Annotated in this window: 49 protein-coding genes and 4 tRNA genes; 52 read left to right on the top strand and 1 reads right to left on the bottom strand. The window is 56.2% G+C overall.

The features are described from left to right. Nucleotides 1-115 precede the first annotated feature (115 nt). The 50 genes from birA (at nt 116) to bfr (ending at nt 36612) form a co-directional block, all read left to right on the top strand. Nucleotides 116-1075 carry a bifunctional biotin--[acetyl-CoA-carboxylase] ligase/biotin operon repressor BirA gene (birA, locus tag J4E58_RS29140; protein WP_087092716.1) on the top strand — a complete coding sequence of 320 codons (960 nt, stop codon included), beginning with the start codon at nt 116-118 and terminating at the stop codon, nt 1073-1075. Continuing rightward, nucleotides 1065-1814: a pantothenate kinase gene (locus J4E58_RS29145; RefSeq protein WP_087092715.1), complete on the top strand. Its 750-nt coding sequence runs from the start codon at nt 1065-1067 to the stop codon at nt 1812-1814. Before birA ends, J4E58_RS29145 begins: the two co-directional genes overlap by 11 nt. Before the next feature lie 7 nt (nt 1815-1821). Beyond that, nucleotides 1822-2259, top strand: coding sequence for a hypothetical protein (locus J4E58_RS29150; protein ID WP_087092714.1), 438 nt, complete (start codon nt 1822-1824; stop codon nt 2257-2259). Nucleotides 2260-2401: 142 nt separating this feature from the next. Next, nucleotides 2402-2486 (top strand) — tRNA-Tyr (locus J4E58_RS29155). A 24-nt stretch (nt 2487-2510) separates the two neighbouring features. Continuing rightward, a tRNA-Gly gene (locus J4E58_RS29160) sits at nt 2511-2584 on the top strand. 26 nt (nt 2585-2610) lie between these two features. Further along, a tRNA-Thr gene (locus J4E58_RS29165) sits at nt 2611-2686 on the top strand. An 84-nt stretch (nt 2687-2770) separates the two neighbouring features. Then, nucleotides 2771-3964, top strand: a complete 1194-nt coding sequence (gene tuf, locus J4E58_RS29170; protein ID WP_007924207.1) for an elongation factor Tu — start codon at nt 2771-2773, stop codon at nt 3962-3964. Between the two features lie 54 nt (nt 3965-4018). Beyond that, nucleotides 4019-4094 (top strand) — tRNA-Trp (locus J4E58_RS29175). 45 nt (nt 4095-4139) lie between these two features. Continuing rightward, complete coding sequence (gene secE, locus J4E58_RS29180; protein ID WP_009045851.1) at nt 4140-4508, top strand: preprotein translocase subunit SecE; 369 nt, start codon at nt 4140-4142, stop codon at nt 4506-4508. Between the two features lie 9 nt (nt 4509-4517). Continuing rightward, on the top strand, nt 4518-5051 hold the full coding sequence (nusG, locus tag J4E58_RS29185; RefSeq protein ID WP_002555501.1) for a transcription termination/antitermination protein NusG: 534 nt from the start codon (nt 4518-4520) through the stop codon (nt 5049-5051). A gap of 118 nt (nt 5052-5169) precedes the next feature. After that, complete coding sequence (gene rplK, locus J4E58_RS29190) at nt 5170-5601, top strand: 50S ribosomal protein L11 (protein WP_003176435.1); 432 nt, start codon at nt 5170-5172, stop codon at nt 5599-5601. Then, nucleotides 5601-6296: a 50S ribosomal protein L1 gene (rplA, locus tag J4E58_RS29195; RefSeq protein ID WP_007925952.1), complete on the top strand. Its 696-nt coding sequence runs from the start codon at nt 5601-5603 to the stop codon at nt 6294-6296. Before rplK ends, rplA begins: the two co-directional genes overlap by 1 nt. Nucleotides 6297-6494: 198 nt before the next feature. Beyond that, nucleotides 6495-6995: a 50S ribosomal protein L10 gene (rplJ, locus tag J4E58_RS29200; RefSeq protein ID WP_007925954.1), complete on the top strand. Its 501-nt coding sequence runs from the start codon at nt 6495-6497 to the stop codon at nt 6993-6995. Nucleotides 6996-7075: 80 nt separating this feature from the next. Beyond that, nucleotides 7076-7441, top strand: a complete 366-nt coding sequence (rplL, locus tag J4E58_RS29205; protein WP_007925956.1) for a 50S ribosomal protein L7/L12 — start codon at nt 7076-7078, stop codon at nt 7439-7441. A 219-nt stretch (nt 7442-7660) separates the two neighbouring features. Then, nucleotides 7661-11734, top strand: a complete 4074-nt coding sequence (rpoB, locus tag J4E58_RS29210; protein ID WP_007925957.1) for a DNA-directed RNA polymerase subunit beta — start codon at nt 7661-7663, stop codon at nt 11732-11734. A 64-nt stretch (nt 11735-11798) separates the two neighbouring features. Continuing rightward, nucleotides 11799-15998, top strand: a complete 4200-nt coding sequence (rpoC, locus tag J4E58_RS29215) for a DNA-directed RNA polymerase subunit beta' (RefSeq protein WP_007925958.1) — start codon at nt 11799-11801, stop codon at nt 15996-15998. 200 nt (nt 15999-16198) lie between these two features. Next, nucleotides 16199-16570, top strand: a complete 372-nt coding sequence (gene rpsL / locus J4E58_RS29220; RefSeq protein WP_003186084.1) for a 30S ribosomal protein S12 — start codon at nt 16199-16201, stop codon at nt 16568-16570. Nucleotides 16571-16680: 110 nt separating this feature from the next. Further along, entirely contained in the window at nt 16681-17151 is a 471-nt protein-coding gene (gene rpsG, locus J4E58_RS29225) for a 30S ribosomal protein S7 (protein ID WP_007925959.1), read from the top strand. A 30-nt stretch (nt 17152-17181) separates the two neighbouring features. Next, nucleotides 17182-19311, top strand: a complete 2130-nt coding sequence (fusA, locus tag J4E58_RS29230) for an elongation factor G (RefSeq protein ID WP_007925960.1) — start codon at nt 17182-17184, stop codon at nt 19309-19311. A gap of 30 nt (nt 19312-19341) precedes the next feature. Continuing rightward, nucleotides 19342-20535, top strand: coding sequence for an elongation factor Tu (gene tuf / locus J4E58_RS29235; protein WP_007924207.1), 1194 nt, complete (start codon nt 19342-19344; stop codon nt 20533-20535). 140 nt (nt 20536-20675) lie between these two features. After that, the gene (gene rpsJ, locus J4E58_RS29240; RefSeq protein ID WP_003186070.1) at nt 20676-20987 is read left to right on the top strand and encodes a 30S ribosomal protein S10; all 312 of its coding nucleotides are present in this window, start codon (nt 20676-20678) and stop codon (nt 20985-20987) included. Nucleotides 20988-21067: 80 nt separating this feature from the next. Next, nucleotides 21068-21703, top strand: coding sequence for a 50S ribosomal protein L3 (gene rplC, locus J4E58_RS29245; protein ID WP_007924205.1), 636 nt, complete (start codon nt 21068-21070; stop codon nt 21701-21703). A gap of 12 nt (nt 21704-21715) precedes the next feature. Then, nucleotides 21716-22318 carry a 50S ribosomal protein L4 gene (rplD, locus tag J4E58_RS29250; RefSeq protein ID WP_007924200.1) on the top strand — a complete coding sequence of 201 codons (603 nt, stop codon included), beginning with the start codon at nt 21716-21718 and terminating at the stop codon, nt 22316-22318. Further along, nucleotides 22315-22614, top strand: a complete 300-nt coding sequence (rplW, locus tag J4E58_RS29255) for a 50S ribosomal protein L23 (RefSeq protein WP_002555488.1) — start codon at nt 22315-22317, stop codon at nt 22612-22614. Before rplD ends, rplW begins: the two co-directional genes overlap by 4 nt. 14 nt (nt 22615-22628) lie before the next feature. Next, entirely contained in the window at nt 22629-23453 is an 825-nt protein-coding gene (gene rplB, locus J4E58_RS29260; RefSeq protein WP_007924198.1) for a 50S ribosomal protein L2, read from the top strand. Between the two features lie 16 nt (nt 23454-23469). Then, nucleotides 23470-23745 (top strand): 30S ribosomal protein S19, encoded by a 276-nt coding sequence (gene rpsS, locus J4E58_RS29265; protein WP_002555486.1) that lies wholly within the window; start codon nt 23470-23472, stop codon nt 23743-23745. A gap of 13 nt (nt 23746-23758) precedes the next feature. Beyond that, on the top strand, nt 23759-24091 hold the full coding sequence (gene rplV / locus J4E58_RS29270) for a 50S ribosomal protein L22 (protein ID WP_003103908.1): 333 nt from the start codon (nt 23759-23761) through the stop codon (nt 24089-24091). A 13-nt stretch (nt 24092-24104) separates the two neighbouring features. Further along, on the top strand, nt 24105-24791 hold the full coding sequence (gene rpsC / locus J4E58_RS29275; protein ID WP_007924192.1) for a 30S ribosomal protein S3: 687 nt from the start codon (nt 24105-24107) through the stop codon (nt 24789-24791). A 12-nt stretch (nt 24792-24803) separates the two neighbouring features. Continuing rightward, the gene (gene rplP / locus J4E58_RS29280) at nt 24804-25217 is read left to right on the top strand and encodes a 50S ribosomal protein L16 (protein ID WP_003228729.1); all 414 of its coding nucleotides are present in this window, start codon (nt 24804-24806) and stop codon (nt 25215-25217) included. Then, on the top strand, nt 25217-25408 hold the full coding sequence (gene rpmC, locus J4E58_RS29285) for a 50S ribosomal protein L29 (RefSeq protein WP_002555481.1): 192 nt from the start codon (nt 25217-25219) through the stop codon (nt 25406-25408). The genes rplP and rpmC overlap by 1 nt, the downstream gene beginning before the upstream one ends. A 2-nt stretch (nt 25409-25410) precedes the next feature. Then, nucleotides 25411-25677 carry a 30S ribosomal protein S17 gene (gene rpsQ / locus J4E58_RS29290; RefSeq protein WP_003194644.1) on the top strand — a complete coding sequence of 89 codons (267 nt, stop codon included), beginning with the start codon at nt 25411-25413 and terminating at the stop codon, nt 25675-25677. Between the two features lie 23 nt (nt 25678-25700). Continuing rightward, nucleotides 25701-26069: a 50S ribosomal protein L14 gene (gene rplN, locus J4E58_RS29295; RefSeq protein WP_002555479.1), complete on the top strand. Its 369-nt coding sequence runs from the start codon at nt 25701-25703 to the stop codon at nt 26067-26069. Nucleotides 26070-26080: 11 nt separating this feature from the next. Then, nucleotides 26081-26395, top strand: coding sequence for a 50S ribosomal protein L24 (rplX, locus tag J4E58_RS29300; protein ID WP_003186046.1), 315 nt, complete (start codon nt 26081-26083; stop codon nt 26393-26395). Between the two features lie 20 nt (nt 26396-26415). Continuing rightward, the gene (gene rplE / locus J4E58_RS29305; protein WP_007924186.1) at nt 26416-26955 is read left to right on the top strand and encodes a 50S ribosomal protein L5; all 540 of its coding nucleotides are present in this window, start codon (nt 26416-26418) and stop codon (nt 26953-26955) included. 13 nt (nt 26956-26968) lie between these two features. After that, the gene (rpsN, locus tag J4E58_RS29310; RefSeq protein WP_003228726.1) at nt 26969-27274 is read left to right on the top strand and encodes a 30S ribosomal protein S14; all 306 of its coding nucleotides are present in this window, start codon (nt 26969-26971) and stop codon (nt 27272-27274) included. Between the two features lie 208 nt (nt 27275-27482). After that, the gene (rpsH, locus tag J4E58_RS29315; protein WP_003228724.1) at nt 27483-27875 is read left to right on the top strand and encodes a 30S ribosomal protein S8; all 393 of its coding nucleotides are present in this window, start codon (nt 27483-27485) and stop codon (nt 27873-27875) included. A 12-nt stretch (nt 27876-27887) separates the two neighbouring features. Continuing rightward, entirely contained in the window at nt 27888-28421 is a 534-nt protein-coding gene (gene rplF / locus J4E58_RS29320; protein ID WP_007924185.1) for a 50S ribosomal protein L6, read from the top strand. A 10-nt stretch (nt 28422-28431) separates the two neighbouring features. Beyond that, complete coding sequence (rplR, locus tag J4E58_RS29325; RefSeq protein WP_003186037.1) at nt 28432-28782, top strand: 50S ribosomal protein L18; 351 nt, start codon at nt 28432-28434, stop codon at nt 28780-28782. 3 nt (nt 28783-28785) lie between these two features. Further along, the gene (gene rpsE / locus J4E58_RS29330) at nt 28786-29286 is read left to right on the top strand and encodes a 30S ribosomal protein S5 (RefSeq protein WP_007924184.1); all 501 of its coding nucleotides are present in this window, start codon (nt 28786-28788) and stop codon (nt 29284-29286) included. A 2-nt stretch (nt 29287-29288) separates the two neighbouring features. Next, the gene (rpmD, locus tag J4E58_RS29335; RefSeq protein WP_003176408.1) at nt 29289-29465 is read left to right on the top strand and encodes a 50S ribosomal protein L30; all 177 of its coding nucleotides are present in this window, start codon (nt 29289-29291) and stop codon (nt 29463-29465) included. Nucleotides 29466-29468: 3 nt separating this feature from the next. Further along, on the top strand, nt 29469-29903 hold the full coding sequence (gene rplO / locus J4E58_RS29340) for a 50S ribosomal protein L15 (RefSeq protein ID WP_007924183.1): 435 nt from the start codon (nt 29469-29471) through the stop codon (nt 29901-29903). Beyond that, nucleotides 29904-31232 carry a preprotein translocase subunit SecY gene (secY, locus tag J4E58_RS29345; RefSeq protein WP_007924182.1) on the top strand — a complete coding sequence of 443 codons (1329 nt, stop codon included), beginning with the start codon at nt 29904-29906 and terminating at the stop codon, nt 31230-31232. Between the two features lie 24 nt (nt 31233-31256). Further along, complete coding sequence (gene rpmJ, locus J4E58_RS29350; RefSeq protein ID WP_002555468.1) at nt 31257-31373, top strand: 50S ribosomal protein L36; 117 nt, start codon at nt 31257-31259, stop codon at nt 31371-31373. 130 nt (nt 31374-31503) lie between these two features. After that, nucleotides 31504-31860 (top strand): 30S ribosomal protein S13, encoded by a 357-nt coding sequence (rpsM, locus tag J4E58_RS29355; protein WP_009045849.1) that lies wholly within the window; start codon nt 31504-31506, stop codon nt 31858-31860. 30 nt (nt 31861-31890) lie between these two features. Further along, entirely contained in the window at nt 31891-32280 is a 390-nt protein-coding gene (rpsK, locus tag J4E58_RS29360; RefSeq protein ID WP_007924177.1) for a 30S ribosomal protein S11, read from the top strand. Nucleotides 32281-32298: 18 nt separating this feature from the next. Then, nucleotides 32299-32919, top strand: coding sequence for a 30S ribosomal protein S4 (gene rpsD, locus J4E58_RS29365; RefSeq protein WP_003176404.1), 621 nt, complete (start codon nt 32299-32301; stop codon nt 32917-32919). A gap of 22 nt (nt 32920-32941) precedes the next feature. Beyond that, nucleotides 32942-33943 (top strand): DNA-directed RNA polymerase subunit alpha, encoded by a 1002-nt coding sequence (locus J4E58_RS29370; protein ID WP_007924176.1) that lies wholly within the window; start codon nt 32942-32944, stop codon nt 33941-33943. Between the two features lie 42 nt (nt 33944-33985). Beyond that, nucleotides 33986-34372 carry a 50S ribosomal protein L17 gene (rplQ, locus tag J4E58_RS29375; RefSeq protein ID WP_007924175.1) on the top strand — a complete coding sequence of 129 codons (387 nt, stop codon included), beginning with the start codon at nt 33986-33988 and terminating at the stop codon, nt 34370-34372. A 171-nt stretch (nt 34373-34543) separates the two neighbouring features. Next, complete coding sequence (locus tag J4E58_RS29380; protein WP_087092713.1) at nt 34544-35992, top strand: catalase; 1449 nt, start codon at nt 34544-34546, stop codon at nt 35990-35992. A gap of 155 nt (nt 35993-36147) precedes the next feature. Continuing rightward, complete coding sequence (bfr, locus tag J4E58_RS29385; RefSeq protein WP_007924173.1) at nt 36148-36612, top strand: bacterioferritin; 465 nt, start codon at nt 36148-36150, stop codon at nt 36610-36612. A gap of 91 nt (nt 36613-36703) precedes the next feature. On the opposite strand, the gene uvrA is transcribed toward bfr, so the two are convergent. Then, the gene (gene uvrA / locus J4E58_RS29390) at nt 36704-39538 is read right to left on the bottom strand and encodes an excinuclease ABC subunit UvrA (protein ID WP_007924172.1); all 2835 of its coding nucleotides are present in this window, start codon (nt 39536-39538) and stop codon (nt 36704-36706) included. A gap of 180 nt (nt 39539-39718) precedes the next feature. On the opposite strand from uvrA, the gene J4E58_RS29395 reads away from it, so the two are divergent. Together J4E58_RS29395 and J4E58_RS29400 are read left to right on the top strand one after the other, a co-directional pair. Beyond that, entirely contained in the window at nt 39719-41113 is a 1395-nt protein-coding gene (locus tag J4E58_RS29395) for an MFS transporter (protein WP_053262848.1), read from the top strand. A gap of 9 nt (nt 41114-41122) precedes the next feature. Further along, the gene (locus J4E58_RS29400; protein ID WP_009045846.1) at nt 41123-41635 is read left to right on the top strand and encodes a single-stranded DNA-binding protein; all 513 of its coding nucleotides are present in this window, start codon (nt 41123-41125) and stop codon (nt 41633-41635) included. Nucleotides 41636-41713 lie beyond the last annotated feature (78 nt).

Below are 41713 nucleotides of genomic sequence, written 5' to 3' on the forward strand. Positions count from 1 at the left end.
CGGAAAAACCTTTCAAATTGCAGCTGCTAGCTGCTTGATTGTGCCTGGTCACGCTTTCTATGCAACAGCCTTAGGCATGGCTATCATGCCTGCCTCATTGTGAGGCGAGATCTGCATGCAGACATTGTTGGAGCTTCTGAAGGATGGGCGGTTTCACTCGGGCCAGGCCCTTGGTGCCGCCTTGGGCGTTAGTCGCAGTGCCGTGTGGAAGCAGTTGCAGCAGTTGGAGGCTGAGCTGGGGCTCTCTATCCATAAAGTTCGCGGCCGGGGCTATCAGTTGGCGGCCCCGCTGACGCTTCTGAATCCGGCTGATATTTACGAGCAATCAAAGGATTGCCCTTGGGCTGTGCTGGTTTTCGATTCTATCGACTCTACAAACGCCGAAGCTCTGAGGGCTGTCGAGCGTGGCGTGCCTGCGCCGTTCCTGGTGCTCGCTGAGCGTCAAACGGCGGGGCGTGGTCGGAGAGGACGAAAATGGGCTAGTCCTTTTGCAGAAAATGTTTATTACAGCCTCGTACTGCGTATCGATGGTGGAATGCGTCAGCTTGAAGGGCTCAGCTTGGTAGTCGGGCTGGCGGTCATGCAAACCTTGCGCGAGTTTGGAATTGCTGGTGCGGGCCTGAAGTGGCCAAACGATGTTTTAGTTGGACGCAAAAAAATCGCCGGAATCCTGTTGGAGTTGGTTGGGGATCCTGCTGATGTCTGTCATGTAGTTCTGGGTGTAGGTATCAACGTCAGCATGCAGAAAACCGACGAGATTGATCAGCAGTGGACGTCTGTACGTCTTGAGTCCGGCAAGCAGGTTGATCGTAACCAGTTGGTTGCTCGGCTGAGCATGATGCTGAAGGCTTACCTGGAGCGCCACCAGGCCCGGGGCTTTTCCTCTATTCAAGAGGAGTGGGAGCAGAATCACTTGTGGCAAGGTAGTGCGGTGTCTCTGATTGCTGGGATCAATAAAATAGACGGTGTTGTTATGGGCATCGATCAGCAGGGCGCATTGCGATTGAGGGTGGATGGGGTTGAGAAGGTCTACAGCGGTGGTGAGCTCAGCTTGAGGTTACGCAATGATTCTTGAGCTTGATTGCGGAAACAGCTTCATTAAATGGCGCGTTCTGGATAATGCTGCGCTTGGGGTATTTGCTGAGGGTGTGGTTGATTCCGATGATGCTTTGGTCGGGCATCTGCGTACGCTAAACGGCTTGGTTTTGACCCGCTGCCGCTTGGTCAGCGTGCGCACGGCCGAGGAGACGAGCAAGCTTACTTCCATGTTGGTTCAGGCTTTTGGCGTGGCGGTGATCTGTGCTGCGCCTGCGAAAGAAATGGCCGGCGTACGAAATGGTTATGAGGAGTTTGAGCGACTTGGCCTGGATCGCTGGCTTGCCATGCTGGGAGGCTTTCGCCTTGCGGCTGGTGCCTGTCTGGTACTCGATTTCGGGACGGCGGTTACTGCGGATTTCATTGCTGCGGATGGCGAGCACCTGGGGGGGTTTATCTGCCCAGGGATGCCATTGATGCGTAATCAGCTGAGAACTCACACTCGTCGAATTCGGTACGATGATTTGTCTGCCGAACGCGCGCTGGTGAGCCTGTTGCCGGGTCGTACGACGGTTGAGGCGGTAGAGCGCGGCTGCTCATTGATGTTGAGGGGGTTCGTTCTAACTCAGTTGGAGTTGGCGCGTGGTTACTGGGGGGATGATTTCGTAGTATTTCTCACCGGTGGTGATGCTGATCTGGTTTCTGAGGTTGTGCCGCAAGGGCGAGTGGTTCCGGATCTGGTTTTTGTCGGATTGGCTATGGCATGCCCATTGTCCTGAGGTTTCTATGCGCTGGTTGTTCCTGCTGCTCCTGGTTCTCAATGTGTTCTATTACGTCTGGCATCAGCAGGAAGCGCCTTTACGTGCCAAGGAGGTAACACCTCTGACGCTTTATAAAGGGTCCCAGCAGGATATCCGCTTGTTGAGTGAGTCGTCTGACGCGCTCTCTAGGCGTGACAAGGGTGGGGCTCAAGCCGATTGCCTCTATATAGGTGGTTTTGCTCGTCGTGATCAGGCTCAAATGCTCGAGCAGCGTCTGTCGGCATTGGGGGTGGAGGTCCGGTTGAAGTCCTTGGGGTTGCCTGATGCTTCTGGTTACTGGTTGCGGGTGGCTCCTGAAAGCAAGCATTTGCTGGATGATTCGCTGCTGCAGAATCTTGCTAAAGAATTCAATGAGTTAAAACATAAAATAATGTCATGCGAAGGCATTGCAACTGCCGAATAGTTTGCATAGAATGGCGCCCGCTCCGCAGTGAAGACCTCTAGAGGTAGACGCAGCGAAGCGAGGTCAACGCAGCTAACCTCAGGTTTTTAATGAGAAAATGCTTGACAGAAGGGTGGCATGATGTAGAATGCTGCCTCGCTTAGGAGGGGTTCCCGAGCGGCCAAAGGGATCAGACTGTAAATCTGACGTCTACGACTTCGAAGGTTCGAATCCTTCCCCCTCCACCAGATTTAGCGTGAGCTGCAGGCTCCGCGGGTATAGTTTAGTGGTAGAACCTCAGCCTTCCAAGCTGATGATGCGGGTTCGATTCCCGCTACCCGCTCCAAGTTTGCAGGTTGTGCAAAGTGTTTCGCTCTTGTAGCTCAGTTGGTAGAGCACACCCTTGGTAAGGGTGAGGTCAGCGGTTCAAGTCCGCTCAAGAGCTCCATATAACAAGGCAGATATGAAAATATCTGCCTTTGTTTTAATGGCTTGTGTGACTTGCTCAATTCTTCTCCTAGGGGTGATTTCGATGGCTAAGGAAAAGTTCGAACGTAATAAGCCGCACGTCAACGTTGGTACCATTGGTCACGTTGACCACGGTAAAACCACTCTGACTGCTGCTCTGACTCGTGTTTGCTCCGAGGTTTTCGGTTCGGCTCGTGTTGACTTCGACAAGATCGACAGCGCCCCGGAAGAAAAGGCACGTGGTATCACCATCAACACTGCGCACGTAGAGTACGATTCGAACATTCGTCACTACGCGCACGTTGACTGCCCAGGTCACGCCGACTACGTCAAAAACATGATCACTGGTGCTGCCCAGATGGACGGCGCGATCCTGGTTTGCTCGGCTGCCGATGGTCCGATGCCACAAACTCGTGAGCACATCCTGTTGTCCCGTCAGGTAGGCGTTCCGTACATCGTTGTCTTCCTGAACAAGGCTGACATGGTGGACGACGCTGAGCTGCTGGAACTGGTTGAGATGGAAGTGCGCGACCTGCTGAGCACTTACGACTTCCCAGGTGATGACACTCCAATCATCATCGGTTCGGCTCTGATGGCTCTGAACGGCCAAGACGACAACGAAATGGGCACTACCGCTGTTAAGAAGCTGGTAGAAACTCTGGATACCTACATCCCAGAGCCAGAGCGTGCTATCGACAAGCCGTTCCTGATGCCAATCGAAGACGTGTTCTCGATCTCCGGCCGCGGTACCGTGGTAACTGGTCGTGTTGAGCGTGGTATCGTTCGCATCCAGGAAGAAGTTGAGATCGTTGGTCTGCGCGACACTCAGAAAACCACCTGCACCGGTGTTGAGATGTTCCGCAAGCTGCTGGACGAAGGTCGTGCTGGTGAGAACTGCGGCGTTCTGCTGCGTGGCACCAAGCGTGACGACGTTGAGCGTGGCCAGGTTCTGGTTAAGCCAGGTACCGTTAAGCCGCACACCAAGTTCACTGCTGAAGTGTACGTTCTGAGCAAAGAAGAAGGCGGCCGTCATACTCCGTTCTTCAAAGGCTACCGTCCACAGTTCTACTTCCGTACTACTGACGTGACTGGTAACTGCGAGCTGCCAGAAGGCGTTGAAATGGTAATGCCAGGTGACAACATCCAGATGACTGTCACTCTGATCAAAACCATCGCGATGGAAGATGGTCTGCGTTTCGCTATCCGTGAAGGCGGTCGTACCGTCGGCGCTGGTGTCGTAGCCAAAGTCATCGAGTAAGTTCTTGATATATCTCCATCGGGCCGGCATAATGGTCGGCCTGATTTTGTTTTTAGGTCAGTAGCTCAATTGGCAGAGCGACGGTCTCCAAAACCGTAGGTTGGGGGTTCGATTCCCTCCTGACCTGCCAGATTCACTCGGTGTGTCTGGCTTTCTTTTCACAGGATCTTCATAGATGACTCCTAAAGCTGAAGCTCAAGGCTCTCGCTTCGATCTGCTCAAGTGGCTTGTAGTAGTTGCTTTGGTGGTCGTTGGCGTTGTCGGTAATCAGTATTACTCCGCTTCGCCGATCCTGTACCGCGTACTCGCTTTGCTTGCTATCGCTGCTGTAGCTGCCTTTGTAGGTCTGCAGACTGCCAAGGGCAAGTCTTTCTTTGTACTGGTTAAGGAAGCTCGCACCGAGATTCGTAAAGTCGTATGGCCAACTCGCCAAGAAACCACACAGACCACGTTGATCGTAGTGGCTGTTGTTCTGGTTATGGCGTTGCTGTTGTGGGGGCTTGATTCCCTGCTCGGCTGGCTCGTTTCCTTGATTGTTGGCTAAGGGTGTCCCGTGGCTAAGCGTTGGTACGTTGTGCATGCTTACTCGGGTTACGAGAAGCATGTAATGCGTTCGTTGATCGAGCGCGTAAAGCTGGCTGGCATGGAAGATGGCTTTGGTGAAATTCTGGTTCCCACTGAAGAAGTGGTTGAGATGCGTAATGGCCAGAAGCGCAAAAGCGAGCGCAAGTTCTTCCCAGGTTATGTGCTGGTTCAGATGGATATGAATGAGGGTACTTGGCACTTGGTCAAGGATACTCCTCGGGTGATGGGTTTTATCGGTGGTACTGCCGACAAGCCTGCGCCAATCACGGACAAAGAGGCAGAAGCCATTCTGCGTCGTGTTGCTGATGGTAGTGACAAGCCTAAGCCTAAGACTCTGTTCGAGCCGGGTGAGGTTGTTCGTGTTACCGATGGTCCGTTCGCTGACTTTAACGGCACCGTCGAAGAAGTTAACTACGAAAAGAGCCGGATCCAAGTGGCTGTGCTCATTTTCGGTCGCTCTACTCCGGTAGAGCTAGAGTTCAGTCAGGTCGAAAAGGCATAGCTGAACGAGAATCCCATACCCCGCAGCCCAAGGCTGTGGGGTTTTGTCGTCACTGGGATAAACGCGCAAGTAACCGGGGAGCCTTTCCAGGCGTTTGAACCCGTAATTGGAGTGCCTCATGGCTAAGAAGATTACTGCTTACATCAAGCTGCAAGTGAAGGCCGCACAGGCCAACCCAAGTCCACCCGTCGGTCCAGCACTGGGTCAGCACGGCGTGAACATCATGGAATTCTGCAAGGCCTTCAACGCCCGTACCCAGGGTCTTGAGCCAGGTCTGCCGACTCCTGTGATCATCACTGTTTACAGTGACCGCAGCTTCACTTTCGAAACTAAGAGCACCCCTGCTTCGGTTCTGCTGAAGAAAGCTGCTGGCCTGACCAGCGGTTCCGCTCGTCCGAACACCGTTAAGGTTGGCACCGTTACCCGTGCTCAGCTGGAAGAAATCGCGAAAACCAAAAACGCGGATCTGACTGCAGCTGATATGGATGCAGCCGTGCGTACTATCGCCGGTTCTGCTCGTAGCATGGGCCTTAACGTGGAGGGTGTGTAATGGCTAAGCTGACCAAGCGCCAAAAGGCTATCGCCGGCAAGATTGAAGCGGGCAAGGCCTACAGCTTTGTAGACGCAGCTGCTCTCCTGACCGAGCTGTCGACCGTCAAGTTCAGCGAGTCTGTTGACGTCGCTGTAAACTTGGGCGTTGATCCACGTAAATCCGACCAGGTTGTTCGCAGCGCTACCGTGCTGCCACACGGCACTGGCAAGACTGTACGTGTAGCTGTGTTCACCCAAGGCCCAGCCGCTGAAGCTGCCCTGGCTGCCGGCGCTGATCGCGTAGGCATGGACGACCTGGCTGCCGAAATGAAAGGCGGCGACCTGAACTATGACGTAGTTATTGCTTCCCCGGATGCAATGCGCGTTGTAGGTCAGCTGGGCCAGATCCTCGGTCCACGTGGTCTGATGCCTAACCCTAAGGTTGGTACCGTAACTCCAGACGTAGCTGGCGCTGTTAAAAACGCCAAGGCTGGTCAGGTTCGTTATCGCACCGACAAAAACGGCATTATCCATACCTCCGTTGGCAAGGTCGGCTTCGACGCCGTCAAGCTGAAGGAAAACGTTGAAGCCCTGATCGCTGACCTGAAGCGTATCAAGCCAGCTTCCTCGAAAGGTATCTACGTCAAGCGCGTTACCCTGAGCACCACCATGGGCCCAGGTCTGGTCATCGACCAAGGCTCGCTGGACGTATAAGACACAGGTTGGCGCAAGAGATTGCGCCAATTGAAAGATTGGGGTCCCTGCCTGGCGGGGGCTATCCAAGACCGTAGGCGACGCAAGTCTTAAACCACAAGCCTACGCAGATGGTGCTCCCGGTTCCTTACCGAATCAGACACCAAAACGACATCCGACCTCGGTTGGATGAAACGGTAACAAGCAGGAGTTAAACCCGTGGCAATTAAACTCGAAGACAAGAAGGCCATCGTCGCTGAAGTCAACGAGGCTGCCAAAGGCGCTCTGTCCGCTGTTGTGGCTGATGCCCGTGGTGTGACAGTAGGCGCTATGACCGGACTCCGTAAAGAGGCCCGCGAAGCTGGCGTGTATGTACGTGTCGTACGTAACACCCTGCTCAAGCGCGCTGTTGAAGGCACTCAATATGACGTGCTCAACGACGCGTTCGTCGGCCCTACCCTGATTGCATTCTCCAAGGAACATCCGGGCGCTGCTGCTCGTATTTTCAAAGAGTTCGCAAAGGGTCAGGAAAAGTTCGAGATCAAGGCAGCTGCGTTCGAGGGCAAGTACCTCGCAGCAAACGAGATCGACGTGTTGGCTTCGCTGCCAACTCGCGACGAAGCTATTGCGAAGCTGATGAGCGTGATCCAAGGCGCTACCAGCAAGCTGGCTCGTACTCTGGCGGCCATTCGCGACCAGAAAGAAGCTGCTGCTGCCTAAGGCACTGCAAGCCCTTTCAAAATCATATGTTTAATTTGATGGCTGCGTAGGCTGTCACCCCAATACAGGAATTTATAGTCATGTCTCTGACTAACGAGCAAATCATCGAAGCAATCGGCCAGAAAACCGTTCTGGAAGTTGTTGAGCTGATCAAAGCAATGGAAGAAACCTTCGGCGTTACCGCTGCTGTTGCCGCTGCTGGTCCAGCTGCTGCTGCCGCTGTTGTTGAAGAGCAAACTGAATTCAACGTCATGCTGACCGAAGCTGGCGAGAAGAAAGTTAACGTGATCAAGGCTGTACGTGAACTGACCGGTCTGGGCCTGAAAGAAGCCAAGGCTGTAGTTGACGGTGCTCCTGCCATGGTTCTGGAAGGCGTTGCTAAAGAAGCCGCTGACAAAGCCAAAGCAGCTCTGGAAGAAGCAGGCGCTAAAGTCGAGCTGAAGTAAGCATCGACTTTGTGTCTCCAGCCCAAGCGTTAAGCTGAGGCTGATGGCTGGTGGCTCTTGCCACCGGCCTTTTTCCGTTATTGGCAGCCGACTGGGTTGGTGTCTCTAACGTGCTGTAACCACCCTGTGCGGTGGAGCAAACCAAAGGGTTTGCACGATTTTCTGGCTGCTCCCGTCGGGAGGGGCCAAATAAGCAGGTGACCAAGCTGGGGAACGCTGATGGCTTACTCATATACTGAGAAAAAACGTATCCGCAAGGACTTTAGCAAGTTGCCGGACGTCATGGATGTGCCGTACCTCCTGGCCATCCAGCTGGATTCGTATCGTGAATTCTTGCAAGCGGGAGCGACTAAAGATCAGTTCCGCGACGTGGGCCTGCATGCGGCCTTCAAATCCGTTTTCCCGATCATCAGCTACTCCGGCAATGCTGCGTTGGAGTATGTCGGTTATCGCTTGGGCGAACCGGCATTTGATGTCAAAGAATGCGTGCTGCGCGGTGTAACTTACGCCGTACCTTTGCGGGTAAAAGTTCGTCTGATCATTTTCGACAAAGAATCGTCGAACAAAGCGATCAAGGACATCAAAGAGCAAGAAGTCTACATGGGTGAAATCCCCCTGATGACTGAGAACGGTACCTTCGTAATCAACGGTACCGAGCGTGTAATCGTTTCCCAGCTGCACCGTTCCCCTGGCGTATTCTTCGACCACGACCGTGGCAAGACGCACAGCTCCGGTAAGCTGCTGTACTCCGCACGTATCATTCCTTACCGCGGTTCCTGGTTGGATTTCGAGTTCGACCCGAAAGACTGCGTGTTCGTGCGTATCGACCGTCGTCGCAAGCTTCCTGCATCGGTACTGCTACGTGCGCTGGGCTACACCACTGAAGAAGTGCTGGATGCTTTCTACACCACCAACGTATTCCATGTGCGCGGCGAAAGCCTGAGCCTGGAGCTGGTGCCTCAGCGCCTGCGCGGTGAAATTGCAGTCCTCGATATTCAGGATGACAAAGGCAAGGTTATTGTCGAGCAGGGTCGTCGTATTACCGCTCGTCACATCAACCAGCTGGAAAAAGCCGGGATCAAAGAGCTGGAAGTGCCTCTGGACTACGTCCTGGGTCGTACTACCGCCAAGGTCATCGTGCATCCGGCCACTGGCGAAATCCTGGCAGAGTGCAACACTGAGCTGAACACCGAGATCCTGGCGAAGATCGCCAAGGCTCAGGTCGTGCGTATCGAAACGCTGTACACCAACGATATCGATTGCGGTCCGTTCGTTTCCGACACTCTGAAGATCGACTCCACCACCAACCAGCTGGAAGCGTTGGTCGAGATCTATCGCATGATGCGTCCTGGCGAGCCTCCAACCAAGGATGCGGCCGAGACCCTGTTCAACAACCTGTTCTTCAGCCCTGAGCGCTATGACCTGTCTGCGGTCGGCCGGATGAAGTTCAACCGTCGTATCGGTCGTACCGAAATCGAAGGTTCGGGCGTGTTGTGCAAGGAAGACATCGTTGCTGTTCTGAAGACTCTGGTCGACATCCGTAACGGCAAAGGCATCGTCGATGACATCGACCACCTGGGTAACCGTCGTGTTCGCTGCGTAGGCGAAATGGCCGAGAACCAGTTCCGCGTTGGCCTGGTGCGTGTTGAGCGTGCGGTCAAAGAGCGTCTGTCAATGGCTGAAAGCGAAGGCCTGATGCCGCAAGACCTGATCAACGCCAAGCCTGTGGCTGCGGCGGTGAAAGAGTTCTTCGGTTCCAGCCAGCTGTCCCAGTTCATGGACCAGAACAACCCGCTGTCCGAGATCACCCACAAGCGTCGTGTCTCCGCACTCGGCCCGGGCGGTCTGACCCGTGAGCGCGCAGGCTTCGAAGTTCGTGACGTACACCCGACTCACTATGGTCGTGTATGTCCGATTGAAACGCCGGAAGGGCCGAACATCGGTCTGATCAACTCCTTGGCGGCCTATGCTCGCACCAACCAGTACGGTTTCCTCGAGAGCCCGTACCGTGTGGTGAAAGAAGGTCTGGTGACCGACGAGATCGTGTTCCTGTCCGCTATCGAAGAGGCCGATCACGTGATCGCCCAGGCTTCGGCGACCATGAACGATAAAGGTCAGCTGATCGATGAGCTGGTAGCTGTTCGTCACTTGAACGAATTCACCGTCAAGGCGCCGGAAGACGTCACCTTGATGGACGTTTCGCCGAAGCAGGTAGTTTCGGTTGCGGCGTCGCTGATTCCGTTCCTCGAGCACGACGACGCCAACCGTGCGTTGATGGGTTCGAACATGCAGCGTCAGGCTGTACCAACCCTGCGTGCCGACAAGCCGCTGGTAGGTACCGGCATGGAGCGTAACGTTGCCCGTGACTCCGGCGTTTGCGTCGTGGCTCGTCGTGGCGGCGTGATCGACTCGGTTGACGCCAGCCGTATCGTGGTTCGTGTTGCAGATGACGAAGTTGAACCAGGCGAAGCCGGTGTCGACATCTACAACCTGACCAAATACACCCGCTCCAACCAGAACACCTGCATCAACCAGCGTCCGCTGGTGAGCAAGGGCGATCGGGTTCAGCGTAGCGACATCATGGCCGACGGTCCGTCCACCGACATGGGTGAGCTGGCTCTGGGTCAGAACATGCGCATCGCGTTCATGGCATGGAACGGCTTCAACTTCGAAGACTCCATCTGCCTGTCCGAGCGCGTGGTTCAGGAAGACCGCTTCACCACGATCCACATCCAGGAACTGACCTGTGTGGCCCGTGACACCAAGCTTGGCCCAGAGGAAATCACTGCAGACATCCCGAACGTGGGCGAGGCTGCACTGAACAAGCTGGACGAAGCCGGTATCGTTTATGTGGGTGCTGAAGTTGGCGCAGGCGACATCCTGGTCGGTAAGGTCACTCCGAAAGGCGAGACCCAGCTGACTCCGGAAGAGAAACTGCTGCGTGCAATCTTCGGTGAAAAAGCCAGCGACGTTAAAGACACTTCCCTGCGTGTGCCTACCGGTACCAAGGGTACTGTCATCGACGTACAGGTCTTCACTCGCGACGGCGTGGAGCGTGACGCTCGTGCCCTGTCGATCGAGAAGAGCCAGCTCGACGAGATCCGTAAGGATCTGAACGAAGAGTTCCGGATCGTTGAAGGCGCCACTTTCGAGCGTCTGCGTTCCGCTCTGGTCGGCCACAAAGCCGAAGGCGGCGCCGGTCTGAAGAAAGGTCAGGAAATCACCGACGAAGTACTCGACGGTCTTGAGCATGGTCAGTGGTTCAAACTGCGCATGGCTGAAGATGCTCTGAACGAGCAGCTCGAGAAGGCCCAGGCCTACATCGTTGATCGCCGGCGTCTGCTGGACGACAAGTTCGAAGACAAGAAGCGCAAACTGCAGCAGGGCGATGACCTGGCTCCAGGCGTGCTGAAAATCGTCAAGGTTTACCTGGCAATCCGCCGCCGCATCCAGCCGGGCGACAAGATGGCCGGTCGTCACGGTAACAAGGGTGTGGTCTCCGTGATCATGCCGGTTGAAGACATGCCGCACGATGCCAACGGCACCCCGGTCGACGTCGTCCTCAACCCGTTGGGCGTACCTTCGCGTATGAACGTTGGTCAGATTCTTGAAACCCACCTGGGCCTTGCGGCCAAAGGTCTGGGCGAGAAGATCAACCGCATGGTCGAAGAGCAGCGCAAGGTTGCGGAACTGCGTAAGTTCCTGGACGAGATCTACAACCAGATCGGCGGTCGTAATGAAGATCTGGATAGCTTTTCCGATCAGGAAATCCTGGATCTGGCGAAGAACCTGCGCGGCGGCGTGCCGATGGCCACTCCGGTGTTCGACGGTGCCAAGGAAAGCGAAATCAAGGCCATGCTGAAACTGGCGGACCTGCCAGAAAGCGGCCAGATGCAGCTGACCGACGGCCGTACCGGCAACAAGTTCGAGCGCCCGGTTACTGTTGGCTACATGTACATGCTGAAGCTGAACCACTTGGTAGACGACAAGATGCACGCTCGTTCTACCGGTTCGTACAGCCTGGTTACCCAGCAGCCGCTGGGTGGTAAGGCGCAGTTCGGTGGTCAGCGTTTCGGGGAGATGGAGGTCTGGGCACTGGAAGCATACGGTGCTGCATACACTCTGCAAGAAATGCTCACAGTGAAGTCGGACGATGTGAACGGTCGGACCAAGATGTACAAAAACATCGTGGACGGCGATCACCGTATGGAGCCGGGCATGCCCGAGTCCTTCAACGTGTTGATCAAAGAAATTCGTTCCCTCGGCATCGATATCGATCTGGAAACCGAATAACACGTGACGCGAATCGAGAGCGGGGCAGGATTGCCCGCTCTCTGCTCCGCCAGGAGGAAAGGCCTTGAAAGACCTACTGAATTTGCTGAAAAACCAGGGTCAAGTCGAAGAGTTCGACGCCATCCGTATCGGATTGGCCTCGCCTGAGATGATCCGCTCGTGGTCGTTCGGTGAAGTTAAAAAGCCGGAAACCATCAACTACCGTACGTTCAAGCCTGAGCGTGACGGCCTGTTCTGCGCCAAGATCTTTGGCCCGGTAAAGGATTACGAGTGCCTGTGCGGTAAGTACAAGCGCTTGAAGCATCGTGGCGTGATCTGCGAGAAGTGCGGCGTTGAAGTTGCACTGGCCAAGGTTCGTCGTGAGCGCATGGCGCACATCGAACTGGCTTCGCCGGTTGCCCACATCTGGTTCCTGAAATCGCTGCCGTCCCGTATCGGCCTGCTGATGGACATGACCCTGCGTGATATCGAGCGCGTTCTCTACTTCGAGAGCTACGTCGTTATCGACCCGGGCATGACCACCCTGGAAAAAGGTCAGCTGCTGAACGACGAGCAGTATTTCGAAGCGCTGGAAGAGTTCGGTGACGACTTCGACGCCCGCATGGGTGCCGAGGCTGTCCGCGAGCTGCTGCACGCTATCGACCTGGAGCACGAGATTGGCCGTCTGCGCGAAGAGATTCCGCAAACTAACTCGGAAACCAAGATCAAGAAGCTGTCCAAGCGTCTGAAATTGATGGAAGCCTTCCAGGGTTCCGGCAACCTGCCAGAGTGGATGGTGCTGACCGTTCTGCCGGTTCTGCCGCCAGATCTGCGTCCACTGGTCCCGCTGGATGGCGGTCGTTTCGCGACTTCCGACCTCAACGATCTGTATCGTCGAGTGATCAACCGTAACAACCGTTTGAAGCGCCTGCTGGATCTGTCCGCTCCGGACATCATCGTGCGCAACGAAAAGCGTATGTTGCAGGAAGCCGTCGACGCATTGCTCGACAACGGTCGTCGTGGTCGCGCCATCACCGGTTCCAACAAGCGTCCTCTGAAATCCCTGGCCGACATGATCAAGGGTAAGCAAGGTCGTTTCCGTCAGAACTTGCTCGGTAAGCGTGTTGACTACTCCGGTCGTTCGGTAATTACCGTAGGTCCGACCCTGCGTCTGCACCAGTGCGGTCTGCCTAAGAAAATGGCTCTCGAGCTGTTCAAACCGTTCATTTTCGGCAAGTTGGAAATGCGTGGCCTGGCCACCACCATCAAAGCCGCGAAGAAAATGGTCGAGCGCGAGCTGCCAGAGGTCTGGGACGTTCTCGCCGAAGTGATTCGCGAACACCCAGTGCTCCTCAACCGTGCGCCGACCCTTCACCGTCTGGGTATCCAGGCGTTTGAGCCAGTACTGATCGAGGGTAAGGCTATCCAGCTGCACCCTCTGGTCTGTGCTGCGTACAACGCCGACTTCGACGGCGACCAAATGGCCGTGCACGTACCGCTGACACTGGAAGCCCAGCTGGAAGCGCGTGCGTTGATGATGTCGACCAACAACATCCTGTCGCCAGCCAACGGTGAGCCAATCATCGTTCCGTCGCAGGACGTTGTATTGGGTCTGTACTACATGACTCGTGAAGCGATCAACGCCAAGGGCGAAGGTCGTGTGTTCGCTGATCTGCAGGAAGTTGACCGTGTATTCCGTGCCGGCGAAGCCGCACTGCATGCCAAGGTCAAGGTGCGGATCACCGAAACCGTCAATGACCGTGATGGCGGCAGCGTGACCAACACTCGTATCGTCGACACCACTGTCGGCCGTGCGCTGTTGTTCCAGGTTGTGCCAAAAGGGCTGTCGTACGACGTCGTCAACCTGCCCATGAAGAAAAAGGCGATCTCCAAGCTGATCAACCAGTGCTACCGCGTGGTTGGTCTGAAAGAGACTGTGATCTTCGCTGACCAGTTGATGTACACCGGTTTTGCCTACTCGACCATTTCCGGTGTTTCCATCGGTGTTAACGACTTCGTTATCCCGGATGAAAAAGCCCGCATCATCGGTGCTGCCACCGACGAAGTGAAAGAGATCGAGAGCCAGTACGCCTCCGGCCTGGTAACCCAGGGCGAGAAGTACAACAAAGTGATCGACCTTTGGTCGAAAGCGAACGACGAAGTCTCCAAGGCGATGATGGCCAACCTCTCGAAAGAGAAAGTCATCGACCGTCACGGCGACGAAGTCGAGCAAGAATCCTTCAACTCGATGTACATGATGGCCGACTCGGGTGCGCGGGGTTCCGCAGCACAGATTCGTCAGCTGGCCGGTATGCGTGGTCTGATGGCCAAGCCGGACGGTTCCATCATCGAAACGCCGATTACTGCGAACTTCCGTGAAGGTCTGAGCGTACTCCAGTACTTCATCTCGACTCACGGTGCTCGTAAAGGTCTGGCGGATACCGCGTTGAAAACTGCGAACTCCGGTTACCTGACTCGTCGTCTGGTAGACGTGGCGCAGGATCTGGTTGTAACCGAGATCGACTGTGGCACCGAACATGGCCTGGTAATGACTCCGCACATTGAAGGCGGCGACGTTGTAGAGCCGTTGGGTGAGCGCGTGTTGGGTCGTGTTATTGCCCGTGACGTATTCAAGCCAGGTACCGAGGACGTCATCGTTCCTGCCGGCACTCTGGTCGACGAGAAGTGGGTCGAGTTCATCGAGCTGAACAGCATCGACGAAGTGATCGTGCGTTCGCCGATCAGTTGCGAAACCCGCTACGGCATTTGCGCCAAGTGCTACGGCCGCGACTTGGCTCGTGGTCACCAGGTGAACATCGGTGAAGCTGTCGGCGTTATCGCTGCTCAGTCCATCGGTGAGCCGGGTACCCAGCTGACGATGCGTACGTTCCACATCGGTGGTGCGGCAAGCCGGACCTCCGCGGCCGACAGTGTTCAGGTGAAGAACGGCGGTACCGTCCGTCTGCATAACCTGAAGCACGTTGAGCGAGTGGATGGTCACCTGGTTGCTGTGTCCCGTTCCGGCGAGCTGGCGATCGCTGACGACTTCGGTCGTGAGCGTGAGCGTTACAAGCTGCCGTACGGTGCTGTGATTTCGGTTAAAGAAGGTGACAAGGTCGACGCTGGCTCTATCGTGGCCAAGTGGGATCCGCACACTCACCCGATCGTTACCGAAATGAAAGGTACCGTGACCTACGTGGGCATGGAAGAAGGCATCACGATCAAGCGTCAGACTGACGAATTGACCGGTATGACCAACATTGAAGTACTTGACGCGAAAGATCGTCCAGCTGCCGGTAAAGACATTCGTCCTGCCGTGAAGATGGTCGACGACAACGGCAAGGATCTGTTGCTGCCAGGCACTGACGTAATTGCTCAGTACTTCCTGCCAGCCAACGCCCTGGTCGGTGTAGCGGACGGCGCGAAGATCGCGATCGGTGATGTTATCGCTCGTATCCCGCAAGAAACTTCGAAGACCCGTGACATCACCGGTGGTCTGCCGCGTGTTGCCGACCTGTTCGAAGCTCGTCGTCCGAAAGAGGCCTCGATCCTGGCTGAAGTCAGCGGCACCATCGCGTTCGGTAAAGAGACCAAGGGCAAGCGCCGTCTGGTCATTACCCCGAACGACGGTAGCGATCCGTACGAAGAGCTGATTCCGAAGTGGCGTCACCTGAACGTCTTCGAAGGCGAACAGGTAAACCGCGGCGAAGTTATCTCCGACGGTCCAAGCGATCCACACGACATCCTGCGTCTGCTGGGTGTGAGTGCGCTGGCCAAGTACATCGTGAACGAGATCCAGGACGTTTATCGCCTGCAGGGCGTGAAGATCAACGACAAGCACATCGAGACCATTCTGCGTCAGATGCTGCGTAAGGTTGAGATCGCTGAATCCGGCGATTCCAGCTTCATCAAGGGCGACCAGATGGAACTGACTCACGTACTGGTAGAGAACGAGCGTCTGAACACCGAAGACAAGTTTGTCGCCAAGTTCACCCGCGTTCTGCTGGGTATCACCAAGGCGTCGCTGTCGACCGAATCGTTCATCTCGGCGGCCTCTTTCCAAGAGACCACTCGCGTACTGACCGAAGCGGCGGTAACCGGCAAGCGCGATTACCTGCGCGGCCTGAAAGAAAACGTAGTCGTGGGTCGCCTGATCCCGGCTGGTACTGGCCTGGCCTATCACAGTGAGCGTAAGCGTCGCCGTGATGCAGACAAGCCTCTGCGCGTAAGCGCAAGTGAAGTTGAAGCTGCACTGACCGAAGCGCTGAACTCCAGCGGTAACTGAGGTCTGCAGTAGATTGAGATAGGGCCCTGGCTTTTCTGCTCACGAATCAAGACGATTTTGTCGGGGTTCGCTGATAGGGGAGGCCGGGGCCTTGCCTTGACTGGGGACAAGATCCTCTTTAGACTCTTGTACCCCTAAATTTGGTGGGGCTTGCGCCCTGCCATTTTGTTTATGTCGAAAGACAACAGTGGAGCTAGTAGATGGCAACTATCAACCAGCTGGTACGTCAGCCGCGTAAGCGTATCGTCGAGAAATCCGACGTGCCTGCGCTGCAGAACTGCCCGCAACGTCGTGGCGTGTGCACTCGCGTGTATACCACTACGCCGAAAAAACCTAACTCGGCACTGCGTAAAGTATGCCGTGTGCGTCTGACCAACGGTTTCGAGGTTTCCTCGTACATCGGTGGTGAAGGCCACAACCTGCAAGAGCACAGCGTGGTACTGATCCGCGGCGGTCGTGTAAAAGACTTGCCGGGTGTTCGTTACCACACCGTTCGCGGCTCCCTGGATACCTCCGGCGTTAAAGGTCGTAACCAAGGTCGTTCGAAGTACGGTACCAAGCGTCCGAAGTAATCGGCCGTTTTGCAGTTAATTATTTTATTGAGTCGATAAGAGTAAGGTCGGGCACGAGTCCTTTGGATCAGCTGTCCCGAGCTAACCTGAAGACCGTTTGAGGGCTTATCATGCCAAGACGTCGCGTAGCAGCCAAACGTGAGATTCTGGACGATCCGAAATACGGAAGCCAGATCCTCGCCAAGTTCATGAACCACGTAATGGAAAGCGGCAAGAAAGCCGTTGCCGAGCGTATCGTTTATGGCGCGCTGGAAAAAGTTAAAGAACGCAAGAACAGCGATCCCCTGGAAATCTTCGAGAAAGCTCTCGACGCCATCGCTCCGCTGGTCGAAGTGAAGTCGCGCCGTGTTGGCGGTGCTACTTACCAGGTTCCGGTCGAAGTTCGTCCGTCCCGTCGTAACGCTCTGGCAATGCGCTGGTTGGTAGACTTCGCCCGTAAGCGCGGCGAGAAGTCTATGGCTCTGCGCTTGGCTGGCGAACTGCTGGATGCTGCCGAAGGCAAGGGTGCTGCAGTTAAGAAGCGTGAAGACGTACACCGTATGGCTGAAGCCAACAAGGCTTTCTCGCACTACCGCTTCTAATATCGGCATCATTCATTTTGCGAGGGCTTTATGGCTCGTACTACAGCAATCAACCGCTACCGTAACATTGGTATCTGTGCCCACGTTGACGCGGGCAAGACTACCACTACCGAGCGGATCCTGTTCTACACAGGTCTCAGCCACAAGATGGGTGAGGTGCATGACGGCGCTGCTACCACCGACTGGATGGTGCAGGAGCAGGAGCGTGGTATCACCATTACCTCTGCTGCTGTAACTACCTTCTGGAAAGGTTCGCGCGGCCAATACGATAACTATCGTGTAAACGTTATCGATACCCCGGGCCACGTAGACTTCACCATTGAAGTAGAGCGTTCGCTGCGCGTACTCGACGGCGCGGTCGTTGTGTTCTGCGGTACTTCCGGTGTTGAGCCTCAGTCCGAAACCGTATGGCGTCAAGCCAACAAATACGGCGTTCCACGTGTTGTTTACGTGAACAAGATGGACCGTGCCGGTGCCAACTTCCTGCGCGTTGTTGCTCAGATCAAAAACCGTCTGGGTCACACTCCGGTTCCAGTTCAACTGGCTATCGGTGCAGAAGATAACTTCGAAGGTCAGATCGATCTGATCAAGATGAAGGCTATCTACTGGAACGACGACGACAAGGGTACTACCTATCGCGAGGAAGAAATTCCTGCCGATATGCTGGACCTGGCTAACGAGTGGCGCTCCAACATGGTTGAAGCTGCCGCCGAAGCCAACGAAGAGCTGATGAACAAGTACCTTGAAGAAGGTGAGTTGACTGTCGAAGAGATCAAGGCAGGCCTGCGCGCGCGCACCCTGGCCAGCGAGATCGTTCCGGCTGTCTGCGGTTCCTCGTTCAAGAACAAGGGCGTTCCGCTGGTTCTCGATGCTGTCATCGACTACCTGCCTGCTCCGACTGAGATCCCTGCAATCCAGGGTATCCATCCGGACAACATCGACGACGAAAACGCTCCGAAAATCGAGCGTCACGCCGACGATAGCGAGCCGTTCTCGGCTCTGGCGTTCAAGATTGCTACTGACCCGTTCGTGGGTACCCTGACTTTCGTGCGCGTTTACTCGGGCATGCTGCAGTCTGGCGACTCCGTGATCAACTCGGTCAAGGGCAAGAAAGAGCGCGTTGGTCGTATGGTGCAGATGCACGCCAACCAGCGTGAAGAAATCAAGGAAGTGCTCGCGGGCGACATCGCTGCGCTGATCGGCATGAAGGACGTCACCACTGGTGACACCCTGTGTGATGCTGCCAGCCCGGTTATCCTCGAGCGTATGGACTTCCCTGAGCCGGTGATTTCGGTGGCTGTTGAGCCGAAAACCAAGCAAGACCAGGAGAAGATGGGTATTGCACTGGGCAAGCTGGCTCAGGAAGACCCGTCGTTCCGCGTCAAGACTGACGAAGAAACTGGTCAGACCATCATCTCGGGTATGGGTGAGCTTCACCTGGACATCCTCGTTGACCGCATGAAGCGCGAGTTCAACGTCGAAGCCAACATCGGTAAGCCGCAGGTTTCCTACCGCGAGAAGATCACCGTCGGCTGTGAAGTTGAAGGTAAGTTCGTTCGTCAATCCGGCGGTCGTGGCCAGTTCGGTCATTGCTGGATCCGTTTTGCTCCGGCAGACGTCGACGAAAAAGGCAATATCACTGAAGGTCTGGTGTTTGCCAACGAGGTCGTTGGTGGTGTGGTTCCGAAGGAATACATCCCGGCAATCCAGAAGGGTATCGAAGAGCAGATGAAGAACGGCGTTGTCGCCGGCTATCCGCTGATCGGCCTGAAGGCTACCGTGTTTGATGGTTCTTACCACGACGTCGACTCTAACGAGATGGCGTTTAAGGTAGCGGCCTCCATGGCGACCAAGCAGCTGCGTGAGAAGGGCAAGGGCGTAGTTCTTGAGCCGATCATGAAGGTTGAAGTAGTAACCCCTGAGGACTACATGGGTGACGTGATGGGTGACCTGAACCGTCGTCGTGGTCTGATCCAGGGTATGGAAGACTCGGTCTCTGGCAAGGTTATCCGTGCTGAAGTGCCGCTGGGTGAAATGTTCGGTTATGCGACCGACGTTCGTTCCATGTCCCAGGGTCGCGCGAGCTACTCCATGGAGTTCTCCAAGTACGCCGAAGCTCCGTCGAATATCGTCGAAGCACTCGTTAAAAAACAAGGCTAATCCAGCCCTTTAGGCAAGAGGTTCACTGTCGTGGCTAAAGAAAAATTTGAACGTAACAAACCGCACGTCAACGTTGGCACCATCGGTCACGTTGACCACGGTAAAACCACTCTGACCGCTGCACTGACTCGTGTTTGCTCCGAGGTTTTCGGTTCGGCTCGTGTTGACTTCGACAAGATCGACAGCGCCCCGGAAGAAAAGGCACGTGGTATCACCATCAACACTGCGCACGTAGAGTACGATTCGAACATTCGTCACTACGCGCACGTTGACTGCCCAGGTCACGCCGACTACGTCAAAAACATGATCACTGGTGCTGCCCAGATGGACGGCGCGATCCTGGTTTGCTCGGCTGCCGATGGTCCGATGCCACAAACTCGTGAGCACATCCTGTTGTCCCGTCAGGTAGGCGTTCCGTACATCGTTGTCTTCCTGAACAAGGCTGACATGGTGGACGACGCTGAGCTGCTGGAACTGGTTGAGATGGAAGTGCGCGACCTGCTGAGCACTTACGACTTCCCAGGTGATGACACTCCAATCATCATCGGTTCGGCTCTGATGGCTCTGAACGGCCAAGACGACAACGAAATGGGCACTACCGCTGTTAAGAAGCTGGTAGAAACTCTGGATACCTACATCCCAGAGCCAGAGCGTGCTATCGACAAGCCGTTCCTGATGCCAATCGAAGACGTGTTCTCGATCTCCGGCCGCGGTACCGTGGTAACTGGTCGTGTTGAGCGTGGTATCGTTCGCATCCAGGAAGAAGTTGAGATCGTTGGTCTGCGCGACACTCAGAAAACCACCTGCACCGGTGTTGAGATGTTCCGCAAGCTGCTGGACGAAGGTCGTGCTGGTGAGAACTGCGGCGTTCTGCTGCGTGGCACCAAGCGTGACGACGTTGAGCGTGGCCAGGTTCTGGTTAAGCCAGGTACCGTTAAGCCGCACACCAAGTTCACTGCTGAAGTGTACGTTCTGAGCAAAGAAGAAGGCGGCCGTCATACTCCGTTCTTCAAAGGCTACCGTCCACAGTTCTACTTCCGTACTACTGACGTGACTGGTAACTGCGAGCTGCCAGAAGGCGTTGAAATGGTAATGCCAGGTGACAACATCCAGATGACTGTCACTCTGATCAAAACCATCGCGATGGAAGATGGTCTGCGTTTCGCTATCCGTGAAGGCGGTCGTACCGTCGGCGCTGGCGTCGTAGCCAAAGTCATCGAGTAATCGACGACTCATGAAAAAGCCCCCGCTTGCGGGGGCTTTTTTATTGGGTTGACACTCTGTGGGGCCGTCTATAGAATTGCGCCTCCTTTTAACGGGCGTATTGCGCCCGGTGGGAATAGCAGCCTGGAGTCTGAAATCCAATGCAAAATCAGCAAATCCGTATCAGGTTGAAGGCTTTCGACCATCGCCTGATCGACCAATCCACCCAGGAAATCGTGGAAACCGCGAAACGTACTGGTGCTCAAGTGCGTGGTCCTATTCCACTGCCTACCCGTAAAGAGCGGTTCACCGTTCTGGTCTCCCCGCACGTCAACAAAGACGCGCGTGACCAGTACGAGATCCGTACTCATAAGCGCGTACTGGACATCGTCCAGCCAACGGATAAAACCGTTGATGCTCTTATGAAGCTTGATCTTGCGGCAGGTGTGGAAGTGCAGATCAGCCTCGGCTAAGACTCGGTCTTAGTCGTGTAACGCTCTGAAATGGGCGGCCATAGCGGGTGAAAGCCCCGTACACTCATGAGGTTTACAACATGACTATTGGTGTAGTCGGTCGTAAATGCGGTATGACCCGTATTTTCACCGAAGAAGGTGTCTCCATTCCGGTCACGGTCATTGAGATCGAGCCGAATCGCGTCACCCAGTTCAAAACTGAAGAAACCGATGGCTATCGTGCAGTGCAAGTCACTGTAGGTGAGCGTCGTGCTTCGCGCGTGACTGCTGCTCAAGCAGGTCACTTCGCTAAAGCGAACGTTGCTGCCGGTCGTGGCGTTTGGGAATTCCGCCTTGAAGAAGGCGAGTACCAAGCTGGCGATCTGATCAATGCAGAAATCTTCGCAGCTGGCCAACTGGTAGATGTTACCGGTCAGTCGAAAGGTAAAGGCTTCGCCGGTACCATCAAGCGTTGGAATTTCCGCGGTCAAGATAACACCCACGGTAACTCCGTTTCCCACCGCGTCCCGGGCTCTATTGGCCAGTGCCAGACTCCTGGTCGTGTATTCAAGGGCAAAAAAATGTCCGGTCATATGGGCGCTGAGCGCGTGACCGTGCAGTCCCTGGAAGTAGTGCGCGTCGACGCTGAACGCAATCTGTTGTTGGTCAAGGGTGCTGTTCCTGGCGCTACTGGCGGCAACCTGGTTGTACGTCCGGCGGCCAAGGCTCGCGGTTAAGGGGAAGCTGACATGCAATTAAATGTAAATGACGCTCAAGCGATCGAAGTTTCCGAACTGACATTTGGCGGCGAATTCAACGAGACGCTGGTTCACCAAGCAGTCGTGGCCTACATGGCCGGCGGCCGTCAAGGTAGCAAGCAGCAAAAGACCCGTTCCGACGTTTCCGGTGGCGGCAAGCGCCCATGGCGTCAGAAAGGTACTGGCCGTGCTCGTGCCGGTACTATCCGTAGCCCAATCTGGCGTGGCGGCGGTACCACTTTCGCAGCTCGTCCACAGGATCACTCCCAGAAGCTGAACAAGAAGATGTATCGCGCAGCAATGCGTTCCATCCTTGCTGAGCTGGTGCGTACTGATCGTCTGGTCGTGGTTCAGGATTTCGCTGTTGAAACTCCGAAAACCAAAGATCTGCTGGGCAAGCTGAACAACATGAGTCTGACCGACGTTCTGATCGTGTCTGACGCTGTTGATCAGAACCTGTACCTGGCTGCTCGTAACCTGCCACACGTTGATGTACGTGACGTGCAAGGTTCCGATCCAGTTAGTCTGATCGCATACGACAAAGTGTTGATCACTGTGTCGGCCGTGAAGAAATTCGAGGAGCTGCTGGGATGAACCAGGAACGCGTATTTAAAGTTCTGCTTGGCCCGCACGTTTCCGAGAAGGCTACGGTTCTGGCAGACAAGAAAGGCCAGTTCGTTTTCAAGGTTGCTACTGATGCAACCAAGCTGGAAATCAAGAAGGCCGTCGAAAGCCTGTTCAGCGTGAAAGTGGAGCGCGTTACTACCCTGAACGTTCTGGGTAAGAGCAAGCGTACCGCTCGCGGTCTGGGCAAGCGTAATGACTGGAAGAAGGCAGTTATCTCCCTTCAACCAGGCCAAGATCTCGATTTCAGCAGCAGTGCTGAGTAAGGAAGGGGTGCATCATGGCAATCGTTAAATGCAAACCGACTTCCCCTGGCCGCCGTTTTGTGGTCAAGGTGGTCAACCAGGAGCTGCATAAAGGCGCTCCTCACGCACCGCTGCTCGAGAAGAAATCGAAGTCTGGTGGTCGTAACAACAATGGCCGTATTACCACTCGTCACGTTGGTGGTGGTCATAAGCAGCACTACCGTCTGGTCGACTTCCGTCGCAACGACAAAGATGGCATCGCTGCCACTGTCGAGCGTATCGAATACGATCCAAACCGTACTGCTCACATCGCTTTGCTGCTGTACGCAGACGGCGAGCGTCGCTACATCATCGCCCCTAAAGGCGTGAGCGCTGGCGACCAGCTGATCGCAGGTGCTCTGGCACCGATCAAGCCGGGCAACGCTCTGCAACTGCGTAACATTCCAGTTGGTAGCACCGTACACGGCATCGAACTGAAGCCAGGTAAAGGCGCGCAAATCGCTCGTTCCGCTGGTGCTTCGGCTCAGCTGATCGCTCGTGAAGGTGTCTACGTGACCCTGCGTCTGCGTTCTGGTGAGATGCGTAAAGTCCTGGCTGAATGCCGTGCGACCCTGGGCGAAGTCTCGAACTCCGAGCACAGCCTGCGTTCGCTGGGTAAAGCTGGTGCCAAACGCTGGCGTGGCGTTCGCCCAACCGTTCGTGGTGTTGCCATGAACCCGGTTGACCACCCACATGGTGGTGGTGAAGGTCGTACCTCTGGTGGTCGTCATCCGGTATCGCCATGGGGCTTCCCGACTAAGGGCGCGAAGACTCGTGGTAATAAGCGTACCGACAAAATGATCGTCCGTCGTCGCAAGTAAATAGAGGGATACGACAGTGCCACGTTCTCTGAAAAAAGGTCCTTTTATTGATCTTCACCTACTGAAGAAGATCGAAGTGGCGGCGGAAAAGAACGATCGCAAACCAGTTAAGACCTGGTCGCGCCGTTCCATGATCCTGCCACAAATGGTCGGTCTGACCATTGCTGTGCATAACGGTCGTCAACATGTTCCAGTTCTCGTGAACGAAGACATGGTCGGCCACAAACTGGGCGAGTTCGCCGGTACCCGTACATATCGCGGGCACGTGGCTGACAAGAAAGCCAAGCGTTAAGGGGTAAGGAACGATGGAAGTAGCCGCTAAGTTGTCGGGCGCTCGAATCTCCGCCCAGAAAGCCCGCTTGGTCGCCGACCAGATCCGCGGGAAGAAGGTGGGCGAAGCGCTCAACCTGTTGGCTTTTAGCAGTAAGAAAGCCGCCGAGATCATGAAGAAAGTGCTGGAGTCGGCCGTAGCCAACGCCGAGCATAACGAAGGCGCAGACGTTGATGACCTGAAGGTCTCCACCGTTTTCGTCAACGAAGGGCGTTCGCTGAAGCGCATCATGCCACGTGCCAAAGGCCGTGCTGATCGCATCGTCAAGCGGTCTTGCCATATCACTGTCAAGGTTGCTGACAAGTAACGGAGTCGAAGAGATGGGTCAGAAAGTACATCCCATTGGCATTCGCCTGGGAATCGTCAAGGAGCACACCTCCGTCTGGTACGCAGACGGTCGGACTTATGCGGACTATTTGCTCGCAGATCTGAATGTGCGTGAGTACCTCCAAGACAAACTAAAAAGCGCGTCCGTAAGCCGTATCGATATCCATCGTCCGGCTCAAACTGCACGCATCACCATCCACACCGCTCGTCCCGGCATCGTGATCGGCAAGAAAGGTGAGGATGTTGAGAAACTGCGTCAGGACCTGACCAAGCAAATGGGTGTGCCTGTGCACATCAATATCGAAGAGATCCGCAAGCCGGAGCTCGACGGTATGCTGGTTGCCCAGAGCGTAGCTCAGCAGCTGGAGCGTCGTGTAATGTTCCGTCGCGCTATGAAGCGCGCAGTACAGAACGCCATGCGCATTGGTGCCAAAGGCATCAAAATCCAAGTGAGCGGTCGTCTCGGCGGTGCTGAAATCGCACGTACTGAATGGTATCGCGAAGGTCGTGTGCCACTGCACACCCTGCGTGCCGATATCGACTATGCCACCTACGAAGCTCACACCACTTACGGTGTGATCGGTGTGAAGGTTTGGATCTTCAAAGGCGAAGTAATTGGTGGTCGCCAAGAAGAGCTGAAGCCACAAGCACCTGCGCCTCGTAAAAAAGCTGCTAAGTAAGGGGTACGCCAAATGTTGCAACCAAAGCGTACGAAGTTCCGCAAGCAAATGACCGGTCACAACCGTGGTCTGGCATTGCGCGGTAGCAAAGTCAGCTTCGGCGAGTTCGCGCTGAAGTCTGTTGCTCGTGGTCGTCTCACCGCTCGTCAGATCGAGTCAGCGCGTCGTGCTCTGACCCGTCACGTAAAACGTGGCGGCAAGATCTGGATCCGTGTATTCCCGGACAAGCCTATTTCCAAGAAGCCACTCGAAGTTCGGATGGGTAAAGGTAAGGGTAACGTCGAATACTGGGTTGCCCAGATTCAGCCAGGCAAAGTCCTGTATGAAATCGAGGGTGTTTCTGAAGAGCTGGCGCGTGAGGCTTTCGCCCTGGCTGCTGCAAAGCTGCCGCTCGCCACCTCCTTTGTTAAACGGACGGTGATGTGATGAAAGCGAATGAACTTCGTGAAAAATCCGCACAGCAGCTGAACGAGCAACTGCTCGGCCTGCTGCGCGACCAGTTCAATCTGCGCATGCAGAAGGCAACTGGCCAGTTGGGGCAGTCTCATCTGCTCTCGCAAGTTAAGCGTGACATCGCTCGCGTGAAGACTGTGCTCAACCAGCAGGCAGGTAAGTAATCATGGCTGAAGCCGAAAAAACTGTCCGTACGCTGACTGGCCGTGTTGTCAGCGACAAGATGGACAAGACCATCACCGTTCTGATCGAGCGTCGCGTTAAGCACCCTATCTACGGTAAATACGTTAAGCGTTCGACTAAGCTGCACGCGCACGACGAAACCAACCAGTGCCACATCGGCGACAAAGTCACTATTCGTGAAACTCGTCCGATGGCCAAGACCAAGTCTTGGGCTCTGGTTGATGTTCTCGAACGCGCTGTGGAAGTCTAAGGGCTAAGGGTCGGAGAAATTATATGATTCAGACTCAATCCATGCTCGATGTGGCCGATAACAGCGGCGCTCGCCGCGTTATGTGCATCAAGGTGCTGGGTGGCTCCCATCGTCGTTACGCTGGTATCGGTGACATCATCAAAGTTACCGTCAAGGAAGCAATTCCTCGCGGTAAGGTGAAGAAAGGTCAAGTGATGACTGCTGTTGTAGTCCGCACTCGCCATGGCGTCCGTCGTGCTGACGGCTCCATCATCCGCTTTGATGGCAACGCTGCTGTTCTGTTGAACAACAAGCAAGAGCCGATCGGCACCCGTATCTTTGGGCCAGTGACCCGTGAACTTCGTACTGAGAAGTTCATGAAGATCGTCTCGCTCGCCCCAGAAGTGCTGTAAGGAGATCCGACATGCAAAAGATTCGTCGTGACGACGAGATCATCGTGATCGCCGGCAAAGACAAGGGTAAGCGCGGTAAGGTGCTTAAGGTTCTCGCTGACAACCGTCTGGTTGTTGGTGGTCTGAACCTGGTTAAGCGTCATACCAAGCCTAACCCGATGTCGGGCGTACAGGGCGGTATCGTCGAGAAAGAAGCGCCACTGCACGCTTCCAACGTCGCCATTTTCAACGGCGAAACCAACAAGGCTGACCGCGTTGGTTTCAAAGTAGAAGACGGCAAAAAAATTCGTGTCTTCAAGTCGACCCAAAAAGCGGTTGATGCTTGAACACTGCTAGGTAGAAGACCATGGCACGACTACAAGAGATTTACCGGAAGGAAATCGCTCCGAAACTTAAGGATGAACTTAAGCTTTCGAACGTGATGGAAGTTCCGCGCGTTACCAAAATCACCCTGAACATGGGTCTGGGCGAAGCGATCGGCGACAAAAAAGTCATCGAGCACGCTGTTGCTGACCTGGAAAAGATCACCGGCCAGAAAGTCGTTGTGACCTACGCTCGGAAATCCATCGCTGGCTTTAAAGTCCGTGAAGGTTGGCCGATCGGCGTCAAAGTGACCCTGCGTCGTGAGCGTATGTACGAGTTCCTGGATCGTCTGCTGTCGATCTCCCTGCCTCGGGTTCGCGACTTCCGCGGCCTGAATGCCAAGTCCTTCGACGGTCGTGGCAACTACAGCATGGGCGTGAAAGAGCAGATCATCTTCCCGGAAATCGACTACGACAAGATCGATGCTCTCCGCGGTCTGGACATTACCCTGACCACCACTGCCAAGAACGATGATGAAGGCCGCGCTCTGCTGCGTGCTTTCAAATTCCCGTTCCGCAACTGATTGGAGTAGGAAAATGGCCAAGAAGAGCATGAAAAACCGTGAGCTGAAGCGTCAGCTCACCGTTGCCAAGTACGCCACCAAGCGTGCAGCGCTGAAAGCTATCATCGTCGATCTGAACGCAAGTCCAGAAGCGCGTTGGGAGGCTACCGTAGCTCTGCAGAAGCAGCCACGTGACGCAAGCGCTTCGCGCATGCGTAACCGCTGCCGCCTGACTGGTCGTCCGCACGGCGTTTACCGCAAGTTCGGCCTCGGCCGTAACAAGCTGCGTGAAGCTGCAATGCGTGGTGACGTACCAGGTCTGGTTAAAGCCAGCTGGTAATAGCTATCAAAGTCGCGGTGTTCGGGGTCGCAAGATCCTGACCGCCGGTGGCCTTGAACATGAATCAAGCCCCTTTTGGGGCTTGATTCATTTCTGGGGTGTGTCTAGAATGACCGGCTCGCCTGAGCCCGTGTTTTTTGCCCGGAATTTCTCGGCGACAAGCTGTAGCCGCAAGGCTCATTTTTTTTGTATCAGGAGCGTCTAGCCCATGAGTATGCAGGACCCGTTAGCGGACATGCTAACTCGAATCCGTAATGCCCAGATGGCTGAAAAGTCCGTCGTAAGCATGCCGTCTTCCACGCTGAAGGTGGCTGTAGCAAAAGTCCTGAAGGACGAAGGTTACATCGCGGGTTATCAGATCAGCAGCGAAACCAAGCCACTGCTGTCCATCGAGCTGAAATACTTCGAAGGCCGTCCGGTCATCGAGGAAGTGAAGCGCGTTAGCCGTCCAGGCCTGCGTCAGTACAAGTCCGTTGAAGATCTGCCGAAAGTTCGTGGCGGTCTCGGCGTGTCTATCGTCTCCACCAACAAAGGTGTGATGACTGATCGTGCTGCGCGCGCTGCCGGTGTCGGCGGCGAAGTTCTTTGCACTGTGTTCTAAGGGGGGATAAGCATGTCTCGCGTCGCTAAGAACCCCGTTAAGCTGCCAGCTGGTGTTGAAGTTAAATTCGCCGGCCAACAGCTTTCGGTGAAGGGTGCCAAGGGCACTCTCGAACTGAACGTACACTCGTCCGTTGAAATTGTTCAGGAAGCTGGTGAGCTGCGTTTCGCTGCTCGCAATGGTGACCAACAAACTCGCGCAATGGCCGGTACCACTCGTGCGTTGGTAAACAACATGGTCCAAGGCGTAAGCCAAGGCTTCGAGCGCAAGCTCCAGCTGGTCGGTGTTGGTTACAAGGCACAAGCAAAAGGCACAGTGCTGAACTTGGCCCTTGGCTTCTCGCATCCAGTGGACTACGAGCTGCCGGAAGGCATCACCGCTGAGACTCCTAGCCAGACCGATATCCTGATCAAGGGCATCGACAAGCAGCTGGTAGGTCAAGTGGCCGCTGAGATCCGCGACTTCCGTCCGCCAGAGCCTTACAAAGGTAAAGGTGTGCGCTACGCGGACGAAGTCGTCCGTCGTAAAGAAGCCAAGAAGAAGTAGGGCATAGCAAATGACCGACAAAAAAGTTACTCGACTGCGTCGCGCTCGCAAAGCACGCCTGAAAATGCACGAACTCGAAGTCGTGCGTCTCTGCGTGTTCCGCTCTTCGCAGCACATCTACGCCCAGGTCATTTCGGCCGACGGCAACAAGGTCCTGGCAAGTGCCTCGACTTTGGATAAAGAACTGCGTGATGGCGCCACTGGCAACATCGACGCGGCCACTAAGGTTGGCCAGCTGGTCGCTACGCGTGCAAAAGCCGCTGGCGTCTCGCAGGTGGCTTTCGACCGCTCTGGCTTCAAGTATCACGGCCGCGTCAAGGCGCTGGCTGATGCTGCTCGTGAAGCTGGGCTGGAGTTCTAAGTTATGTCAAATAACGACCAAAAGCGCGACGAAGGCTACATTGAGAAGCTGGTTCAAGTTAACCGCGTAGCCAAAACCGTAAAAGGCGGCCGTATCTTCACTTTCACCGCGTTGACCGTGGTTGGTGATGGTAAAGGTCGCGTTGGCTTCGGCCGTGGCAAGTCGCGTGAAGTGCCTGCTGCGATCCAGAAGGCAATGGAAGCTGCTCGCCGCAACATGATCCAAGTTGATCTGAACGGCACTACCCTGCAGTACGCAATGAAGTCCGCTCACGGCGCTTCGAAGGTGTACATGCAGCCTGCTTCTGAAGGTACCGGTATCATCGCTGGCGGCGCTATGCGTGCTGTCCTCGAAGTTGCTGGCGTTCAGAACGTTCTGGCCAAGTGCTACGGCTCGACTAACCCAGTAAACGTGGTTCACGCCACTTTCAAGGGTTTGAAAGCAATGCAGTCCCCTGAATCCATTGCCGCCAAGCGTGGCAAAAGCGTCCAGGAGATCATCTGATCATGGCTACCGTTAAAGTAACGCTGATCAAAAGCATGACCGGCCGTATCCCTAACCACAAACTGTGCGTTAAGGGTCTGGGTCTGCGTCGCATCGGTCACACTGTAGAAGTCCAGGATACTCCCGAGAACCGCGGGATGATCAACAAGGCTTACTACATGCTGCGTGTCGAGGGTTAATCGATGAAACTCAATGATCTGAGTCCAGCGCCGGGTTCCCGTCGCGAAAAGCATCGTCCGGGCCGTGGTATCGGTAGTGGTTTGGGTAAGACTGGTGGCCGTGGTCACAAGGGTCAGACTTCCCGCTCCGGTGGCACCATTGCTCCAGGCTTTGAAGGCGGTCAACAGCCGCTGCATCGTCGCCTGCCAAAGTTCGGTTTCGTATCCCTGAAGGCCATGGACCGCGCAGAAGTGCGTCTGTCCGAGCTGGCTAAAGTGGAAGGCGACATCGTCACCGTGCAGTCCCTGAAAGATGCCAACGTGATTAACCAAAACGTACAGCGTGTGAAAATCATGCTGTCCGGCGAAGTTACTCGCGCTGTGACTATCAAGGGCATCGCAGCCACCAAAGGTGCGCGTGCGGCTATCGAAGCAGCTGGCGGCAAGTTCGAGGAATAAATGGCTAAGCAAGGTGCTCTCTCTGCGCTCGGCAAAGGCGGTATGTCTGAACTCTGGGCTCGTCTGCGTTTTCTGTTCTTGGCGATTATCGTCTACCGAATAGGCGCACACATCCCGGTTCCAGGTATTAACCCTGACCGACTCGCAGACCTGTTTCGACAGAATGAGGGGACCATTCTTAGCTTGTTCAACATGTTTTCCGGCGGCGCGCTGGAACGGATGAGCATCTTTGCACTGGGGATCATGCCGTACATCTCGGCATCGATCATCATGCAACTGATGACCGCTGTCAGCCCGCAGCTGGAGCAGTTGAAGAAGGAAGGTGAAGCTGGCCGTCGCAAGATCAGCCAGTACACCCGCTACGGCACTGTCGTCCTAGCTCTTGTTCAGGCCATCGGCATGTCCGTTGGCCTGGCGGGGCAGGGCGTTGCGTTCACTGGTGACTTTGGCTTCCATTTCGTCGCGGTATCCACTTTTGTGGCTGGTGCGATGTTCATGATGTGGCTGGGTGAGCAGATTACTGAGCGTGGTGTTGGCAACGGTATCTCGATGTTGATTTTCGCAGGTATCGTCGCCGGTCTTCCGAGAGCGATCGGGCAGTCTTTCGAGTCTGCGCGTCAGGGTGATATCAACATTTTTGCCCTGGTTGCCATCGGTTTGCTGGCAGTAGCGATTATCGGTTTTGTGGTGTTCATTGAGCGTGGCCAGCGTCGTATTGCTGTTCACTATGCCAAGCGTCAGCAGGGCCGCAAGGTGTTTGCTGCGCAGACTAGCCACTTGCCGCTGAAAGTGAATATGGCAGGCGTTATTCCTGCTATTTTCGCGAGCAGCATTTTGCTGTTCCCGGCTTCGTTGGGTGCCTGGTTCGGTCAGTCTGAAGGTATGGGCTGGTTGCAGGACATCTCGCAGTCGATCGCTCCTGGTCAGCCGTTGAATATTCTGCTGTTTAGTGCAGGGATTATTTTCTTCTGCTTCTTCTATACGGCGTTGATGTTCAATCCGAAAGACGTAGCGGAAAACCTGAAGAAGTCCGGTGCCTTTATTCCGGGCATCCGTCCAGGCGAGCAGTCTGCGCGCTACATTGATGGCGTTCTGACCCGCTTGACCATGTTCGGTGCTCTATATATGACGGCCGTCTGCCTGTTGCCCCAGTTCCTGGTGGTTGCAGCAAACGTTCCGTTCTACCTTGGCGGGACCTCGTTGCTGATCGTGGTCGTGGTTGTTATGGACTTTATGTCGCAAGTACAATCGCACCTCGTTTCGCACCAGTACGAATCCCTGATGAAGAAAGCCAACCTGAAGGGTTACGGCAGCGGCATGCTGCGCTGACCCATAAGGTTCGAGGAGTTGGTGATGAAAGTTCGTGCATCGGTGAAAAAGCTGTGCCGTAACTGCAAGATTATTCGCCGCGAAGGTGTTGTTCGAGTAATTTGCAGCGCGGAACCGCGTCACAAACAGCGCCAAGGCTGAGTGTGATTGTGCTTCAAGCCCAGCAGCTAGTGCGCTGCTGGGTTGATTATTTGTTATTACAGCGATATTATCTCGCGCCCTATTTCTTGGCTTCCGGGGCGTAGGTAGCTGTCAATTGGAGTCCCACTGAATGGCCCGTATTGCAGGCGTTAACATTCCAGATAACAAGCATACTGTTATCTCGCTGACCTACATCTATGGTGTTGGTCGCACGACTGCGCAGAAAATCTGTGCAGAGACTGGGGTCAACCCAGCCGCAAAGATCAAGGATCTGAGCGACGAGCAAATTGAACAGCTGCGTGGCGAAGTGGCGAAGTTCACCACTGAAGGTGACCTGCGTCGCGAAATCAACATGAAAATCAAACGCTTGATGGATCTGGGCTGCTACCGCGGTCTGCGCCATCGTCGTGGTCTTCCAGTGCGCGGTCAGCGTACCAAGACCAACGCGCGTACTCGCAAAGGTCCGCGTAAGCCGATCCGCAAGTAATCGCACCAGCGAATCGACAGGAATTTAGTCATGGCAAAACCTGCTGCTCGTCCTCGTAAAAAGATTAAAAAGACAGTGGTTGATGGCATCGCCCACATCCACGCGTCTTTCAATAACACCATCGTGACCATCACCGACCGCCAAGGTAACGCTCTTTCCTGGGCAACCTCCGGTGGTTCGGGTTTCCGCGGTTCCCGCAAGTCCACCCCGTTCGCTGCTCAAGTAGCTGCTGAGCGTGCTGGTCAAGCTGCGCTGGAATATGGCCTGAAAAACCTCGACGTTAACGTCAAGGGCCCAGGTCCAGGTCGTGAATCCGCAGTCCGCGCTTTGAACGGCTGTGGCTACAAGATCGCCAGCATCACCGACGTGACGCCAATCCCGCATAACGGGTGCCGTCCGCCGAAGAAGCGCCGCGTGTAATCCAGGAGATTGTAAAGAATGGCTCGTTACATTGGTCCAAAATGCAAACTGGCTCGTCGCGAAGGCACCGATCTCTTCCTGAAGAGCGGCGTGCGCGCTATCGAATCCAAGTGCAACATCGAAGCAGCACCTGGTATCCACGGCCAGCGCCGCGGTCGCCAGTCCGACTACGGCACCCAACTGCGTGAAAAGCAGAAGGTCCGTCGTATCTACGGCGTTCTCGAGCGTCAATTCAGCGGCTACTACAAAGAAGCTGCTGGCAAGAAGGGTGCAACCGGTGAAAACCTGCTGCAACTGCTCGAATGCCGTCTGGACAACGTTGTATACCGTATGGGCTTCGGTTCGACTCGTGCCGAATCCCGTCAGCTGGTATCGCACAAGTCGATCAGCGTAAACGGTCAGACCGTTAACGTTCCGTCCTACCAGGTTCGTGCTGGTGACGTGGTTGCTGTTCGCGAGAAAGCAAAAAACCAACTTCGCATTGTCCAAGCTCTCGATCTGTGTGCCCAACGTGGCCGCGTAGAATGGGTAGAAGTAGACACTGAGAAGAAGTCGGGCGTTTTCAAGAACGTTCCAGCTCGCAGTGATCTGTCCGCCGACATCAACGAAAGCCTGATTGTCGAGCTCTACTCCAAGTAAGGGCTAGAAAATAGGTGCATCCATGCAGATTTCGGTAAATGAGTTCCTGACACCCCGCCATATTGATGTGCAGGTTGTCAGTCCAACCCGCGCCAAGATCACCCTCGAGCCTCTCGAGCGTGGTTTTGGCCACACCCTGGGCAACGCGCTGCGCCGCATCCTGTTGTCCTCAATGCCCGGCTGTGCAGTAGTCGAGGCCGAGATTGACGGTGTGCTCCACGAGTACAGCGCCATCGAAGGTGTACAGGAAGATGTAATTGAAATCCTGTTGAACCTTAAAGGTCTGGCTATCAAGCTGCACGGCCGTGACGAAGTTACGCTGACCTTGTCGAAGAAGGGTTCGGGGGTGGTTACCGCTGCCGATATTCAGCTGGATCATGATGTCGAGATCGTTAACCCCGATCACGTAATCGCTAACCTGGCGTCTAACGGCGCCCTGAACATGAAGCTCGTAGTAGCTCGTGGTCGTGGTTATGAACCGGCAGACTCGCGTCAGAGCGATGAAGACGAAAGCCGCAGCATCGGTCGCTTGCAGCTTGACTCTTCGTTCAGCCCGGTTCGCCGTATTGCATACGTGGTGGAAAACGCCCGTGTCGAGCAGCGTACCAACCTGGACAAGCTGGTTATTGATCTGGAAACCAACGGTACCCTGGATCCTGAAGAGGCTATCCGTCGTGCTGCAACCATCCTGCAACAGCAGTTGGCTGCGTTCGTGGACCTCAAAGGTGACAGTGAGCCAGTGGTAATCGAGCAGGAAGACGAGATCGATCCGATCCTGCTTCGCCCGGTTGACGATCTGGAACTGACTGTACGTTCGGCTAACTGCCTTAAGGCGGAAAACATTTACTACATCGGCGACCTGATTCAGCGTACCGAAGTAGAACTGTTGAAGACTCCGAACCTTGGCAAGAAATCCTTGACCGAAATCAAGGACGTTCTGGCCTCCCGCGGTCTGTCCCTCGGCATGCGCCTCGACAACTGGCCGCCTGCAAGTCTTAAGAAGGACGACAAGGCGACTGCCTGATCGTCGTAATCACCGAACGTTGTGTTTGGTAAGGAATGAACCATGCGTCATCGTAAAAGTGGTCGTCACCTGAGCCGCACCAGCTCGCACCGCAAGGCCATGTTCCAAAACATGGCGGTGTCGCTGTTCGAGCACGAGCTGATCAAAACTACACTGCCGAAAGCTAAAGAACTGCGCCGCGTTGCTGAGCCGCTGATCACTTTGGCCAAGACAGACAGCCTGGCTAACCGCCGTCTGGCTTTCGACCGTACTCGTTCGAAAGCTATCGTTGGTAAGCTCTTCAACGACCTGGGCAAGCGTTACGCTACCCGTGAGGGTGGCTACCTGCGCATCCTCAAGTGCGGTTTCCGCGCTGGCGACAACGCGCCTATGGCGTACGTCGAGTTGGTTGATCGTGCTGTCGGCGGTGAAGCTGTATCCGCTGAGTAAGACGTCAAATACAAAGAACCGGGCCTAGTGCCCGGTTTTTTGTGTCTGCTGTATTAGAAAATTTCTATCGATAGCAATAATTTAATGCATTTGATGCTGTCATCTTGATGGTCGATACTCCTCGTCAGCCGATTAGCCGGCAGTTCCAAGACTGACAGAGGAAGATTGAGCATGAGCCAAAACAAAACGCTTACCACCGCAAGTGGCGCTCCAGTCGCCGATAACCAGAATTCCCGTTCTGCTGGCCCTCGTGGCCCGCTGCTGCTCGATGATTTTCACCTGATCGAGAAGCTTGCCCACTTCAACCGTGAAAACATTCCTGAGCGTCGCGTACACGCCAAGGGCTCGGGTGCCTACGGCACTTTCACTGTGACCCGCGACATCACTGAATACACCAGTGCCAAGCTTTTCGAGTCCGTGGGTAAGCAGACTCCTACTTTCCTGCGGTTCTCCACCGTAGGTGGCGAGCGTGGTTCGGCTGATACCGAACGCGACCCGCGCGGTTTTGCCCTGAAGTTCTATACCGAAGAAGGTAACTGGGACATCGTCGGCAACAACACGCCTGTGTTCTTCATTCGCGATCCATTGAAGTTTCCCGACTTTATCCACACCCAGAAACGCCTGCCGCAGAGCAACCTGAAGAGCGGCCAGGCCATGTGGGACTTCTGGTCACACTCTCCCGAGGCGCTGCACCAGGTCACCATCCTGTTCTCGGATCGCGGGATTCCGGACGGCTATCGTCATATGCACGGCTTCGGTAGCCACACCTACAGCTTGATCAACGCCAAGGGCGAGCGTCACTGGGTGAAATGGCACTACAAGACCCAGCAGGGCATCAAGAACCTGGCACCGGCCGAGGCTGCCCGCCTGGCGGGTACCGATCCGGATTACGCCCAACGTGACCTGTTCAACGCGATCGAGCGCGGTGACTTGCCGAAATGGAGCGTATGCATTCAGATCATGACCGAGGCTGAGGCTGCCGCTCACTACGAGAACCCGTTCGACGTGACCAAGACCTGGTCGCAGAAGGAGTTCCCGCTGATCGAGGTCGGTGAGCTGGAGTTGAACCGCAACCCGCTGAACTACTTCGCGGAAGTCGAGCAGGCTGCCTTTGGTCCTAGCAACATGGTTCCAGGCGTCGGCCTGTCGCCGGACCGCATGCTGCAAGGCCGCGTATTCGCTTACGCCGATGCTCATCGCTATCGTGTCGGCGCCAACCACCAGCAACTGCCGGTCAACGCTCCGCGCAGCCCGGTGAACAGCTACCAGCGCGACGGCTCCATGGCGTTTGGCAGTAATGGTGGCGCGGCACCGAACTATGAGCCGAACAGCTACGCCGATGCGCCGAAGCAGGCACCTCGCTACGCGGAGCCGGCGCTGGCCCTCAGCGGTGCGGCGGATCGTTACGATCACCGCGAAGACACCGACTACTACAGCCATGCAGGCGCTCTGTTCCGCTTGATGAATGATCAGCAGCAAGCCCTGTTGATCAACAACATCGCCGGTGCAATGGCGGGTGTCAGTTCGGATGTGGTGCAGCGTCAACTGCAGCATTTCTTCAAGGCCGACCCGGCTTATGGAGAAGGAATCGCAAAGGCGTTGGGCGTACAGCTTAACTAAGTCTAAACGAGAAGCAGAACCGCCCTCATTTGGGCGGTTTTTGCGTTTTTTCGGCTACTTTTCTCTGAAAATCTTCACTTTGTTAGCGTTTTTACAGTGACCTGCAAGTCAGCTTGGTTCAAAATACAGACTTTCAAGCAGGGAGATGTAGGGCGATGCAAGGTCACCCGGACGTAATCGATTACCTCAACACGTTGCTGACGGGCGAACTGGCGGCGCGTGACCAATATTTCATCCACTCGCGCATGTATGAGGACTGGGGCTTCAGCAAGCTCTACGAGCGCATCAATCACGAGATGGAAGAAGAGACTCAACACGCCGATGCATTGATGCGTCGCATCCTGATGCTCGAGGGCACGCCACGCATGCGCCCTGACGATCTGGATATCGGTACCACCGTGCCGGACATGTTCGCCGCCGACCTGCGCCTGGAGTACAAGGTCCGCGCTGCACTGTGCAAAGGCATCGAACTGTGCGAGAAGCACAAGGACTATGTCAGCCGCGACATCCTGCGTGTGCAGTTGGCCGATACCGAAGAAGACCATACCTACTGGCTGGAAAAGCAGTTGGGCCTGATCAAGTCGATCGGTCTGGAAAACTATTTGCAGTCGCAGTTCTGATGCTTTAGCCAGCGCCTGCCGGCAAATGCAGGACTGAGGAGCACAAAAAAGCCCCTGCCATTTCACAATGGCAGGGGCTTTTTCATTGGGCTCAGGCCCGGTCGCGGGTCAGCAGTGGCTTGAGGTAGTAGCCGGTATGGGATTGCGGCATTTCTGCCAGCTGCTCCGGCGTACCCTCGGCAATGATCTGTCCGCCCTTGGAACCGCCTTCCGGCCCCAGGTCCACCAGCCAGTCGGCGGTCTTGATCACGTCCAGGTTGTGTTCGATCACCACCACGGTGTTGCCGTGGTCACGCAGGCGATGCAGAACGTCCAGCAACTGCTGGATATCGGCAAAGTGCAGGCCGGTGGTCGGTTCGTCGAGGATGTAGAGGGTCTTGCCGGTGTCACGCTTGGACAGCTCGCGAGACAGCTTGACCCGCTGCGCCTCACCGCCGGACAAGGTCGTCGCCGACTGCCCCAACTTGATGTAGGAAAGCCCCACGTCCATCAGCGTCTGCAGCTTGCGCGCCAGCGCCGGCACCGGGTCGAAGAACTCCCGCGCTTCCTCGATGGTCATTTCCAGGACCTCGTGGATGCTCTTGCCCTTGTACTTGATCTCAAGGGTTTCGCGGTTGTAGCGCTTGCTCTTGCACACATCGCACGGCACGTAGATGTCCGGCAGGAAGTGCATTTCCACCTTGATCAGGCCGTCGCCCTGGCAGGCTTCGCAGCGTCCGCCCTTGACGTTGAAGGAGAAGCGGCCCGGACCGTAGCCGCGCGAGCGCGATTCGGGTACCCCGGCAAACAGTTCGCGGATCGGCGTGAATAGCCCGGTGTAGGTCGCCGGGTTGGAGCGCGGGGTGCGACCGATCGGGCTTTGATCGATATCCACCACCTTGTCCAGGTGCTGCAGGCCGTTGATGCTGTCGTGCGCAGCGGCTTCCAGCGTGGTCGCGCCGTTCAGCGCCGTGGCGCTGAGGGGGAACAGGGTGTTGTTGATCAGGGTCGACTTGCCCGAGCCGGAGACACCGGTCACGCAGGTCAGCAGGCCGATCGGGATCTCCAGGTCGACGTTGCGCAAGTTGTTGCCGCGAGCCCCTTTTAGGGACAGCGAAAGCTTCTTGTTGCGCGGCGTACGCTTGGCCGGCACGGCGATTTTCACGCGCCCTGACAGGTATTTGCCGGTCAGCGAGTCGGGATGGGACATCACCTCGTCGGGAGTGCCCTCGGCGACGATCTGTCCGCCATGCACGCCAGCGCCCGGGCCGATGTCCACCACATAGTCGGCCAGGCGAATGGCGTCCTCGTCGTGTTCGACCACGATCACCGTATTGCCGATATCCCGCAGGTGTTTCAGGGTGCCCAGCAAGCGATCGTTGTCGCGCTGGTGCAGGCCGATGGAGGGTTCGTCGAGGATGTACATCACCCCCACCAGGCCGGCGCCGATCTGGCTGGCCAGACGAATACGCTGCGCTTCGCCGCCGGACAGGGTATCGGCGCTGCGATCCAGGGTCAGGTAATCCAGGCCGACATTGACCAGGAACTGCAGGCGCTCGCGGATTTCCTTGAGGATCTTGTCGGCAATCTCGCCACGGCGTCCGGTTAGCGACAGGGTGCCGAAGTAATCGGTGGCATCGCCGATCGGCAGGCTGGTAACGGCCGGCAACGTCTTCTCGCCGACCCACACGTGGCGGGCTTCGCGACGCAGGCGGGTGCCGCGGCAATCCGGGCACGGCTGGGTGCTGAGGAACTTGGCCAGCTCTTCTCGCACGGTGGCCGATTCGGTCTCGCGGTAGCGGCGTTCCAGGTTCGGCACTATGCCTTCGAACGGGTGGGAGCGTTTGACGATATCGCCACGATCGTTGAGGTACTTGAAGTCGACGTTCTGCGTGCCGCTGCCGTTGAGAATGACCTTCTGCTGGTCGGCCGGCAGCTGGTTGAACGGTACTTCCAGGCTGAAGCCGTAATGCGATGCCAGCGAGCCAAGCATCTGGAAGTAATAGACGTTGCGCCTGTCCCAGCCGCGAATCGCCCCTTCGGCCAGGGTCAGCTCGCCATTGACCAGGCGCTTGATGTCGAAGAACTGCTTGACCCCCAAGCCATCGCAGGTCGGGCAGGCACCGGCCGGGTTGTTGAAGGAGAACAGCTTGGGTTCCAGTTCGCTGATGGCGTGACCACAGATCGGGCAGGCGAAGCGTGCGGAGAAGATGATTTCTTCGCCGGGCTCGTCGTCCATCGGCGCCACCAGGGCGATACCGTCGGCCAGCTTCAGCGCGGTCTCGAAGGACTCGGCCAGACGCTGCTGCAAGTCGGCGCGGACCTTGAAGCGGTCGACCACCACATCGATCGAGTGCTTCTTCTGTTTATCCAGCTTCGGCAGCTCATCCAGCTCGTAGAGCTTGCCGTTGACCCGGGCGCGGACGAAGCCCTGGGCGCGCAGTTCCTCGAAGACCGACAGGTGCTCGCCCTTGCGCTCGCGAATCACCGGCGCCAGCAGCATCAGCTTGCTGCCTTCCGGCTGGGCCAGCACCAGGTCGACCATCTGGCTGACGGTCTGGGCTTCCAGCGGGATGTCGTGATCCGGGCAGCGTGGCGTACCCACGCGGGCATATAGCAGGCGCAGGTAGTCGTAGATCTCGGTGATGGTGCCCACGGTGGAGCGCGGGTTGTGCGAGGTGGATTTCTGCTCGATGGAAATTGCCGGCGACAAACCTTCGATGGTGTCGACGTCGGGTTTTTCCATCATCGACAGGAATTGCCGCGCATAGGCCGACAGCGACTCGACATAACGGCGCTGGCCTTCGGCGTACAGCGTGTCGAACGCCAGGGACGATTTGCCGGATCCGGACAGGCCGGTGATGACGATCAGTTTGTCCCGTGGCAGGGTCAGGTCGATGTTCTTCAGGTTGTGGGTTCGGGCCCCACGAATCAGGATCTTGTCCAAAGTGGCCTCGCTCGGCGGGCGTCGAAAACGTAGGAGTATAAGGGCAAATACTGGATGGATGCACACTATCAAATGAGGTCTGTGCAGCCGTAGATGAAACCTGCGCGGCAAAGCGTCGCCATATACCCCGTCAATCGATCGGACTGGTAGAATCGCCGCCGGTTCACACGAGGTTTTTCCATGCATGATCCCCACAGCGAGCGCATGAGTGGCGCCGAGACCCGCGCGGCAAGCGGTCTGGCCCTGGTGTTCGCCTTCCGTATGCTTGGCATGTTCATGGTGTTGCCGGTCCTGGCGACCTATGGGATGGACCTGGCGGGAGCGACCCCGGCCCTGATCGGGTTGGCGATCGGCGCTTACGGCCTGACCCAGGCGATTTTCCAGATTCCGTTCGGGATCATTTCCGACCGCATCGGCCGTCGTCCGGTGATTTACCTGGGGCTGATCGTCTTTGCCCTGGGCAGTGTGCTGGCGGCCAACGCCGATTCGATCTGGGGCGTGATCGCCGGGCGCATCCTGCAGGGCGCCGGGGCGATTTCCGCGGCGGTCATGGCGCTGTTGTCGGACCTGACCCGCGAGCAGCACCGCACCAAGGCCATGGCCATGATCGGCATGACCATCGGCCTGTCCTTTGCCGTGGCCATGGTGGCCGGCCCGCTGCTGACCCGCGCTTTCGGCTTGCCCGGGCTGTTTTTTGCCACCGGCGGCATGGCGTTGCTGGGCATTTTCATCGTCGCCTTCATGGTGCCGCACTCGACCGGCCCGTTGCAGCACCGCGAATCCGGGGTCGCGCGCCAGGCCCTGTTGCCGACGCTCAAGCACCCGGACCTGCTGCGCCTGGATCTTGGTATCTTCGTGTTGCACGCGATGCTGATGTCGAGCTTCGTCGCCTTGCCGCTGGCCCTGGTGGAAAAAGCCGGCCTGCCCAAGGAGCAGCACTGGTGGGTCTACCTCACCGCGTTGTTGATCTCCTTCTTCGCCATGATCCCGTTCATCATCTACGGCGAGAAGAAACGCAAAATGAAACGAGTTCTGCTGGGCGCGGTCAGTACGCTGCTGCTCACCGAGCTATTCTTCTGGGAGTTCGGCGACAACCTGCAGGCGCTGGTGATCGGCACGGTGGTGTTCTTCACCGCGTTCAACCTGCTGGAAGCTTCGCTGCCGTCGCTGATCAGCAAGGTTTCACCGGCCGGCGGCAAGGGCACGGCAATGGGGGTCTATTCCACCAGCCAGTTCCTCGGTTCGGCGCTGGGCGGCATTCTCGGCGGCTGGTTGTTCCAGCATGGCGGTTTGTCGGTTGTATTCCTGGGTTGCGCAGGGTTGGCTGCACTCTGGCTGGCCTTTGCTGTTACCATGCGCGAACCACCTTACGTGACGAGCCTGCGCTTGCCGTTATCGCCCGAAGCGATCCGCGAAGCCGGTCTGGTCGAGCGCCTGAAGGCCGTTGTTGGGGTAACAGATGCAGTGATGGTGGCCGAAGAAGCCGCCATTTACATCAAATTGGACACCGAATTATTGGATCGCGCGACCCTCGAGCAGCTGGTCAACCCAGCCCGATCGGCGTGCGAAGCCTAGGAGAACGTTATGGCCCGTGGGGTTAACAAAGTCATATTGGTCGGCACTTGCGGCCAGGATCCTGAAGTTCGCTACCTGCCTAACGGTAACGCCGTGACCAACCTGAGTCTGGCCACCAGCGAACAATGGACCGACAAGCAGACCGGTCAGAAGGTCGAGAAGACCGAGTGGCACCGTGTGTCGATGTTCGGCAAGGTTGCGGAAATCGCCGGCGAGTACCTGCGCAAAGGCTCGCAGGTCTACATCGAAGGCAAGCTGCAGACCCGCGAGTGGGAAAAAGACGGCATCAAGCGTTACACCACTGAAATCATCGTCGACATGCAGGGCACCATGCAGCTGCTGGGCGGCCGTCCTCAGGGCGACCAGGGCCAGGGCATGGGCAACTCCGCGCCACGTCCGCAGCAGTCGCGTCCGCAGCCTTCGCAGGCGCCACAACGCGAGTCGCGTCCAGCGCCTCAGCAGTCCTCGCCACAGCCGGCGCAGAACTTCGACGACAGCTTCGATGACGATATTCCGTTCTGATCCCTCGGAACGCAGGTCATGAGTGAAAAACGGAGCCCTTGATGGGCTCCGTTTTTTTTGGCCGCTTGAAACACCGGC

The organism is Pseudomonas sp. FW305-25, from assembly GCF_017351415.1.
GTDB lineage: Bacteria > Pseudomonadota > Gammaproteobacteria > Pseudomonadales > Pseudomonadaceae > Aquipseudomonas > Aquipseudomonas chlororaphis.

Excerpts from the sequence above, each read along its gene's own strand:
- bfr (WP_007924173.1), top strand. The coding sequence starts at position 36,148 with ATGCAAGGTCACCCGGACGTAATCGATTACCTCAACACGTTGCTGACG.
- rplD (WP_007924200.1), top strand. The coding sequence starts at position 21,716 with ATGCAATTAAATGTAAATGACGCTCAAGCGATCGAAGTTTCCGAACTG.
- rplC (WP_007924205.1), top strand. The coding sequence starts at position 21,068 with ATGACTATTGGTGTAGTCGGTCGTAAATGCGGTATGACCCGTATTTTC.
- rplQ (WP_007924175.1), top strand. The coding sequence starts at position 33,986 with ATGCGTCATCGTAAAAGTGGTCGTCACCTGAGCCGCACCAGCTCGCAC.
- rplW (WP_002555488.1), top strand. The coding sequence starts at position 22,315 with ATGAACCAGGAACGCGTATTTAAAGTTCTGCTTGGCCCGCACGTTTCC.
- rplA (WP_007925952.1), top strand. The coding sequence starts at position 5,601 with ATGGCTAAGCTGACCAAGCGCCAAAAGGCTATCGCCGGCAAGATTGAA.
- rplL (WP_007925956.1), top strand. The coding sequence starts at position 7,076 with ATGTCTCTGACTAACGAGCAAATCATCGAAGCAATCGGCCAGAAAACC.
- rplF (WP_007924185.1), top strand. The coding sequence starts at position 27,888 with ATGTCTCGCGTCGCTAAGAACCCCGTTAAGCTGCCAGCTGGTGTTGAA.
- rpsG (WP_007925959.1), top strand. The coding sequence starts at position 16,681 with ATGCCAAGACGTCGCGTAGCAGCCAAACGTGAGATTCTGGACGATCCG.
- J4E58_RS29370 (WP_007924176.1), top strand. The coding sequence starts at position 32,942 with ATGCAGATTTCGGTAAATGAGTTCCTGACACCCCGCCATATTGATGTG.
- rpsE (WP_007924184.1), top strand. The coding sequence starts at position 28,786 with ATGTCAAATAACGACCAAAAGCGCGACGAAGGCTACATTGAGAAGCTG.
- rpsD (WP_003176404.1), top strand. The coding sequence starts at position 32,299 with ATGGCTCGTTACATTGGTCCAAAATGCAAACTGGCTCGTCGCGAAGGC.
- rplX (WP_003186046.1), top strand. The coding sequence starts at position 26,081 with ATGCAAAAGATTCGTCGTGACGACGAGATCATCGTGATCGCCGGCAAA.
- rpsL (WP_003186084.1), top strand. The coding sequence starts at position 16,199 with ATGGCAACTATCAACCAGCTGGTACGTCAGCCGCGTAAGCGTATCGTC.
- fusA (WP_007925960.1), top strand. The coding sequence starts at position 17,182 with ATGGCTCGTACTACAGCAATCAACCGCTACCGTAACATTGGTATCTGT.
- rpsM (WP_009045849.1), top strand. The coding sequence starts at position 31,504 with ATGGCCCGTATTGCAGGCGTTAACATTCCAGATAACAAGCATACTGTT.
- rpsH (WP_003228724.1), top strand. The coding sequence starts at position 27,483 with ATGAGTATGCAGGACCCGTTAGCGGACATGCTAACTCGAATCCGTAAT.
- rplR (WP_003186037.1), top strand. The coding sequence starts at position 28,432 with ATGACCGACAAAAAAGTTACTCGACTGCGTCGCGCTCGCAAAGCACGC.
- rplN (WP_002555479.1), top strand. The coding sequence starts at position 25,701 with ATGATTCAGACTCAATCCATGCTCGATGTGGCCGATAACAGCGGCGCT.
- rplB (WP_007924198.1), top strand. The coding sequence starts at position 22,629 with ATGGCAATCGTTAAATGCAAACCGACTTCCCCTGGCCGCCGTTTTGTG.
- rplK (WP_003176435.1), top strand. The coding sequence starts at position 5,170 with ATGGCTAAGAAGATTACTGCTTACATCAAGCTGCAAGTGAAGGCCGCA.
- J4E58_RS29380 (WP_087092713.1), top strand. The coding sequence starts at position 34,544 with ATGAGCCAAAACAAAACGCTTACCACCGCAAGTGGCGCTCCAGTCGCC.
- rplP (WP_003228729.1), top strand. The coding sequence starts at position 24,804 with ATGTTGCAACCAAAGCGTACGAAGTTCCGCAAGCAAATGACCGGTCAC.
- J4E58_RS29400 (WP_009045846.1), top strand. The coding sequence starts at position 41,123 with ATGGCCCGTGGGGTTAACAAAGTCATATTGGTCGGCACTTGCGGCCAG.
- birA (WP_087092716.1), top strand. The coding sequence starts at position 116 with ATGCAGACATTGTTGGAGCTTCTGAAGGATGGGCGGTTTCACTCGGGC.
- J4E58_RS29395 (WP_053262848.1), top strand. The coding sequence starts at position 39,719 with ATGCATGATCCCCACAGCGAGCGCATGAGTGGCGCCGAGACCCGCGCG.
- rpsJ (WP_003186070.1), top strand. The coding sequence starts at position 20,676 with ATGCAAAATCAGCAAATCCGTATCAGGTTGAAGGCTTTCGACCATCGC.
- rplV (WP_003103908.1), top strand. The coding sequence starts at position 23,759 with ATGGAAGTAGCCGCTAAGTTGTCGGGCGCTCGAATCTCCGCCCAGAAA.
- secE (WP_009045851.1), top strand. The coding sequence starts at position 4,140 with ATGACTCCTAAAGCTGAAGCTCAAGGCTCTCGCTTCGATCTGCTCAAG.
- tuf (WP_007924207.1), top strand. The coding sequence starts at position 2,771 with ATGGCTAAGGAAAAGTTCGAACGTAATAAGCCGCACGTCAACGTTGGT.
- rpsK (WP_007924177.1), top strand. The coding sequence starts at position 31,891 with ATGGCAAAACCTGCTGCTCGTCCTCGTAAAAAGATTAAAAAGACAGTG.
- J4E58_RS29150 (WP_087092714.1), top strand. The coding sequence starts at position 1,822 with ATGCGCTGGTTGTTCCTGCTGCTCCTGGTTCTCAATGTGTTCTATTAC.
- rplO (WP_007924183.1), top strand. The coding sequence starts at position 29,469 with ATGAAACTCAATGATCTGAGTCCAGCGCCGGGTTCCCGTCGCGAAAAG.
- rpsC (WP_007924192.1), top strand. The coding sequence starts at position 24,105 with ATGGGTCAGAAAGTACATCCCATTGGCATTCGCCTGGGAATCGTCAAG.
- rpmC (WP_002555481.1), top strand. The coding sequence starts at position 25,217 with ATGAAAGCGAATGAACTTCGTGAAAAATCCGCACAGCAGCTGAACGAG.
- rpoB (WP_007925957.1), top strand. The coding sequence starts at position 7,661 with ATGGCTTACTCATATACTGAGAAAAAACGTATCCGCAAGGACTTTAGC.
- J4E58_RS29145 (WP_087092715.1), top strand. The coding sequence starts at position 1,065 with ATGATTCTTGAGCTTGATTGCGGAAACAGCTTCATTAAATGGCGCGTT.
- rpsQ (WP_003194644.1), top strand. The coding sequence starts at position 25,411 with ATGGCTGAAGCCGAAAAAACTGTCCGTACGCTGACTGGCCGTGTTGTC.
- rplE (WP_007924186.1), top strand. The coding sequence starts at position 26,416 with ATGGCACGACTACAAGAGATTTACCGGAAGGAAATCGCTCCGAAACTT.
- rpsN (WP_003228726.1), top strand. The coding sequence starts at position 26,969 with ATGGCCAAGAAGAGCATGAAAAACCGTGAGCTGAAGCGTCAGCTCACC.
- rpmJ (WP_002555468.1), top strand. The coding sequence starts at position 31,257 with ATGAAAGTTCGTGCATCGGTGAAAAAGCTGTGCCGTAACTGCAAGATT.
- secY (WP_007924182.1), top strand. The coding sequence starts at position 29,904 with ATGGCTAAGCAAGGTGCTCTCTCTGCGCTCGGCAAAGGCGGTATGTCT.
- rpmD (WP_003176408.1), top strand. The coding sequence starts at position 29,289 with ATGGCTACCGTTAAAGTAACGCTGATCAAAAGCATGACCGGCCGTATC.